56 protein-coding genes and 1 pseudogene (2 of these 57 only partly in view) are annotated in these 56,075 nt (G+C 50.9%); 39 read left to right on the top strand and 18 right to left on the bottom strand.

What is annotated here, in order from left to right; all coding sequences use genetic code 11:
• A protein-coding gene (gene gyrB, locus IUJ45_RS07320) for a DNA topoisomerase (ATP-hydrolyzing) subunit B (protein ID WP_002234479.1) crosses the window boundary here: on the bottom strand, positions 1-88 show its 5' end (the start). The gene continues 2,303 nt to the left of window position 1, outside the view; only the first 88 of its 2,391 coding nucleotides appear in the window; its start codon is at positions 86-88; the stop codon falls past the left edge of the window.
• A 269-nt stretch (positions 89-357) separates the two neighbouring features.
• On the opposite strand from gyrB, the gene IUJ45_RS07325 reads away from it, so the two are divergent.
• The gene (locus IUJ45_RS07325; protein WP_002249228.1) at positions 358-1,230 is read left to right on the top strand and encodes a mechanosensitive ion channel family protein; all 873 of its coding nucleotides are present in this window, start codon (positions 358-360) and stop codon (positions 1,228-1,230) included.
• An 87-nt stretch (positions 1,231-1,317) separates the two neighbouring features.
• On the top strand, positions 1,318-3,354 hold the full coding sequence (locus IUJ45_RS07330; RefSeq protein ID WP_002246738.1) for a M3 family metallopeptidase: 2,037 nt from the start codon (positions 1,318-1,320) through the stop codon (positions 3,352-3,354).
• A 275-nt stretch (positions 3,355-3,629) separates the two neighbouring features.
• Here the strand turns inward: IUJ45_RS07330 and IUJ45_RS07335 are convergent, their stop codons facing one another.
• The 4 genes from IUJ45_RS07335 to katA form a co-directional block, all read right to left on the bottom strand.
• Positions 3,630-4,196, bottom strand: a complete 567-nt coding sequence (locus IUJ45_RS07335) for a manganese efflux pump MntP (RefSeq protein ID WP_002245810.1) — start codon at positions 4,194-4,196, stop codon at positions 3,630-3,632.
• 451 nt (positions 4,197-4,647) lie between these two features.
• On the bottom strand, positions 4,648-5,148 hold the full coding sequence (locus tag IUJ45_RS07340) for an REP-associated tyrosine transposase (RefSeq protein ID WP_002220237.1): 501 nt from the start codon (positions 5,146-5,148) through the stop codon (positions 4,648-4,650).
• Between the two features lie 440 nt (positions 5,149-5,588).
• Positions 5,589-6,020, bottom strand: coding sequence for a pilin (locus IUJ45_RS07345; RefSeq protein ID WP_002249229.1), 432 nt, complete (start codon positions 6,018-6,020; stop codon positions 5,589-5,591).
• Between the two features lie 1,354 nt (positions 6,021-7,374).
• Positions 7,375-8,889: a catalase KatA gene (gene katA, locus IUJ45_RS07350; RefSeq protein WP_002218620.1), complete on the bottom strand. Its 1,515-nt coding sequence runs from the start codon at positions 8,887-8,889 to the stop codon at positions 7,375-7,377.
• A 347-nt stretch (positions 8,890-9,236) separates the two neighbouring features.
• Here katA and IUJ45_RS07355 point away from each other — a divergent pair.
• Positions 9,237-9,965, top strand: a pseudogene (locus IUJ45_RS07355) (RNA polymerase factor sigma-54); the annotation flags it as partial.
• A 39-nt stretch (positions 9,966-10,004) separates the two neighbouring features.
• Positions 10,005-10,088, top strand: a complete 84-nt coding sequence (locus IUJ45_RS11285) for an RNA polymerase factor sigma-54 (protein WP_442496635.1) — start codon at positions 10,005-10,007, stop codon at positions 10,086-10,088.
• A 1,165-nt stretch (positions 10,089-11,253) separates the two neighbouring features.
• Here the strand turns inward: IUJ45_RS11285 and IUJ45_RS07360 are convergent.
• Positions 11,254-12,384, bottom strand: coding sequence for a glycosyltransferase family 4 protein (locus IUJ45_RS07360; RefSeq protein WP_002250655.1), 1,131 nt, complete (start codon positions 12,382-12,384; stop codon positions 11,254-11,256).
• Positions 12,385-12,396: 12 nt separating this feature from the next.
• On the opposite strand from IUJ45_RS07360, the gene IUJ45_RS07365 reads away from it, so the two are divergent.
• A complete protein-coding gene (locus IUJ45_RS07365) occupies positions 12,397-12,537 on the top strand; it encodes a hypothetical protein (protein ID WP_153308412.1) in 141 nt (46 codons plus the stop codon).
• 74 nt (positions 12,538-12,611) lie between these two features.
• On the opposite strand, the gene IUJ45_RS10990 is transcribed toward IUJ45_RS07365, so the two are convergent.
• Together IUJ45_RS10990 and IUJ45_RS07370 are read right to left on the bottom strand one after the other, a co-directional pair.
• Positions 12,612-12,743, bottom strand: coding sequence for a hypothetical protein (locus IUJ45_RS10990; protein ID WP_002231586.1), 132 nt, complete (start codon positions 12,741-12,743; stop codon positions 12,612-12,614).
• On the bottom strand, positions 12,740-13,957 hold the full coding sequence (locus tag IUJ45_RS07370) for an MFS transporter (RefSeq protein WP_002245816.1): 1,218 nt from the start codon (positions 13,955-13,957) through the stop codon (positions 12,740-12,742). The genes IUJ45_RS10990 and IUJ45_RS07370 overlap by 4 nt, the downstream gene beginning before the upstream one ends.
• A 428-nt stretch (positions 13,958-14,385) precedes the next feature.
• Between IUJ45_RS07370 and IUJ45_RS07375 the strand changes: the two genes are divergently transcribed.
• Positions 14,386-15,339, top strand: a complete 954-nt coding sequence (locus IUJ45_RS07375) for a bile acid:sodium symporter family protein (protein ID WP_002246744.1) — start codon at positions 14,386-14,388, stop codon at positions 15,337-15,339.
• Between the two features lie 242 nt (positions 15,340-15,581).
• Here the strand turns inward: IUJ45_RS07375 and fabF are convergent, their stop codons facing one another.
• Both fabF and acpP read right to left on the bottom strand, forming a co-directional pair.
• Positions 15,582-16,829, bottom strand: coding sequence for a beta-ketoacyl-ACP synthase II (fabF, locus tag IUJ45_RS07380; protein WP_002216316.1), 1,248 nt, complete (start codon positions 16,827-16,829; stop codon positions 15,582-15,584).
• 166 nt (positions 16,830-16,995) lie between these two features.
• Positions 16,996-17,232, bottom strand: a complete 237-nt coding sequence (gene acpP, locus IUJ45_RS07385) for an acyl carrier protein (RefSeq protein WP_002215574.1) — start codon at positions 17,230-17,232, stop codon at positions 16,996-16,998.
• 231 nt (positions 17,233-17,463) lie between these two features.
• On the opposite strand from acpP, the gene IUJ45_RS07390 reads away from it, so the two are divergent.
• The 7 genes from IUJ45_RS07390 (at position 17,464) to glnE (ending at position 23,475) form a co-directional block, all read left to right on the top strand.
• Entirely contained in the window at positions 17,464-18,471 is a 1,008-nt protein-coding gene (locus IUJ45_RS07390) for a quinone-dependent dihydroorotate dehydrogenase (RefSeq protein ID WP_002245818.1), read from the top strand.
• A 15-nt stretch (positions 18,472-18,486) separates the two neighbouring features.
• Positions 18,487-18,666 (top strand): hypothetical protein, encoded by a 180-nt coding sequence (locus IUJ45_RS07395; RefSeq protein WP_002216318.1) that lies wholly within the window; start codon positions 18,487-18,489, stop codon positions 18,664-18,666.
• A gap of 137 nt (positions 18,667-18,803) precedes the next feature.
• Positions 18,804-19,127 (top strand): hypothetical protein, encoded by a 324-nt coding sequence (locus tag IUJ45_RS07400; RefSeq protein ID WP_002218627.1) that lies wholly within the window; start codon positions 18,804-18,806, stop codon positions 19,125-19,127.
• Positions 19,128-19,213: 86 nt separating this feature from the next.
• Positions 19,214-19,495 (top strand): hypothetical protein, encoded by a 282-nt coding sequence (locus IUJ45_RS07405; protein WP_002215582.1) that lies wholly within the window; start codon positions 19,214-19,216, stop codon positions 19,493-19,495.
• A 52-nt stretch (positions 19,496-19,547) separates the two neighbouring features.
• Positions 19,548-20,021 (top strand): DUF2247 family protein, encoded by a 474-nt coding sequence (locus IUJ45_RS07410; protein ID WP_002215584.1) that lies wholly within the window; start codon positions 19,548-19,550, stop codon positions 20,019-20,021.
• 253 nt (positions 20,022-20,274) lie between these two features.
• The gene (locus IUJ45_RS07415) at positions 20,275-20,610 is read left to right on the top strand and encodes a hypothetical protein (RefSeq protein ID WP_002215587.1); all 336 of its coding nucleotides are present in this window, start codon (positions 20,275-20,277) and stop codon (positions 20,608-20,610) included.
• Between the two features lie 174 nt (positions 20,611-20,784).
• Complete coding sequence (glnE, locus tag IUJ45_RS07420; RefSeq protein WP_082308671.1) at positions 20,785-23,475, top strand: bifunctional [glutamate--ammonia ligase]-adenylyl-L-tyrosine phosphorylase/[glutamate--ammonia-ligase] adenylyltransferase; 2,691 nt, start codon at positions 20,785-20,787, stop codon at positions 23,473-23,475.
• 301 nt (positions 23,476-23,776) lie between these two features.
• On the opposite strand, the gene IUJ45_RS07425 is transcribed toward glnE, so the two are convergent.
• The 6 genes from IUJ45_RS07425 to pxpB all read right to left on the bottom strand — a co-directional run bounded on the left by IUJ45_RS07425 (position 23,777) and on the right by pxpB (position 29,426).
• Positions 23,777-24,742 (bottom strand): IS30-like element IS1655 family transposase, encoded by a 966-nt coding sequence (locus IUJ45_RS07425; RefSeq protein ID WP_002245820.1) that lies wholly within the window; start codon positions 24,740-24,742, stop codon positions 23,777-23,779.
• Between the two features lie 264 nt (positions 24,743-25,006).
• A complete protein-coding gene (locus IUJ45_RS07430) occupies positions 25,007-25,699 on the bottom strand; it encodes a YgjP family zinc-dependent metalloprotease (RefSeq protein ID WP_002246745.1) in 693 nt (230 codons plus the stop codon).
• A gap of 107 nt (positions 25,700-25,806) precedes the next feature.
• Positions 25,807-27,000 (bottom strand): NRAMP family divalent metal transporter, encoded by a 1,194-nt coding sequence (locus IUJ45_RS07435; protein WP_002218631.1) that lies wholly within the window; start codon positions 26,998-27,000, stop codon positions 25,807-25,809.
• A 128-nt stretch (positions 27,001-27,128) separates the two neighbouring features.
• Positions 27,129-27,866: a 5-oxoprolinase subunit PxpA gene (pxpA, locus tag IUJ45_RS07440; RefSeq protein WP_002215593.1), complete on the bottom strand. Its 738-nt coding sequence runs from the start codon at positions 27,864-27,866 to the stop codon at positions 27,129-27,131.
• Positions 27,853-28,782, bottom strand: coding sequence for a 5-oxoprolinase subunit C family protein (locus IUJ45_RS07445; RefSeq protein WP_002221900.1), 930 nt, complete (start codon positions 28,780-28,782; stop codon positions 27,853-27,855). The genes pxpA and IUJ45_RS07445 overlap by 14 nt, the downstream gene beginning before the upstream one ends.
• Entirely contained in the window at positions 28,779-29,426 is a 648-nt protein-coding gene (gene pxpB, locus IUJ45_RS07450; RefSeq protein WP_002215596.1) for a 5-oxoprolinase subunit PxpB, read from the bottom strand. Before pxpB ends, IUJ45_RS07445 begins: the two co-directional genes overlap by 4 nt.
• A gap of 183 nt (positions 29,427-29,609) precedes the next feature.
• Between pxpB and uvrD the strand changes: the two genes are divergently transcribed.
• On the top strand, positions 29,610-31,817 hold the full coding sequence (uvrD, locus tag IUJ45_RS07455; protein WP_002245822.1) for a DNA helicase II: 2,208 nt from the start codon (positions 29,610-29,612) through the stop codon (positions 31,815-31,817).
• A gap of 234 nt (positions 31,818-32,051) precedes the next feature.
• Entirely contained in the window at positions 32,052-32,591 is a 540-nt protein-coding gene (locus IUJ45_RS07460) for an SMI1/KNR4 family protein (protein ID WP_002218637.1), read from the top strand.
• A gap of 189 nt (positions 32,592-32,780) precedes the next feature.
• On the opposite strand, the gene IUJ45_RS07465 is transcribed toward IUJ45_RS07460, so the two are convergent.
• Positions 32,781-32,996: a hypothetical protein gene (locus tag IUJ45_RS07465; RefSeq protein ID WP_002242218.1), complete on the bottom strand. Its 216-nt coding sequence runs from the start codon at positions 32,994-32,996 to the stop codon at positions 32,781-32,783.
• A 123-nt stretch (positions 32,997-33,119) separates the two neighbouring features.
• Complete coding sequence (locus IUJ45_RS07470; RefSeq protein WP_002215099.1) at positions 33,120-33,479, bottom strand: immunity 8 family protein; 360 nt, start codon at positions 33,477-33,479, stop codon at positions 33,120-33,122.
• A gap of 52 nt (positions 33,480-33,531) precedes the next feature.
• Between IUJ45_RS07470 and IUJ45_RS07475 the strand changes: the two genes are divergently transcribed.
• The 24 genes from IUJ45_RS07475 to nuoN all read left to right on the top strand — a co-directional run.
• A complete protein-coding gene (locus tag IUJ45_RS07475) occupies positions 33,532-33,909 on the top strand; it encodes an IS1595 family transposase (protein ID WP_002238642.1) in 378 nt (125 codons plus the stop codon).
• Between the two features lie 198 nt (positions 33,910-34,107).
• Positions 34,108-34,728 (top strand): fused MFS/spermidine synthase, encoded by a 621-nt coding sequence (locus tag IUJ45_RS07480; RefSeq protein ID WP_002216329.1) that lies wholly within the window; start codon positions 34,108-34,110, stop codon positions 34,726-34,728.
• Between the two features lie 22 nt (positions 34,729-34,750).
• Positions 34,751-36,202 (top strand): fused MFS/spermidine synthase, encoded by a 1,452-nt coding sequence (locus tag IUJ45_RS07485; protein WP_002218639.1) that lies wholly within the window; start codon positions 34,751-34,753, stop codon positions 36,200-36,202.
• Positions 36,203-36,652: 450 nt separating this feature from the next.
• Entirely contained in the window at positions 36,653-37,009 is a 357-nt protein-coding gene (locus tag IUJ45_RS07490) for an NADH-quinone oxidoreductase subunit A (protein ID WP_002216332.1), read from the top strand.
• Positions 37,000-37,482 (top strand): NuoB/complex I 20 kDa subunit family protein, encoded by a 483-nt coding sequence (locus IUJ45_RS07495; protein WP_002215610.1) that lies wholly within the window; start codon positions 37,000-37,002, stop codon positions 37,480-37,482. The genes IUJ45_RS07490 and IUJ45_RS07495 overlap by 10 nt, the downstream gene beginning before the upstream one ends.
• A gap of 12 nt (positions 37,483-37,494) precedes the next feature.
• A complete protein-coding gene (locus IUJ45_RS07500; protein ID WP_002216335.1) occupies positions 37,495-38,088 on the top strand; it encodes an NADH-quinone oxidoreductase subunit C in 594 nt (197 codons plus the stop codon).
• A complete protein-coding gene (nuoD, locus tag IUJ45_RS07505) occupies positions 38,078-39,334 on the top strand; it encodes an NADH dehydrogenase (quinone) subunit D (protein ID WP_002233449.1) in 1,257 nt (418 codons plus the stop codon). Before IUJ45_RS07500 ends, nuoD begins: the two co-directional genes overlap by 11 nt.
• A complete protein-coding gene (gene nuoE / locus IUJ45_RS07510; RefSeq protein ID WP_002223324.1) occupies positions 39,334-39,807 on the top strand; it encodes an NADH-quinone oxidoreductase subunit NuoE in 474 nt (157 codons plus the stop codon). The genes nuoD and nuoE overlap by 1 nt, the downstream gene beginning before the upstream one ends.
• 389 nt (positions 39,808-40,196) lie before the next feature.
• The gene (nuoF, locus tag IUJ45_RS07515) at positions 40,197-41,498 is read left to right on the top strand and encodes an NADH-quinone oxidoreductase subunit NuoF (RefSeq protein ID WP_002245825.1); all 1,302 of its coding nucleotides are present in this window, start codon (positions 40,197-40,199) and stop codon (positions 41,496-41,498) included.
• Positions 41,498-41,935 (top strand): hypothetical protein, encoded by a 438-nt coding sequence (locus tag IUJ45_RS07520; protein ID WP_002228924.1) that lies wholly within the window; start codon positions 41,498-41,500, stop codon positions 41,933-41,935. The genes nuoF and IUJ45_RS07520 overlap by 1 nt, the downstream gene beginning before the upstream one ends.
• Before the next feature lie 327 nt (positions 41,936-42,262).
• Positions 42,263-42,490 carry a GIY-YIG nuclease family protein gene (locus IUJ45_RS07525; RefSeq protein ID WP_229016659.1) on the top strand — a complete coding sequence of 76 codons (228 nt, stop codon included), beginning with the start codon at positions 42,263-42,265 and terminating at the stop codon, positions 42,488-42,490.
• A gap of 281 nt (positions 42,491-42,771) precedes the next feature.
• Complete coding sequence (nuoG, locus tag IUJ45_RS07530; RefSeq protein WP_002245826.1) at positions 42,772-45,033, top strand: NADH-quinone oxidoreductase subunit NuoG; 2,262 nt, start codon at positions 42,772-42,774, stop codon at positions 45,031-45,033.
• 2 nt (positions 45,034-45,035) lie between these two features.
• Complete coding sequence (nuoH, locus tag IUJ45_RS07535) at positions 45,036-46,112, top strand: NADH-quinone oxidoreductase subunit NuoH (protein WP_002245827.1); 1,077 nt, start codon at positions 45,036-45,038, stop codon at positions 46,110-46,112.
• A 79-nt stretch (positions 46,113-46,191) separates the two neighbouring features.
• Entirely contained in the window at positions 46,192-46,671 is a 480-nt protein-coding gene (nuoI, locus tag IUJ45_RS07540; RefSeq protein ID WP_002216341.1) for an NADH-quinone oxidoreductase subunit NuoI, read from the top strand.
• A gap of 30 nt (positions 46,672-46,701) precedes the next feature.
• On the top strand, positions 46,702-47,409 hold the full coding sequence (locus tag IUJ45_RS07545) for a hypothetical protein (RefSeq protein WP_002221911.1): 708 nt from the start codon (positions 46,702-46,704) through the stop codon (positions 47,407-47,409).
• 35 nt (positions 47,410-47,444) lie between these two features.
• Positions 47,445-48,116: an NADH-quinone oxidoreductase subunit J gene (locus tag IUJ45_RS07550; protein WP_002246771.1), complete on the top strand. Its 672-nt coding sequence runs from the start codon at positions 47,445-47,447 to the stop codon at positions 48,114-48,116.
• Positions 48,113-48,418 carry an NADH-quinone oxidoreductase subunit NuoK gene (gene nuoK, locus IUJ45_RS07555; protein WP_002215628.1) on the top strand — a complete coding sequence of 102 codons (306 nt, stop codon included), beginning with the start codon at positions 48,113-48,115 and terminating at the stop codon, positions 48,416-48,418. The genes IUJ45_RS07550 and nuoK overlap by 4 nt, the downstream gene beginning before the upstream one ends.
• 33 nt (positions 48,419-48,451) lie before the next feature.
• Positions 48,452-49,027 carry a protein adenylyltransferase Fic gene (gene fic / locus IUJ45_RS07560; RefSeq protein WP_002215631.1) on the top strand — a complete coding sequence of 192 codons (576 nt, stop codon included), beginning with the start codon at positions 48,452-48,454 and terminating at the stop codon, positions 49,025-49,027.
• 123 nt (positions 49,028-49,150) lie between these two features.
• Entirely contained in the window at positions 49,151-49,492 is a 342-nt protein-coding gene (locus IUJ45_RS07565) for a hypothetical protein (protein ID WP_002221605.1), read from the top strand.
• Between the two features lie 48 nt (positions 49,493-49,540).
• Positions 49,541-51,565 (top strand): NADH-quinone oxidoreductase subunit L, encoded by a 2,025-nt coding sequence (gene nuoL, locus IUJ45_RS07570; RefSeq protein ID WP_002245830.1) that lies wholly within the window; start codon positions 49,541-49,543, stop codon positions 51,563-51,565.
• A 55-nt stretch (positions 51,566-51,620) separates the two neighbouring features.
• The gene (locus IUJ45_RS07575; RefSeq protein ID WP_002245831.1) at positions 51,621-51,941 is read left to right on the top strand and encodes a cupin domain-containing protein; all 321 of its coding nucleotides are present in this window, start codon (positions 51,621-51,623) and stop codon (positions 51,939-51,941) included.
• Between the two features lie 74 nt (positions 51,942-52,015).
• On the top strand, positions 52,016-53,731 hold the full coding sequence (locus IUJ45_RS07580) for a DUF262 domain-containing protein (RefSeq protein ID WP_002243879.1): 1,716 nt from the start codon (positions 52,016-52,018) through the stop codon (positions 53,729-53,731).
• Between the two features lie 36 nt (positions 53,732-53,767).
• Positions 53,768-55,264, top strand: coding sequence for an NADH-quinone oxidoreductase subunit M (locus tag IUJ45_RS07585; RefSeq protein ID WP_002245832.1), 1,497 nt, complete (start codon positions 53,768-53,770; stop codon positions 55,262-55,264).
• A gap of 9 nt (positions 55,265-55,273) precedes the next feature.
• A protein-coding gene (nuoN, locus tag IUJ45_RS07590) for an NADH-quinone oxidoreductase subunit NuoN (protein WP_082308672.1) crosses the window boundary here: on the top strand, positions 55,274-56,075 show its 5' portion. Its footprint extends 644 nt past the window's final position; the window shows 802 of its 1,446 coding nt (coding positions 1-802); it begins with the start codon at positions 55,274-55,276; the stop codon falls past the right edge of the window.

The raw sequence follows: 56,075 nt of genomic DNA on the forward strand, positions 1-56,075 counted from the left end.
ACATACCGGGGCGTTTGCGTACCGCTTCCAAGCCTTCGAGCACCTGAATGCTGTCGGCGCCGTATTCTTCGTGTTTTTGTTCAGTCATATTTTTTGCCGGATTTTGAAAAGATTTTGCGATGCCGCCAAAACAAGTCCGCACCTTGTAGAAAAAGCGGGCGGGACGACATATATAATTGTGTATTATAGCCGATTTTGCCGCCTAATTCAGCGTTATCCGCATCAGTGTGCCGCCGGGAAAAGATGAAACGGTACGTTTGCCTCCGGCATCAGGTCGGGGATTGTCCCGTAAAGTGGCAAAAGCGTTTTTTTGCCACTAAAATCTACACCCTATACTTTTCGGACAGGGGCGCGGAAATGGAAATATGGAATATGTTGGACACTTGGCTCGGTGCCGTCCCGATACGTGCGGAGGCGGTCGAATCCGTGGCGGTGGTCGCGGCTTTGCTGCTGGCGCGCGCCCTTCTGTTGAATATCCACTTCAAACGGCATCCGGATTTCGGCATCGAAAGCAAGCGGCGGTTTTTGGTTGCCAGCCGCAATATAACGCTGCTTTTGGTGCTGTTTTCGCTGGCATTTATCTGGTCGGCGCAAATCCAAACGCTGGCTTTGTCGATGTTTGCGGTGGCGGCGGCGGTCGTCGTGGCGACGAAGGAACTGATTATGTGTCTGTCGGGCAGCATTTTAAGGTCTGCCACCCAGCAATACTCGGTCGGCGACTATATCGAAATCAACGGCCTGCGCGGGCGCGTGGTCGACATCAACCTGTTGAACACGCTGATGATGCAGGTCGGTCCGAACCCCTTGGTCGGACAGCTTGCGGGAACCACCGTTTCTTTCCCCAACAGCCTGTTGTTGAGCCACCCCGTGCGCCGCGACAATATTTTGGGCGACTACGTCATCCATACGGTCGAAATCCCGGTTCCCATCCATTTGGATTCGGATGAAGCCGTATGCCGTCTGAAAGCCGTACTCGAGCCCTTGTGCGCGCCCTACATCCCCGCCATCCAACGGCATTTGGAAAACGTGCAGGCGGAAAAACTGTTTATCACGCCCGCCGCCAAACCGCGCGTTACCCGCGTGCCGTACGATGACAAGGCATACCGCATCATCGTCCGCTTCGCCTCCCCCGTTTCAAAGCGGCTGGAAATCCAACAGGCGGTTATGGACGAATTTTTGCGCGTACAATACCGCCTGTTAAATTACCCCGCCGGCTCCGAAACACTTTAACTTTCCCCGACCGACCCCATTTCCGGCTTCAGACGGCATATTGCCGATATGCTGTCTGAAGCACAACACGCAAAGGAAACCCATCTTATGACTGACAACGCACTGCTCCATTTGGGCGAAGAACCCCGTTTTGATCAAATCAAAACCGAAGACATCAAACCCGCCCTGCAAACCGCCATTGCCGAAGCGCGCGAACAAATCGCCGCCATCAAAGCCCAAACGCACACCGGCTGGGCAAACACTGTCGAACCCCTGACCGGCATCACCGAACGCGTCGGCAGGATTTGGGGCGTGGTGTCGCACCTCAACTCCGTCACCGACACGCCCGAACTGCGCGCCGCCTACAATGAATTAATGCCCGAAATTACCGTCTTCTTCACCGAAATCGGACAAGACATCGAGCTGTACAACCGCTTCAAAACCATCAAAAACTCCCCCGAGTTCGACACCCTCTCCCACGCGCAAAAAACCAAACTCAACCACGATCTGCGCGATTTCGTCCTCAGCGGCGCGGAACTGCCGCCCGAACAGCAGGCAGAATTGGCAAAACTGCAAACCGAAGGCGCGCAACTTTCCGCCAAATTCTCCCAAAACGTCCTAGACGCGACCGACGCGTTCGGCATTTACTTTGACGATGCCGCACCGCTTGCCGGCATTCCCGAAGACGCGCTCGCCATGTTTGCCGCTGCCGCGCAAAGCGAAGGCAAAACAGGCTACAAAATCGGTTTGCAGATTCCGCACTACCTCGCCGTCATCCAATACGCCGACAACCGCAAACTGCGCGAACAAATCTACCGCGCCTACGTTACCCGCGCCAGCGAGCTTTCAGACGACGGCAAATTCGACAACACCGCCAACATCGACCGCACGCTCGAAAACGCCCTGCAAACCGCCAAACTGCTCGGCTTCAAAAACTACGCCGAATTGTCGCTGGCAACCAAAATGGCGGACACCCCCGAACAAGTTTTAAACTTCCTGCACGACCTCGCCCGCCGCGCCAAACCCTACGCCGAAAAAGACCTCGCCGAAGTCAAAGCCTTCGCCCGCGAAAGCCTCGGCCTCGCCGATTTGCAACCGTGGGACTTGGGCTACGCCGGCGAAAAACTGCGCGAAGCCAAATACGCATTCAGCGAAACCGAAGTCAAAAAATACTTCCCCGTCGGCAAAGTATTAAACGGACTGTTCGCCCAAATCAAAAAACTCTACGGCATCGGATTTACCGAAAAAACCGTCCCCGTCTGGCACAAAGACGTGCGCTATTTTGAATTGCAACAAAACGGCGAAACCATAGGCGGCGTTTATATGGATTTGTACGCACGCGAAGGCAAACGCGGCGGCGCGTGGATGAACGACTACAAAGGCCGCCGCCGTTTTTCAGACGGCACGCTGCAACTGCCCACCGCCTACCTCGTCTGCAACTTCACCCCGCCCGTCGGCGGCAAAGAAGCCCGCTTGAGCCATGACGAAATCCTCACCCTCTTCCACGAAACCGGACACGGCCTGCACCACCTGCTTACCCAAGTCGACGAACTGGGCGTATCCGGCATCAACGGCGTAGAATGGGACGCAGTCGAACTGCCCAGTCAGTTTATGGAAAATTTCGTTTGGGAATACAATGTCTTGGCGCAAATGTCCGCCCACGAAGAAACCGGCGTTCCCCTGCCGAAAGAACTCTTCGACAAAATGCTCGCCGCCAAAAACTTCCAACGCGGAATGTTCCTCGTCCGCCAAATGGAGTTCGCCCTCTTTGATATGATGATTTACAGCGAAGACGACGAAGGCCGTCTGAAAAACTGGCAACAGGTTTTAGACAGCGTGCGCAAAGAAGTCGCCGTCGTCCGACCGCCCGAATACAACCGCTTCGCCAACAGCTTCGGCCACATCTTCGCAGGCGGCTATTCCGCAGGCTATTACAGCTACGCGTGGGCGGAAGTATTGAGCGCGGACGCATACGCCGCCTTTGAAGAAAGCGACGATGTCGCCGCCACAGGCAAACGCTTTTGGCAGGAAATCCTCGCCGTCGGCGGATCGCGCAGCGCGGCAGAATCCTTCAAAGCCTTCCGCGGACGCGAACCGAGCATAGACGCACTCTTGCGCCACAGCGGCTTCGACAACGCGGCTTGATCGATGTGAACAAAAAATGCCGTCTGAAACAATCAAACAGTGTTTCAGACGGCATCAGCATTTGCGCGGTTTCGTCATTTTCACAAAAACAGCAAACCAAAATCCCGCCATTCTCGCAAAAACAAAAAATCAAAAACAGTGGGCGTAGGGTGGGCTGAAGCCCACCCTACATCCCACCTTACATCCCACCTTACGGATTCGCCCTACGCCCAAAAAATAAAAAATGCCGTCTGAAACGGTCAAACAACGCTTCAGACAGCATTTTTTGGCAGTCCTTACCCGATCAGCCCCAAGTGCGACAAGAGTGTCCAAGTGCCGATGGCGATCAGCACCAGCCCGCCGGCAAACTCCGCACGTTTCCCAAACAGCCCGCCCAACGCCCCGCCCGCCGCCAGCCCGACCGCCACCATCACCGTCGTCGCCATACCGATGATTGCGGCGGCAAAGGCGATGTTTACCTCCATAAACGCCAAGCCCACCCCGACTATCATGGAATCAATACTGGTTCCAAAAGCAGTCAAAACCGTCATCCATAGGCTTTCCCGTTTGCTTTCGCGCACATCTTCCGCCTTGCCGGACAGCCCTTCGCGCATCATTTTCAGACCCAGCCCGCCCAGCAGGACGAAAGCCGCCCAATGGTCCCATTCGCTGATAAACGGTTTGGCATAAAAACCGCCTACCCAGCCTGCCAGCGGCGTGAGTGCCTCAACCGAGCCGAACACCAAAGCCGTTGCTGCAATTTTGCGCGGGGGCATCCTGACCGCCGCACCCTTTGCCAGCGCGACGGCAAACGCATCCATCGACATCCCCAGCGCAATCAAGAGCAAAGCATAAAAACCCATACCGCACCCGTCCTTAAAAAGGGCGGATTATAGCAAAACAGCAAAACGCGAAAAACGCCGCGTAAAGCAGTTTTCGTGCGCGGGGCGGTTCGCAGGGGAATCCGGAACCGTAGGGCGGATGCGTCGGATGGAACGTAGGTGGGACTTAGGGCGGGTTGTAGGGTGGGCTTCAGCCCACCAATTCTGCCAAACCAACTCATCCAATCCCGCCAATTCCACCGCATCAAGGGTTTTTGGCAAACCGTCGGGATTCGGCGGTTTCGGTTTTTGGCGGGGATTGGCGGAATGGTTGGTTTGGGTTGGTGGGAATGGTTGGATTGGCGGAGGTGGTTGGATTGGTGGGCTGAAGCCCACCCTACACATCCACCCTACGCACCTACGCCTCACCCTACGTCCCGCCCGACTCATCTGCCCCGCGTCCGTCCTGCGGATTTTGGCGGCGGCGGGAGCTTTACCCTCCCCAATCCAAAGGGTAAATGCCTTTTTCAACGTCTTTGAAGAAGGAAGAATAACGCCATTCCTTCACACTCGCCGCATACCCGTGTTTCACGGGGTTGAAATAAATATAATCCCGGTGGTTGTTTAAATCTTGTTCGTCCCGGATCAGGTGTTCCCAAAACCTGCGCTGCCAAATGCCGGCTTCGCGTTTTTTTGTTTTACTCCCGTTGGGGGCGCGGCACTCTTTGGGGATGAGTTGGGAAAACCGGGTTTTCAAATATGCAATCCGTATCGGGTAATCGTGGTCGCCTTCCGGCAGCCGCATAATGAAATGCAGGTGATCCGGCAAAATACAAATTGCCGCCGTTTCAAACGGATAACGTGTTTTCGTTTCACGATAGGCGAGGCGCAGCCTGTCGATATGCCGTATCAGGTAATCCTTCGTCCTGTCTTGCAAAGCCAATGTGAAAAAATAGTGCGCCCCGCGCGTGAAGTCCCTCCGGTAATTTGACATATTTATCCCCTTTTTAGCCCGATGGGCGGAAACCTGTATTATTCCTTGTTTTCAGGGCGTGCGGGAGGATTTTTAGGGGATTTGCAGGGAAATGGGTAGGGAGGGCGTAGGGCTGATGTGTAGGCTGTAGGGTGTTTCGTAGGGTGGGCTTCAGCCCACCAACTCCACCAATCCAACCGAATCCAACCGAATCCAACCGTTTCCACCGCATCAAGGGTTTTGGCGAACCGGCGGGATTCGGTGGGTTTCGGTTTTCGGCGGGAAATGGCGGAATTGGTGGGAGCGACGGCAGGGTGGGATTGGTGGAGTTGGTGGAATGGTGGAATGGTGGAATGGTGGGCTAAAGCCCACCCTACAGCGGCAAAGGGGAATAGAAAATGCCGCCCGAGCGGTTCGGGCGGCATTTGTTTTCACGGCGGGGTCAAACCCGACCATTGTCCTTATTGGCGGCAGATAGATGGCAAGAATTTTGCTTTTACAGAACCTGCTTTACAAGTCCACTCGAACGAGCCTGAGTTTTGTTTGCCTTCCAGTACCAAGGTTGCGCCGCTGATGTCTTTGTTTACACCCTGAGTTTTCATTGTAGAAGTAATGGTAGCACCCGAAACTTCTACCTTAGCCACATACTTACCTGTAATCTCAGAAGCACTGGCAATACCTGCGGAAGCATTGTTTTTCGGGAATGTGCCTTTGTCGGAATAATACTCGACCACTGCGGTTTTTTGACCTTCGGCCAAAGTCAGGGCTTCGGACATTTGGGCGCGCGCGGTGTAGTCTTGGTATGCGGGCAGGGCGACGGCTGCCAAGATACCGACGATGGCGATGACGATCATCAGCTCGATCAGAGTGAAACCTTTTTGGATTGCTTTCATTTGGATGATTCCTGTTTGAAAATGTTTAAGTTTGATTGGAAATTTGCGGCATCCGCCGCAAACGTAAACCCGTAATGTATTTGACCGTGGTCTTTTTTGCTTCGGTTCGCCTTCTTACCAGCAAGCGGCGTGCCAAAAACGGGTTCGGCTCGGTATTTTACAGAATATTTTTTATTTGTCCGTTTGGTATGGGTATTTTTTTATATCAACGCGGCGCGGCTTGCGGCGGAATAATGCGGTGGGCTGACGTTTTTTTGTCAGTTGTGACAATTTTTGTCAGTTTCGGGCTGACGTTTTTTGTCAGATTTTGTCAGATTGGGTTTTTTTTGGTTTTTTTGGGGGTGGGGTGGGATTGGCGGAATGACGAAATATAAGTTTCCGTGCGGACGGGTCCGGATTCCCGCCTGCGCGGGAATGACGGATCTGTCCGCACGAAAACCCGTATCCCGTCATTCCCACGAAAGTGGGAATCTAGAAACTCAAAGCTGCAAGAATTTATCAGAAATGACTGAAACTCAACGAACCTGGATTCCCACTTTCGTGGGAATGACGGAGGAGAGGTTGCTGTTTTCCCGATAAATGCCCGCAATCTCAAATCCCGTCATTCCCGCAAAAACAAAAAATCAAAAACTGAAATTTCGTCATTCCCGCGCAGGCGGGAATCCAGAAACTCAAAGTTGCAAGAATTTATTAGAAATGGCTGAAACTCAACGAACCTGGATTCCCGCTTTCGCGGGAATGACGCGGAAAAGTTACTGTGATTTCGGATAAATTTTCGCAACGCTTAATTTCCGTTTTACCCGATAAATGCCCGCAATCTCAAATCCCGTCATTCCCCAAAAACAAAAAATCAAAAACAAAAATTTCGTCATTCCCGCGCAGGCGGGAATCTAGAGTTGTCGGTACGGAAACTTATCGGAAAAAACGGTTTCTTTAGATTTTACGTTCTAGATTCCCGCTTTCGCGGGAATGACGCGGAAAAGTTGGCTGTGGGGCGGGAATGGCGGGCTGTAGGGTGGGCTTCAGCCCACCGCCTCCGCCAACTTCAGACGGCATAGGTTTGCCGGCACCGGTAAGATTGTCGGATTTGTCGGATTTGTCGAGGTGGCGGATTTGTCGAGGTGGCGGATTGGTGTGATTGGTGTGATTGGTGTGATTGGTGGGCTGAAGCCCACCCTACGAACACCCTACGTCCCACTGCGATGCGCGACCATATAAAAATGCGGGGTGGGGTGTGGAAATGCCGTCTGAAGCGGTCAAATGACGTTTCAGACGGCATTTTTATGCCCGGTTATTTCCGGTAGCGGACGGCGCGGGACAGGATTTCTTCAATTTCCATCCACATAATGCCCCCTTACAGCAAACCGGCCTGACCCAGTGCGGGGTCGGTCGCGCGGGCGGCTTGTGCGTCTTCGACAGTCAGTCCGAGGGCTTTTGCCACGCCTTCGCCGTATGCCGGATCGCAACGGTAGCAGTTGCGGATATGGCGGTATTTGATGAAGTCGGGCGCGTCGCCCATTGCGGCGGCGGTGTTGCCGAACAATGCCTGTTTCTGCGCGTCGTTCATCAGGTTGAACAGGGCGCGCGGTTGGCTGAAATAGTCGTCATCGTCTTGGCGGTAGTCCCAGTGCGCCGCGTCGCCGTTGATTTTCAAAGGCGGTTCGGCGAAGTCGGGCTGCTGCTGCCATTGGCCGAAGCTGTTGGGTTCGTAGTGCGGCAGGCTGCCGTAGTTGCCGTCGGCGCGTCCTTGTCCGTCGCGCTGGTTGCTGTGAACAGGGCAACGCGGACGGTTGACAGGGATTTGGCGGAAGTTCACGCCCAAGCGGTAGCGTTGCGCGTCGGCGTAATTGAACAAACGCGCCTGCAACATTTTATCTGGGCTGGCGCCGACACCGGGAACGAGGTTGCTCGGTGCGAAGGCGGATTGTTCCACATCGGCGAAGAAGTTTTCGGGATTGCGGTTCAACTCGAATTCGCCCACTTCAATCAGCGGATAGTCTTTTTTCGGCCAAACTTTGGTCAAGTCAAACGGATGATACGGCACTTTTTCCGCATCGGCTTCAGGCATGACTTGGATGTACATCGTCCATTTCGGAAACTCGCCGCGCTCGATGGCTTCGTACAGGTCGCGCTGATGGCTTTCACGGTCGTCGGCGATGATTTTGGCGGCTTCTTCGTTGGTCAGGTTTTTAATGCCTTGTTGGGTGCGGAAATGGAATTTCACCCAAAAACGCTCGCCTGCTTCGTTCCAGAAGCTGTAGGTATGCGAACCGAAGCCGTGCATATGGCGGTAGCCGGCGGGGATGCCGCGGTCGCTCATCACGATGGTAACTTGGTGCAGTGCTTCGGGCAGCAGCGTCCAGAAGTCCCAGTTGTTTGTGGCAGAGCGCATATTGGTGCGCGGGTCGCGTTTGACGGCTTTGTTCAGGTCGGGGAACTTACGCGGGTCGCGCAGGAAGAACACGGGCGTGTTGTTGCCGACCACATCCCAGTTGCCTTCTTCGGTATAGAACTTCAACGCAAAACCGCGGATGTCGCGTTCTGCATCGGCTGCGCCGCGTTCGCCTGCCACGGTGGTGAAACGGGCGAACATCTCGGTTTTTTTGCCGACTTCGCTGAAGATTTTGGCGCGGGTGTATTTGGTGATGTCGTGCGTTACGGTAAACGTACCGAACGCGCCCGAACCTTTGGCGTGCATACGGCGTTCGGGGATGACTTCGCGCACGAAGTCGGCGAGTTTTTCATTCAGCCACAAATCCTGCGCCAGCAGAGGGCCGCGAGGACCGGCGGTCAGGCTGTTTTGATTGTCGGCAACAGGCGCGCCGTTGTTCATGGTCAGATGGGTTACAGGGCATTTGGAGGTAGTCATCGCTCTTGTTCCTTTTCTCAGGTTGGTCAAATGGGGGTAAACGGCTTACAGTACGATTTGGCGGAAAGCGTATTCGTAGCCGGTTTCTTGATTGCAATAAATTTCTTGAATCGACATTTTATTTCCCTTTTGTAAAAACTATGGATGCGACTATACGCCAAGATTTTCGCTATTAAAACTATGAAATCGATTTAATATTATTATAAGCAATCGGTTCTTGATTTTCGTTTGTTTTTTGTTATCGAACGGAATCCGAACCCGCCCATTAAAACCATTTATAATGCAATGACGCTTTGCGGCATTTTTTGCGCCGACAGGCTGAAAATAACAATTTCCCCCACATTATCATGACCTTACTCGGAATAAAGCTCAAACAGACCCAGCAGCTCAACCAGCGGCTGCAACAATCTTTGCGCGTATTGCAGATGTCGGGTATCGAACTTGAACGCGAGGTCGAAAACTGGCTGTCGGACAACCCCCTGCTCGAACGCAAAGACACGGATGAATTTTCCGATGCCGAGTTCAGCCATTACACTGCGCCTGCCCGTCAAATCGGCGGAGACGAAGGCGAAGATATGCTGTCCAACATCGCCGGCGAGCAGGATTTCAAGCAATACCTGCACGCGCAAGTATGCGAACACCCGCTTTCCGACCAAGAATCCGCCTGTGTCCACATCCTCATCGATTTCCTTGACGAGCAAGGTTATCTGACCGACAGCATCGAAGACATCCTCGACCATACGCCCTTGGAGTGGATGTTGGATGAAGCAATGCTGAAACAAGCCCTGACCGCATTGAAAAAATTCGACCCGGCAGGCGTGGCCGCCGCCGATTTGAACGAATCGCTGATACTGCAGATAGAAAGATCGGGCGAATGTGCTGCCAAACCCTCCGCCCTGCATATCGTCCGAAACGCCCTCGACAGCATTGACGGCAACCGCAGCCAAACCCTCGCGCGAATAAAAAAACGCCTGCCCCAAACCGACAGCGGCACACTCGAAGCCGCACTCGACCTCATTGCTTCGCTCAATCCCTTTCCCGCCGTCGGTTTTGCCTCGTCCACACCCACGCCGTATTCTGACGAGGCGCTCGCCAACCTGCTGGCTTTCCGCGGCATGGAGGTTTCTCGCCGCACCATTGCCAAATACAGAGAATCCTTTGAGATTCCGGCAGCACACAAACGCAAAACCGCAGAATAATTGCCGAATAATCTTATAAAGACAACAAACCAAAAGCCGGCATTTCTGCGAAAGCGGGAATGCCGAATCCGTCCGCGCGGAAACCTGCATCCCGTCATTCCCGCGAAAGAGGGAATCTAGAAACGCAAAGCTGCAAGAATTTATCGGAAATGACCGAAACTCAACGAACCTGGATTCCCGCTTTCGCGGGAATGACGGGGGTTTGGCGGGAATGCCGAGGGTTTGGGATTTCTGTTTTTGAATTTCTGTTTTTGTGAGAATGGCAAGATTTTCGGTTCTTGTATGGATAACGAGATTTTAGATGGCGGGAATTTGTCGGGAAAACAGCAATCTGAGACCTTTGCAAAAATAGTCTGTTAACGAAATTTGACGCATAAAAATGCGCCAAAAAATTTTCAATTGCCTAAAACCTTCCTAATATTGAGCAAAAAGTAGGAAAAATCAGAAAAGTTTTGCATTTTGAAAATGAGATTGAGCATAAAATTTTAGTAACCTATGTTATTGCAAAGGTCTCAATCTTTACCGTCATTCCCACGAAAGTGGGAATCTAGAAACGCAAAGTTGCAAGAATTTATCGGAAATGACCGAAACTCAACGAACCTGGATTCCCGCTTTCGCGAGAATGACGAGGGTTTGGCGGGAATGCCGAGGGTTTGGGATTTCTGTTTTTGAATTTCTGTTTTTGTGAGAATGGCAAGATTTTCGGTTCTTGTATGGATAACGAGATTTTAGATGGCGGGAATTTGTCAGGAAAACAGCAACCCTCCGCCGTCATTCCCACGAAAGTGGGAATCTAGAAACTCAAAGTTGCAAGAATTTATCGGAAATGACCGAAACTCAACGAACCTGGATTCCCGCTTTCGCGGGAATGACGAGGGTTTGGGATTTCTGTTTTTGAATTTCTGTTTTTGTGAGAATGGCAAGATTTTCGGTTCTTGTATGGATAACGAGATTTTAGATGGCGGGAATTTGTCAGGAAAACAGCAACCCTCCGCCGTCATTCCCACGAAAGTGGGAATCTAGAAACGCAAAGTTGCAAGAATTTATCGGAAATGACCGAAACTAAACGAACCTGAATTCCCGCTTTCGAGGGAATGACGGGGGTGTGGCGGGAATGACGGGGGTTTATCAGAAATGACCGAAACTCAAAAGCGGGCAGCCTTGTTTACGCCTTCAAAATATCGAGTAATTTCAAATCGACTTTTTCGGCATCGAATTTATCTTTGGCAATCGCATAACTTGCATTCCCCATCAGGCGGATGGCTTCCCTGTTTTCGATAAAATAAATCATTTTTTCGGCCAAGATGCGGGGATTCCAAGGTTCGATCAGGAAGCCGTTGACCTTGTCGGCGACCGTTTCCCTGCATCCGGGGACATCCGTCGTAATCACTGCCCTGCCGACGGCCATTGCCTCCTGAGTGCTTCGGGGAACGCCTTCCCTATAATAAGACGGCAATACGAATATATGATGTTCTTTTATCACTTCGGAAACATTGTTCACAAAACCGGGGAAACGGATAATATCGCGGGCGGCAAGCCGTTCCAAATCGCCCCCCCCCCCGCGTGATTTGTCGATTGCGCCCAAAGCGGTAAAAACCGTATCGGGGTATTTGTCCTTAACCTGTTCCGCCGCCCGAATAAAATCATCAATCCCCTTTTCTTTCAGAAATCTGCCGATAAAGAGGAATTTTACGGGTTCTTTTTCATCGGGAATATCCGCCTCGGAATAAGGATATTGCCGCAAATCCAGACCGATTCCGCCCAAAATATGGATGTTTTTTATTTTGATGCCGTATTTGTCCGTCAGTTCGTCTTTGTCGTCGGGGTTTAATACAATCAGGCTTTCCAACATCGGCAGGGCAATGCGGTACAAGGTGATTAAAATCCCCTTTATGATTTTTGTTTTTAACGGTATGCCTTCCGGCTGCGGGGTAAATGCGAATCCCAAACCTTCCAGCATCCCGACGATTCTGGGCACGCCTGCCAATTTTGCAGCAAAAGTGCCGAAAATCACGGGTTTTGCGAAATAAGGGAAAACCAAATCCGGCGATATTTTTTTGAGTTCTTTAAAGATGAGGAAGGTGGATTTTATATCGGAAAACGGGTTCAGCCCGCTGCGGTTTGAACGGTAGGTAACGGGTGTTACCCCCATTTCCCTGATAATGTCCAATTCGTTGTCGGAAAACTCCGATACAAAGGCATACACCTGATGGTTTTTGCCGATTAATTTTTTAATGACGGGGGCGCGGAAACCGTAAATGCTGGATGCGACTGTTGTGATAAAAACGATTTTCATAAGGCGGACACCTTGAATTATAGGATTGGAAATGCGGTCTGCATTGATGAAATGCCGGATACGGGGCGCGGCGGGCAAACCTTTGCCAAGCGCACCGCATCCGACGCTTCGCCCGCCCGGGCAGGGGCGGCTTCAGACGGCATTTTATCCTGAAATCCGCTGCATAACGCCCGGCGATATACAGTATCGCGTTTTGTGATGATTTTACACCCAAAGGGAAAACGGACTTATTTGAATGGCGGTTTAATCGCGGCGGTTGTTTGCGGTTTGATAAGGCTGATTTGCGTGTCGTGCAGTCCGGAAACGGGCGGGGTGTTTGGAAAATGCCGTCTGAGGGTTTTCAGACGGCATTCTTTCATGCGGCGGTTCGGGGTTCGCGGATGGGGAGGTTGAGGAGGGCGGCGGTTCCCGCCAGCAGTGCGTCGGCGTACCACATCCAGCCGTAGTCGCCGAATTGTGTAATCACGATGCCGCCGATGTACGAGCCGAGGAATCCGCCGATTTGGTGGCTGAGCATCGTCAGTCCGAACAGGGTGGCGAGGTAGCGTGTGCCGAAGAGTTTGCCGGTAATGGAGGCGGTCGGCGTGACGGTGGCGAGCCAGGTAAATCCGAGTGCGGCGGCGAAAATGTAGAAGTTGAGGTCGGTCTTGGGCGAAAAAATGTAGATGAGTATCATCGCGGCGCGCGAGGCGTACAGTCCGAACAGGACGTATTTGCCCCGAACGCGGCTTGTGCACCAGCCGGAAAAAATGCAGCCGGCGATGTTTGCCAGTCCGATGATGGCGATGGATGTCGAGGCGACGGTGGCGGGCAGTCCGCACAGGGCGACTTCCGTGGGTAGGTGGGTTACGAGAAAGGCGATGTGGAAGCCGCAGGCAAAAAAGCTTAGGTGCAGCAGGATGTAGCTTGGGGTTTTGAAGGCGGTTTTGACTGCTTCTCCGAGGCTTTGTCCGTGTGTGGCTTGGGCGTGTTGGGTGTGGGCGGCGTTGTTGCCGCCGGCAAGCCACCATGAGACGGGCAGAGTCAGCAGGGCGATTGCGCCCCAAACGTAAAATGTGCCCGTCCAGCCGACTTCGGGCAGGACGACGAGTCCTTGAACCAGCGGTGCGAACAGGAATTGTCCTGCCGAACCGCCGGCGTTGACCAGTCCGGATGCCAAGCCGCGTTTGTGTGCGGGGACTTGGGCGGCGACCTGCCCCATAATGATGGAGAAACCGCCGGAACCGGTGCCGAATGCGAGCAGCAGCCCGACGGCAATCATCAGCCCCCAATAAGTCGGGATGTTGGGGGCAATCAGGCAGGCGCAGACGAGCAGGACGGCGCCGCCGCTTAATACCCTGAACGCGCCGAAACGGTCGGCAAGCGCGCCGGACAATGGTTGCGATACACCCCACATCAGTTGGAAAACGGCGATGATGAGGCTGAATTGGGCAATGCTCAATTCGGTGGTGTTGACGACGGGTTGGACGAACAGTCCGAGCGTCATCCTCATGCCGATGGTAATCAGCAGGATGAATGCGGCGGCGGTAATGGTCAGCCAAAATTTGGGTGTTTTCGATGCGGTGTGCGTCATAATGTGTATTTTGAGTCGGTTAAGTTTGCGGATTTTATAGTGGATTAACAAAAACCAGTACGGCGTTGCCTCGCCTTAGCTCAAAGAGAACGATTCTCTAAGGTGCTGAAGCACCAAGTGAATCGGTTCCGTACTATTTGTACTGTCTGCGGCTTCGTCGCCTTGTCCTGATTTTTGTTAATCCACTATAACAAACCGGATGATTCGGGCTAAATAATTCCTGATTCTTTGGATATAGCCAACGGTATGCCTGCCGATGCCGTCAGAAAGGGCTTGATGGGCGTTTGCGGTTCGGGTTAATATTTGTGCTGTATCTGTTAATTCCGGTTAGTAAAATGGGGGCGGGGACGATGAGTGGCCGTCGACCGGTTTTGCACGGGCGGTAATAATGTCCGGCGCAAGGTGCGCCGTTTCGGGAGGGGTGTGTGATGGGTTTTCTGATTGGTTTGAGCCGCAACCTGACGCGGTTTACGGCTTTGGTCATTTTGCTTGCGTCGGCGGTTGCGTTTATCGGACCGACTTCGTTTGCGTGGGTTAAGGGCGATGTTCAGGTCTTGGTGCTGGGCATCATTATGCTGGGTATGGGGATGACTTTGGGCAGGGAGGACTACCGGATTTTGGCGCAGCGTCCTTTGGATGTGTTTATCGGTGCGGCGGTGCAATATACCGTGATGCCGTTGCTCGCCATCGGTATTGCCAAGCTGTTCGACCTTTCGCTGGGGCTGACTTTGGGGCTGGTGTTGGTGGGGACGTGTCCGGGCGGCGTGTCGTCCAACATTATGAGTTTCCTTGCCAAAGGCGATGTGGCGTTTTCAGTCGGTATGACGACGGTGTCTACGGTGCTGGCTCCGGCCGTTACGCCTTTGTGGATGACCTGCCTGGTCGGTCAGACGGTGGATATGGACGGTTGGGGGATGTTCCGGTTTATGCTGCTGGTCACGCTTTTGCCGGTGGTGCTGGGTTCGGCGGCAAATATCCTGCTGCACGGAAAACATTGGTTTGAAAATGTCCGTGCCGTTATGCCGGGCGTGGCGGTATTGGCGTTTGCCTGCATTGTCGGCGGCGTGGCTTCGGTTCACGGGCACCGTTTTGCCGAATCGGCGTTGGTAATGGTGTTGGCGATTGCGGTACACAATATCGCCGGCTATGTGTCAGGCTATTACGCCGCCGCGCTGTTTGGTATGGATACGGCAAAAAAACGCACCTTGGCAATCGAAGTCGGCGTGCAGAATGCCGGTTTGGCAACGGGATTGAGCGCGAAATTTTTTCCGGGCAACGCCGAATCGGCGGTTGCGGCGGCGGTCGCCTGCGTGTGGCATTCGGTTTCGGGGACGGTATTGGGCAACTTGTTCGCTCTGTGGGACAAGCGTCGGGACGCTTAGTCGGGCGTGTCCGAACCGTCCCACGATATATAGTGGATTAACTTTAAACCGGTACGGCGTTGCCCCGCCTTAGCTCAAAGAGAACGATTCTCTAAGGTGCTGAAGCACCAAGTGAATCGATTCCGTACTATCCGTACTGTCTGCGGCTTCGTCGCCTTGTCCTGATTTTTGTTAATCACTATAAAAATGCCGTCTGAAACGGTTTCAGACGGCATTTCGATGTCGGCGGCGGCTTTGCGGAATCAGCCTTTGAAGCGTTTGAAGACCAGCGTGCCGTTGGTGCCGCCGAAGCCGAAGGAGTTGGAAATGGCAACGTCGATTTCCGCGTCGCGCGCTTCGTTGGCGCAGTAGTCCAAATCGCAGCCGGCTTCAACGTCTTGTTCAAAAATGTTGATGGTCGGCGGGATTTTGCCGTCGTGTATCGCCAAAATGCTGTACACGGCCTCCACGCCGCCCGCCGCGCCGAGCAGGTGGCCGGTCATGGATTTGGTCGAGCTGACGACGGTTTTGTAGGCGTGTTCGCCGAACGCGCGTTTGAGGGCTTTGGTTTCGTTGGCATCGCCCAAGGGGGTGGACGTGCCGTGCGCGTTGACGTAATCCACGTCTTCGGGATTGATGCCGGCATCTTTCAGCGCGCGGGTAACGGCAAGGGCGGGGCCTTCTTCGTTCGGCGCGGTGATATGGTAAGCATCGGAACTCATGCCGAAGCCGACGATTTCGGCGTAGATTTTCGCGCCGCGTTTTTTGGCGTGTTCCAATTCTTCCAACACCAATATGCCCGCGCCTTCGCCGATAACGAAGCCGTCGCGGCCTTTGTCCCACGGACGGGAAGCGGTGGCGGGGTCGTCGTTGCGGGTGGAGAGGGCTTTCATCGCGGCAAAACCGCCCACGCCCAAAGTGCTGATTGCGCCTTCCGCGCCGCCGGCAACCATTATGTCCGCGTCGCCGTATTTGATCAGTCGGGCGGAATTGCCGATGGCGTGCGCGCCGGTGGTACAGGCGGAAACCATCCCGTAGCTCGGGCCGCGGTAGCCTTTGAGGATGGTAACGTGTCCGGAAATCAGGTTGATCAGCGAACCGGGGATAAAGAAAGGGTTGATTTTGCGCGCGCCGCCTTCGATTACGGCTTTGCCGGTGACCTCGATGCTGGGCAGTCCGCCGATGCCGGAACCGATGTTCACGCCGATGCGGTCTTTGTCGAGGTTTTCCACATCGTCCAAACCCGAATCGGCGATTGCCTGCAATGCGGCGGCAATGCCGTAGTGGATGAATACGTCCATCCGGCGCGCTTCTTTCGCGCTGATGTATTGTCCGATGTCGAAACCGCGCACTTCGCCGGCGACACGGCTGTTGATGTCGGATGCGTCAAAGCGGGTAATCGCGCCGATGCCGCTTTTGCCGGCGAGCAGGGTGTCCCAAGCCTCTGCGACAGTGTTGCCGACAGGGGAAACCTGACCTAAGCCTGTAATGACTACTCTTCTCTGACTCATGATAACCTCGCTGTTGGTTGTCGGAATGGGGGCATATGCGGCTGTCGTGCAGATGCCGTTTGGAATTTGCGGCAGGTATTTAAACGGAGTTTAAGCAGTTTGCCATATAAGGGAAAAGCCTCTATTGCGCGGTGCAGCAGAGGCTGTTGTGTCGGGCGACGACCGGTTAGCCGTTGTGGGCATTGATGTAGTCGATAGCCAGTTGGACGGTGGTGATTTTTTCGGCATCTTCGTCGGGGATTTCGCAGCCGAATGCTTCTTCCAAAGCCATAACCAGCTCCACGGTGTCCAAAGAATCCGCGCCCAAGTCGTCTTGGAAAGAAGATTCGTTTTTCACGTCGGCTTCGTTTACGCCCAGTTGTTCAGCAACAATTTTTTTAACTTGTTGTTCGATGTTTGACATATCAGTCGTTCCTTTATGCCTTGCGGCAGGTTGTTTAAGGGAAATAAATCGGTGGTATTGTACCGACTTTTAATAGAGTTTTCTATCTAATGACTATTATATCAATATTTGCCGATTTGTACATTTTTGGGTGCGGCGGGTTTTGTCGTTCAAGTTTGACCTGTGTGCCGTATGTTTGGCGGGATTTCGGTTAAAATGGCGGCATTTCCATCTGAAGCAGAAAGCCCTGTCATGTATCCACTTGCCCGTCGCATCCTGTTTGCACTCGATGCCGAAAAAGCCCACCACTTCACGCTCGACGCGCTCTACACGGTTTATAAATTGGGTTTGATTCCTGTAACCGACAACCGTACCAAACCTGTAAAATTGATGGGTATGGATTTGCCCAACCCTGTCGGACTTGCCGCCGGACTCGACAAAAACGGCGAATACATCGACGCATTGGGCGCGCTCGGCTTTGGTTTCATCGAAATCGGCACGGTAACGCCCAAACCGCAGCCCGGCAACCCGCAGCCGCGCCTCTTTCGCGTTCCCGAACACCAAGGCATCATCAACCGCATGGGTTTCAACAACCACGGTATCGACACCATGATACGCAACATCGAAAAAAGTAAATTCAGTGGCGTATTGGGCATCAACATCGGTAAAAACGCGGTTACACCCATCGAAAACGCTGCCGATGATTATTTAATCTGCCTTGAAAAAGCCTACGCACACGCAAGCTACATTACCGTCAATATTTCCTCGCCCAACACCAAAAACCTCCGCGCGCTGCAAGGTGGCGACGAGTTGAGCGCATTGCTTGAGGCTTTGAAAAACAAACAGGCACAGCTTGCCTCTGTATACGGGAAATACGTTCCGCTCGCCGTCAAAATCGCCCCCGATTTGGATGAAGCACAAATCGAAGACATCGCCCACGTTGTCAAATCCGTCGAAATGGACGGCATCATCGCTACCAATACCACCATCGACAAATCAAGTCTCGGCAGCCATCCGCTCGCAGGCGAGCAGGGCGGTTTGAGCGGGCTGCCCGTTCATGAAAAAAGTAATCGGGTGTTGAAGCTGTTGGCAGACCACATCGACGGCAAGCTGCCGATTATCGGCGTAGGCGGCATTATGGAAGGCGGGGACGCGGCAGATAAAATCCGCTTGGGCGCGACCGCCGTCCAAGTGTACAGCGGATTGATATACAAAGGTCCGGCATTGGTCAAAGAATGTTTGAAGGCTTTGGCGCGATGACGTGTCCCGCCCAAAATGCCGTCTAAACGCACGTTTTGCCGTTCAGACGGCATTTTCATTTCCTTTTTCCGCCTGCCGCCCCTTGAAAATCCCTTACGCGCCGCCCTGTTTGAAACAAAGCAAACGCCCGCCGCGAACCGGACAATCTTGATACGCAGCCAAAGCAAGTCCGGCGGTAAGTTGTTAAATATATAAGCAATTGATACAAAAAATAATTTTATACTGTGGCGGACGGCTTGGGAAAACGCAAAATATGAACGGCGTTGAAATTCATGATGTGGAAAATAAGGATACGGCGGATAATCAAAAGATTTTATATTTAAGGATTTGATATGTTTAAGGACGAACTAAATGAATTTATCCGATTGATATCCGATCCGGAAAGTGAATTGGATGAATGGTATTTGAGTGATTTTAAAGATGAACATATATGGGAAATGCAAAGTTACGAAGCATTTTCATGTTTGCGGGAAGCAGTCCCCTATTTGTTTGCTTATCCCCGATACGGGTATGAACTGTTGGAGATAATTTCCGCGTTAAAAGAAACATCTGATACGACAGAATTATTTTATGAGCCGGGTATCGTGCCTTTGCTGATTGCTTTATATAAAGAAGATAGTTATCTGGTAAATATGGTCAAACGGATATTCAAATGATGAAAGGGGCGCGGGCGTTTGCTTGGCGGAAGGCAGGTAACTCAATTTGAAGGACGCGGAAGCCGATACGTTAAAAAGGATGAAAAATGGAAAACGGGCAACGGAATAACCGGTTTCCTTTGGAAAAACGAATTTTTTATCTGGAGCATTCGGGGCGGTATCTGATGATTTGCGCCTTATCGGATTATTCCCAAAACAAACATACTGTCGTTATGGCAAATTTCATCTATCCGGATGAAAAAACGGATTGGCGGAATTTGGATGATTTATTCAATGAGTTGGTTTTAGAGGAATTGCAGGCTTCATTTATGGATTGGCATCCGACTGTTGAAGAGGCAATCAGCCGTCATTTGGAAGACTTTTCGTAACAGGCGTCAATCGGAAGGGGCGGAATGACGGGGCAGGCAATCGGAGTAAAAAATGAACCTTGATTTAACCGCGCAAAAAGTCCGTCTTTCTTGGAAGGATATTCTGTGGGGGTATGGGAATAAATACTTGGGTTGGGCTGATGTGGCAGCTTATGCCCGAAAAATGACGCTTTCAGATCATGATGAACGTGTGTTCAAACTATCTTTAATCAACAAATCCAATATTCTTGAATTAAAGCCTGTTCTGGAAGATTTGGCTTCGGAAATGAGGGATTATTCCCCTAAAAATTGGCTGTACGTCCTCTTAAGCGATGTATTCCATAGAAAAGAAGAATTTGAGGATCCTTTGGGGGAAGTTGAAAAAATTTATGCAGATTTTGATTATCCGGAAGAAATAGAATCATTTGTCAGGTATATGCCGCCCAAAGACGGTTATATTCCTTCTGCCCACACCTATGAAGAAAATATTGCCCGGTTATATTCTCACTGGGAACACTATTTGAACAACGGCGGAGGGCAGGGTTAAAACCGGCAATCCGATGCCGTCTGAAGCATTATCCGGCCTTCAGACGGCAAACGGATTAGAGCGGAAGATTTGAAAGCGGGGGCGGGCTGCATTCCGGAAGCGGCAAAACCCGAACCGCCCGCATCGTTGCCGATAAACCGATAAGGAAATCGTTTTGCCGGACCGGGTGCAAATGTTTGATAACAATCCTGCCGCCCGGCAAAAATGCTTTAAAGAAAGCAGGATTGGTTAATTTAAAAGGAAAAATTAAAAAATGACGGTTGATAAGGAACAAGTAGAAAAGATGATTTATTCTGAAAATAAACAGAGTGTTATTGACGGTATGCTCGGTATGACCTTCAGCTCGGAGGAGGATGAAATCCCCTGGATTTCCGAGAAGTTGACGGAGTTGTCGAAACATAAAGACTTGGATATTGCCAGATTGTCATTAACCTGTTTCGGACATCTCGCCAGGATGCATGAAAATATCGGCGATTGCGATAAAGTGATTGCTTTATTGCTCTCAAAACAAGGTGATCCGGATTTTCAAGGTTTTGCCGAAGATGCGTTAGACGAGATTTCTTTATTTATATTTAAAAAGCGTCCGTAAGCGCGGATTAAACCTGTCAATCCGATGCCGTCTGAAGCGTTATCCGGCTTTCAGACGGCATCGAAGGTTGCTATGATATAGTGGCTTGACTTTAAACCGGTACGGCTCCGCCTTGCCCTGATTTGAAGTGAATCTGCCATCATCTTCCCGTCATCCTTCCAAACGGAATCCGAAATGTCCGACAACCGCCTCGACACCGCCCGGCACCATTCCCTGTTCCTTGCCCGCCAGCTCGACAACGGCAAACTCAAGCCCGAAATTTTCCTGCCCATGTTGGACAAGGTGTTGACCGAAGCTGATTTCCAAGCTTTTGCTGATTGGGACAAAATCCGCGCGGAAGAAAACGAGGAAGAATTGGCGCGGCAGTTGCGCGAGTTGCGCCGTTATGTCGTGTCGCAGATTATCGTGCGCGATATAAATCGCATCAGCGATTTGAACGAAGTAACCCGTACGATTACGCTGTTTGCCGATTTTGCCGTCAATACCGCGCTGGATTTCGCCTACGCCTATTATCGGGACATGTACGGCACGCCAATCGGGCGTTATACCAAATCGCCGCAGTATTTAAGCGTGGTGGCGATGGGCAAGGCGGGCGGCTATGAGTTGAACGTGTCTTCCGACATCGATTTGATTTTCGTCTATCCCGAATCAGGCGACACCGACGGCAGGCGCGAACGGGGCAATCAAGAGTTTTTCACCAAAGTCGGGCAGAAACTGATTGCGCTGCTGAACGACATCACCGCCGACGGACAGGTGTTCCGCGTCGATATGCGGCTGCGGCCGGACGGTGATTCGGGCGCGTTGGTATTGAGCGAAACCGCGCTGGAGCAATATTTGATTACGCAGGGGCGCGAATGGGAACGCTACGCGTGGTGCAAAGGCCGCGTGGTTACGCCGTATCCGAACGGAATCAAATCGCTGGTGCGCCCTTTCGTGTTCCGCAAATATTTGGATTACAGCGCGTATGAGGCGATGCGTAAGCTGCACCGCCAAATCAGCAGCGAAGTCAGCAAAAAAGGCATGGCGGACAACATCAAACTCGGCGCAGGCGGCATCCGCGAAGTCGAATTTATCGCCCAGATTTTTCAGATGATACGCGGCGGACAAATGCGCGCGCTGCAACTGAAAGGCACGCAGGAAATGCTGAAAAAACTTGCCGAGCTGGGCATCATGCCGTCTGAAAACGTCGAAACCCTGCTCGCCGCCTACCGCTTCCTGCGCGACGTCGAACACCGCCTGCAATACTGGGACGACCAGCAAACCCAAACCCTACCCTCCTCGCCCGAACAGCAACAACTGCTCGCCGAAAGCATGGGTTTCGACAGCTACGCCGCCTTTTCAGACGACCTCAACATTCATCGGAACAAGGTCAATCAGTTGTTCAACGAAATTTTGAGCGAACCTGAAGAGCAAACACCCGACAACAGCGAATGGCAATGGGCATGGCAGGACAAACCCGACGAAGAAGGGCGGCGATGCCGTCTGAAGGCGCACGGGTTCGATGCCGAAACCGTCGCCGCAAGGCTCGACCAAATCCGCCACGGCCATAAATACCGCCATCTTTCCGCACACGCCCAGCCGCGTTTCGATGCGGTTGTGCCGCTGTTCGTACAGGCGGCGGCAGCGCAAAGCAACCCGACCGATACATTGATGCGGCTGTTGGATTTTCTCGAAAACATCAGCCGCCGATCCGCCTATCTCGCCTTCCTCAACGAACATCCGCAAACCTTGGCGCAACTGGCAGAGATTATGGGCCAAAGCTCGTGGGTGGCGGCGTATCTGAACAAATATCCGATTCTGCTGGACGAACTCATCAGCGCGCAATTATTAGATACGGCGTTTGATTGGGACAAACTCGCCGCCGAACTTTCAGACGGCATCAAAACCTGCGGCGGCGACACCGAAGCGCAAATGGACACCCTGCGCCATTTCCAGCACGCCCAAGTCTTCCGTCTCGCCGTCCAAGACCTCGCCGGACTGTGGACGGTAGAATCCCTCTCCGACCAACTCTCCGCCCTCGCCGACACCATCCTCGCCGCCGCCCTGCTGTGCGCGTGGGCGGACATGCCCAAAAAACACCGCGACACCCCGCAATTCGCCGTCGTTGGTTACGGCAAACTCGGCGGCAAAGAACTCGGCTACGCCTCCGACCTCGACCTCGTCTACCTCTACGACGATCCCCACCCCGACGCAGGCGACGTGTACAGCCGCCTCGCCCGCCGCCTGACCAACTGGCTTTCCGCCGCCACTGGCGCAGGCAGCCTCTACGAAACCGACCTGCGCCTGCGCCCTAATGGCGACGCCGGTTTCCTCGCCCACAGCATCGCCGCCTTTGAAAAATACCAGCGCGAAAACGCCTGGACGTGGGAACACCAATCCCTTACCCGCGCCCGCTTCATCTGCGGCACACCCGAAATTCAGACGGCCTTCGACCGCATCCGCACCGAAATCCTCACCGCCGAACGCGACCAAACCGCCTTGTCAGGCGAAATCATCGAAATGCGCGAAAAAATGTTCCCCACCCACCCGCCTGCCGACAGTAACGTCAAATACGCGCGCGGTGGCGTGGTCGATGTCGAATTTATCGTCCAATATCTGATACTTGCCCATGCCCGCCAGTATCCGCAACTCTTGGACAACTACGGCAACATCGCCCTCTTAAACATCGCCGCCGACTGCGGTTTGATTGACAAAACCCTCGCCGGACAAAGCCGCACCGCCTATCGCTTCTACCGCCGGCAGCAACATAACACCAAACTGCGCGACGCCAAAAAAACCGAAGTAACCGGCGAACTGTTGGCACATTACGGCAATGTCAGGAAATTGTGGCGGGAAGTGTTCGGCGAAGAAGCGGCAACCGCCTGAACAAAAAATGCCGTCTGAAGCCTGACAATCTGGGTTTCAGACGGTATTTTCGTACCGTGCCGTTTTAAGGTTGCGGCAGAGCTAAAGCGATTTATCGGGAATGGCTGAAACCCAAAAACCGGATTCCTCTTTCGCGGGAATGACGGGATTTCAGGCTTCTGTTTTTGTGGGAATGATGGGATTTGTTACCCAAGCAAAAATCAAAACAAACAAATAAGAACCGTTTAAAACCCCGCCGTTTCCATTAAAATAGCGCATTCTACTTTTCAGACGACCTTGGATTCGGATTTCAAGTGCAACACTAGTGTATTAGTGGTTGGAACAGATTCAAGAATAAAACACTTGGCGTTTCGTAGCCAAGTGTTTTTCTTGGTCGGTGGTTCAACTCATCTTGAACCCTGCGTATCTCCCGATCACTGATGTTACGGAAATCGGTTTGTTTGGGGAAGTATTGCCGGATGAGTCCGTTGGTGTTCTCATTCAGCCCTTTCTCCCAAGAATGGTAAGGGCGACAAAAATAAGTCTCCGCTTTCAATGCTTTGGTTATTTTGGTGTGTTGGTAGAACTCTTTGCCGTTATCCATGGTGATGGTGTGCACCCTGTCTTTATGTGCCTTTAATGTCCTAACAGCTGCCCGGGCAGTGTCTTCGGCTTTGAGGCTATCCAATTTGCAGATGATGGTGTAGCGGGTAACGCGTTCGACCAAGGTCAATAATGCGCTTTTCTGTCCTTTGCCGACAATGGTGTCGGCTTCCCAATCGCCGATACGGGATTTCTGGTCGACGATAGCGGGTCGGTTTTCTATGCCGACACGGTTGGGTACTTTGCCTCTGGTCCATGTGCTGCCGTAGCGTTTGCGGTAGGGTTTGCTGCATATTCTGAGATGTTGCCACAACGTGCTGCCGTTGCTTTTGTCTTGGCGAAGGTGGCGGTAAATGGTGCTGTGGTGGAGCGTGATCTGGTGGTGTTTGCACAGGTAGGCGCATACTTGTTCGGGACTGAGTTTGCGGCGGATAAGGGTGTCGATGTGCTGAATCAGCTGCGAATCGAGCTTATAGGGTTGTCGCTTACGCTGTTTGATAGTCCGGCTTTGCCGCTGGGCTTTTTCGGCGCTGTATTGCTGCCCTTGGGTGCGGTGCCGTCTGATTTCGCGGCTGATGGTGCTTTTGTGGCGGTTAAGCTGTTTGGCGATTTCGGTGACGGTGCAGTGGCGGGACAGGTATTGGATGTGGTATCGTTCGCCTTGGGTCAGTTGCGTGTAGCTCATGGCAATCTTTCTTGCAGGAAAGGCCGTATGCTACCGCATACTGGCCTTTTTCTGTTAGGGAAAGTTGCACTTCAAATGCGAATCCGCCGACCTCTTTCAGTTACAGCAGCTTGATCCCTTTCCCTTATCCAACGGGGGAAGGCTAGGATAGGGTGGCTTGCAAATATACAGAACAAGGGACAAGAGCCACCCTCTCTCCAACCCTCTCCCTCCGTACGGGAGGGGGTGGATTCTCGCGGGCGAAGCCCATGCTACGGTTAGCCTTTACCCCAGCACAAACAATTCCCGCCCGTGCGCCTTCAGCCAACTTTTAGCATTGTCGGTATGCGGCGTCAGCGTGTTCACCAAATGCCAAAAGCGCGGACTGTGGTCGGGGTGGCGGAGGTGGCAGAGTTCGTGGATGCAGACATAGTCGGCGACGTATTCGGGCGTGCCGATCAGCCGCCAGTTGAGGCGGATGCCGGTGTGCGGGCGGCATACGCCCCAAAAGGTTTTGGCGTTGCTCAGGTCTGTGGCAGCGGGAGTCAGTCCTGTTTCGGCTGCGTGTTTTTCAAGGCGGGGCAGCAGGTATTCGCGGGCGCGTTCGTTCAACAGGCGGCGCAGGTGGTCGATTTGTGCGGCGGTTTCTTTTCGGGGAAGCAGGATTTCAGACGACGTGATACGGATATGGCTTTGGCTGTGGGTATCCAGCTTGGTCTTTATTCCCCGATACCAAATCCACTCGGGTAAGTTTGGGTGGGAAACAGGATGCACGGGCATTTTAGCAAGCGTGTTCCGCAAAATCGTTTCGTTTGCCGCCAGCCAGTTTGCTAACGCGTGGTCTTGAAAAAAGGGTGGGACGTTGATGCTGACCGTCTGCATATTGACGGGGCGCAGAATCAGATTTTTCTTGGCACTGCGTTTGAGTTCGATTTCGATGCACAAGCCGTCGGAAAGAGTATAGGTGAAGCGTTTCATAGTTGTGAATAGGTTTCAGACCGGATACATCGTCTGAAACAGGAATTTTCCATATCAGGCGGCAAACTTCGGATAATATACAAAATCAAACATCTGCGCTACAAGGTTCAGCCGAACAAGCCGCCGATATATTTGCTGATGGTGATGGCGCTGAGTACTGCCATCAAACCGACCACAATCACGCCGGAAACGGTGAGCCACAGCGGGTGTTTGTAGTCGCCGACAATTTTGGTTTTGTAGGCGGCAATCAGAATCAGACCGAGGGAAATCGGTAAAATCAGGCCGTTTAATGCGCCTACGAACACCAGCACCTGCGCCGGTTTGCCGATGGTGGAAAATACGGCGGTGGACACGGCGATAAAGGCAATAATCCATTTGTTTTTATTGCGTTCGATAGACGGGCTGAGACCGGAGAAGAACGACACCGAAGTATAAGCCGCACCAATCACCGAAGTAATCGAAGCCGCCCAAATCACCACGCCGAAAATCAGCAGGCCGATGTATCCCGCCGCATATTCAAACGGTGTGGAAGCAGGGTTGTCGGGATTGAGCTGTACGCCTTGGCTGACCACGCCCAAAACCGCCAAAAACAATACAATCCGCATAATCGAGGCAATCAGGATCGCCCGCACCGAGCTTTGGCTCACTTCCGGCAACGCCGATTTGCCTTTGATACCTGCGTCCAGCAGACGGTGCGCACCGGCGAAGGTGATGTAGCCGCCGACCGTGCCGCCCACCAGTGTAACAATCGCCATTGCATCGAGTTTTTCCGGCATAAAGGTATGCACGGCGGCATCTGCCAGCGGCGGATTCGCCTGCCATGCCACATAAACCGTCAGCGCAATCATTACGAAACCCATCACTTGGGCGAATTTGTCCATCACTTTGCCTGCTTCTTTAAACAGAAACACACCGATGGCAATCACGCCGCTGATCACGGCACCGGTTTCCGGCGACAGTCCGGTTAGCAGGTTCAGACCCAAGCCTGCGCCGCCGACGTTGCCAATATTGAACGCCAAACCGCCCATCACAATCAGCACAGCCAAGAAATAGCCTGCGCCGGGCAAGACCTGATTGGCAATATCCTGCGCCTGTTTTTCGGAAACGGCGACAATCCGCCAAATATTGAGCTGCGCCCCGATGTCGAGCAGAATCGAGAGCAGAATCACAAAGCCGAAACTTGCCGCCAGTGCTTGGGTGAAGGTGGCGGTTTGGGTCAGAAAGCCCGGGCCGATGGCGGAAGTCGCCATCAGGAATGCAGCGCCGATTAAGGCATTTCTGCGGTTTTTTTGATTAGACATAATCGCTTATCCTCTATAAAATTGGTTGTTGCTGTGTTTGGGCGAAACCTGCGGTTTTAGCTACGCAGAAACTCGCTTTGCTCGTTTTGGCGAAACCTGCGGTTTTCAGACGGCCTATGAACTGTTTTTCAAGCAGAAACTTTGATGCCTGCCGCCAGTAGTTCCTGCCGGATTTTTTCGGCAAACACCACGGCGTGCGGCCCGTCTCCGTGCAGACAGATGCTGTCGGCTTGCACGGCAACCAGGCTGCCGTCCACTGCTTTGACCTGCCCGTCCCGCACCATCTGCAATACTTGGGCGATGGCTTCTTCGTCGCTGTCCACCTGCGCATCGGGGCGGCTGCGGGGAACCAGCGTACCGTCGGGCATATAGCGGCGGTCGGCGAATACTTCGGAAATCACACCCAAGCCTGCGGCTTTTCCGGCTTCCAAGAGCAGGCTGCCGGAAAGTGCCATCAATTTCAATTTCGGGTCGAAATCCGCCACAATTCGGGCAACGGTATCCGCCAGCGCACGGTTTTTCGCCGCTTGGTTGTACATTGCGCCGTGCGGTTTGACATAAGCCATTTCCAAACCCTGATCACGGCACAAGGCCTGCAATGCGCCCAACTGGTAATTCAGACACGCCCGCAAATCGGCTTCGGACAGATTCATTTCGGTACGGCCGAAGTTTTCCCGATCGGGATAGCCGGGGTGTGCTCCGATGCGCACGCCGTTTTGTTGGGCATACGCCAATGCCGCCCGAATATCGGCAATGCTGCCGGCGTGTTGGGCGCAGGCGATGTTGGCCGAAGTAATCAGCTGCAACAAGGCTTCGTCGCTGCCGCAGCCTTCGGCGAGATCGGCGTTTAAATCAACCTGCTTCATGGGTGATTCTCCGTATTTGGTTCAGATAGACTTGGTTTTTGCGCCGCAGGGCGGTGGCTTCTTTCAAGCCGATTATTTTGAATTTGACTTTGCTGCCGAAGCGCACCTGTGCCAGCCTGCCCAAATCGGCGGCGGCAACGGTAGCGATTTTCGGATAACCGCCGGTGGTTTGCGCATCGGCCAGCAGGATAATCGGTTTGCCGCCGGGCGGCACCTGCACGGTTCCTGCCTGAACAGCGTGGGACAGCATTTCCAAAGGTTGCGACAGGGTCAGCGGCTGTCCGTCGAAGCGGTAGCCCATGCGGTTGCTATCGCTTTGCAGCGTCCACGTTTCCCGTTCCAGATTCAGACGCCCTTTTTCACTGAAAGCGGCATATTCCGACGAAGGAACAAGGTGGACGGTATCGGTAAACGGTATCGGGGCAATGCCGACTTTGGACAATTCCTGCGCACCTTTGCCGATGGGGAGACAATCACCTTTTTGCAGCATTCTGCCCTGATGGCCGCCGAAACCGGCTTTCAGGTCGGTGCTTCTCGAACCCATCACTTCCGGCACATCAAATCCGCCCGCCACGCACACATAGCCGTACATGCCCTGCACGGCACGCACCAGTTTCAAGGTCTGCCCTTTGCGGGCGGTATAACGCCAATACGAATAGACCGGTTCGCCGTCCAATTCCGCCTGATACACGGCACCGGTGAGACAAAACGGCGTATCCCGTTCAAACACCAGCATTATCCCGCCCAAAGCGATTTCGATTGCGGCCGTGCCTTCGTCGTTGCCCAATAAAATATTGCCCGCCGCCAAAGCAACCGTGTCCATCGCACCGGCATGACCGATGCCGTAACGCCGATGTCCGTAGCGTCCGGTATCCTGAATATGCGCCGGTGCCTGCACTGCCGAAACGTGAATCATGGCTCAATCCTTTCTGCAACAAAGCGGACTTGGTCACCCGCCGCCAGCAGGGTCGGCGGATTCAAATCGGCTCGGAACAAGGGTAATTCGGTTCTGCCGATAATCTGCCAGCCGCCGGGCGAAGCGAACGGATACACACCGGTCTGACTGCCGCCGATACCGACCGAACCGGCAGGAACGGACGTTCTCGGCACGGCACGGCGGGGCGTGTGCAATGCTTCGGGCAAGCCGCCCAGATAAGGGAAACCGGGCTGGAAGCCCATCATAAATACGGTATAAGTTTGCGCCGTATGGCGGCGGACGATTTCGGAAATAACCGTCTGATGGAAAGCAGCGACTTCCGCCAAATCCGGGCCGTATTCGCCGCCGTAGCAGACGGGAATTTCCACCAGTTTGCCCTGATGGTCTGTAACGGCGGTGTGTTCCCACACATATTGCAATTCATCGGCAAGCGTCGCCAAATCGGTATCGAAACGGGTAAACACGGTCAGATTGTTCATGCCGACCACCACTTCCTCAATCCTGTCGTGCTGCCCGAGCGCAGCGGCAAACGCCCACAACTTTTGCTGTTTGCCCAGTTCGGAAGGCGCATTCAGTCGGCAGACCAAAGCGGATTCGCTGATTGGTGTGATCTCTATTCTCATTTGTTGTTCATTTTGGTTATGTTTTAATGAATCTATATGCAGGGGCGGCGGTTTGTCAATATCTTCTGTGCTGCATCATCAAACCGTCGATTGGAAAAGTACTGCCCTGCCGCTGCACTTTTTCAGACGACCTTAAACCGTTTCTATTAAAATAGCGCATTCCACTTTTCAGACGGCATCCTTATGTTTCCCGACCAATCCGCCCCCAACCTGCTGCAAGGCTTGAATCCCGAACAACTCTCCGCCGTAACCTGGCCGCCGCAATCCGCCCTTGTGCTGGCAGGCGCGGGCAGCGGCAAAACGCGCGTGCTGACCACGCGCATCGCATGGCTGTTGCAAAGCGGACAAGCCAGCGTGCACAGCATTATGGCGGTAACGTTTACCAACAAAGCCGCCAAAGAAATGCAAACCCGTTTGGGCGCGATGATTCCCATCAATGTCCGCGCCATGTGGCTCGGCACGTTCCACGGTCTCTGCCACCGCTTTTTGCGCCTGCACCACCGCGACGCAGGCCTGCCGTCTTCCTTTCAAATCCTCGACAGCGGCGACCAGCTTTCCCTGATCAAACGCTTGCTCAAAAGCCTCAACATCGCCGAAGAAATCATCGCACCGCGTTCGCTGCAAGGCTTTATCAACGCGCAAAAAGAATCCGGCTTGCGCGCTTCCGTGTTGAGCGCGCCCGATCCGCACACAAGCCGCATGATTGAATGCTACGCCGAATACGACAAAATCTGCCAACGCGAAGGCGTGGTCGATTTTGCCGAACTCATGCTCCGCAGCTACGAAATGCTGCAAAGCAACGAAATCCTGCGCCAGCATTACCAAAACCGCTTCAACCACATTCTCGTCGACGAGTTCCAAGACACCAACAAACTGCAATACGCCTGGCTCAAACTCATGGCGGGCGGAAACGCAGCGGTATTTGCCGTCGGCGACGACGACCAAAGCATTTACCGTTTCCGTGGCGCAAACGTTGGCAATATGACCGCGCTGATGGAAGAATTCCACATCGACGCGCCCGTCAAACTCGAACAAAACTACCGCTCCGTCGGCAACATCCTTGCCGCCGCCAATGCCGTTATCGAAAACAACGACGAACGACTCGGCAAAAACCTGCGCACCGACGCCGAAGCAGGCGACAAAATTCGCTACTACTCCGCCTTTACCGACCTCGAAGAAGCCCGGTTCATCGTGGACGAAACCAAAGCCCTCGAACGCGAAGGCTGGGATTTGGACGAAATCGCCGTCCTCTATCGCAGCAACGCCCAATCCCGCGTTATCGAACAAAGCCTGTTCCGCAGCGGCATCCCTTACAAAATCTACGGCGGCCTGCGCTTTTATGAACGCCAAGAAATCAAACACGCCCTCGCCTACCTGCGCCTCGCCGTCAATCCCGACGACGACAACGCCCTCTTGCGTGTCATCAACTTCCCACCGCGCGGCATCGGTGCACGTACCGTCGAAAATCTTCAGACGGCCTCAAACGAACAAGGCATCACCCTCTGGCAAGCCGCCTGCAACGCCGGCGCGAAAGCCGCCAAAGTCGTCGCCTTCGTCCGCCTGATTGAAGCCCTGCGCAACCAAGTCGGACAACTGTCCCTGTCCGAAATCATCGTCGGCATCCTCAAAGACAGTGGCTTGACCGAACACTACCGCACCCAAAAAGGCGACAACCAAGACCGTCTCGACAACCTTGACGAACTCGTCAACGCCGCCATCGAGTTCAAACCCGAAGACAGCAACTTCGAAATCCTGCCTGAAAACATTTCAGACGATCCCGCCTTCCCCATCCTCGCTTTCTTGAGCAACGCCACCCTCGAATCCGGCGAAAATCAAGCAGGTGCAGGCGAAAAAGCCGTCCAACTGATGACCGTCCACGCCGCCAAAGGCTTGGAATTCAACGCCGTCTTCCTCACCGGCATGGAAGAAGGCCGCTTCCCCAGCGAAATGAGCCTCGCCGAACGCGGCGGCCTCGAAGAAGAACGCCGCCTCATGTACGTCGCCATCACCCGCGCCCGCAAACGCCTCTACATCACCATGGCGCAACAACGCATGCTGCACGGACAAACCCAATTCGGCATCGTCTCCCGCTTCGTCGAAGAGATCCCACCCGAAGTATTGCACTACCTGTCCGTCAAAAAGCCTGCCTACGACAGTTACGGCAACACGCGCCAAACCGCCGCATCCAAAGATAAAATCATCGACGACTACAAACAGCCCCAAACCTACGCAGGTTTCCGTATCGGACAAAACGTCCGCCACGCCAAATTCGGCACCGGCGTGATTATCGATGCCGCAGATAAAGGCGAATCCGCCCGACTGACCATCAATTTCGGCAAACAGGGCGTGAAAGAGTTGGACACCAAGTTTGCGAAATTGGAAGAGATGTAGAAGGGAGATGGCAGAGGCCGTCTGAATCCGGTAACAACAAATTTTGCCGAAACCTCCGCCGTCATTCCCGCGCAGGCGGGAATCCAGACCTTTCGGCACGGAAACTTATCGGATAAAAGGTTTCTTTAGATTCCACGTTCTAGATTCCCGCCTGCGCGGGAATGACGGACGGTAAAAGCCGGGTATAGATACCTAACCCTTGTTTATAGCTGAAAATCAATAAGGAAGAACATTATGTCCCAAGTTTTTAAAGATTTTGATTTGTCCTCCGTATGGGAATCCGACAGTTGGGCAGATGAAAACTACCAAGAAGCCCCGTTTACCCCTGAAATTTTGGCTGCCGTAGAAAGTGAACTGGGCTATAAATTGCCGCAAAGTTTTATTGAATTGATGGCGGTACAAAACGGCGGAATATTTGTCAAAAACTGTTTTCCGACCACACAGAGAAATTCGTGGGCGGAAAATCATGTGCAAATTTGCGAGGTATCGGGCATCGGCTTTGAAAAAGAAGGGAGTTTGTGCGGCGAAACAGGGCAAAAACTTTGGCTGGAAGAATGGGAATATCCGCCCATCGGCGTGTATTTTGCCAACGACCCGTCAGGCGGTCATGCCATGTTTGCCTTGGACTATCGGGCGTGCGGCAAAGACGGCGAGCCGAAAGTGGTGTTTGTCGAGCAAGAATCGGATTTTGAAATCGTCGAACTTGCCCCCGATTTTGAAACCTTTATCCGCAGCTTGCGGCATGAAGATGAGTTTATTGACGAGGAAATATAAAACGGCGGTTGAAAAACCGGAATCATCAAGGGAAAACGGGCGAAATAACGGATAATCGCTTGAATCCGTAAGGAAAACGGTTTGGTGGAACGCGCCATCCAAGACCTTTGCAAAGAAAAACTGTCTCCGACAGCATTGACATTATTAACAGAACTTATCAAGTTTGGAGCTATCTCAAATATAATTCGGTTATCCTTTTGTATCCATTAAATCATATGCTTCAATTAATTGTTGTTCTAGCTCTTGTACCAATTTTGAATTGCGAATTCCTGACACAATCTCAAATTCTTCTGCATCTATGCAAACACCTGCATAAATTTCAATAACAAGGGAACGCAATAATTGAAGCTCTTCTCTTGTTAAAGAAATAATAATGTCATCACCTGTGTAATTGATTATATTCATAATAATTTTATTTTTGTTTGTCAAAGTAAGTTTTGCCTAAGGTTGGTCTAAATGCAGTTCCACCATCTTTTGAATTTGGGTCTCTGATTACAATTGCTCCAGACTTATCATCCCAAATTGCTCTTATGTGTTTGGATTGTAATCTTCGAATTCCCAAGAAAAAAATCGTAATAAGTTTGAAAGTGTCAAATCCCAAGTTTCTTTTGAGCAATATTCTAATATTTTATCAATTTCACTTTTAATAATCTTATGATCAAACTGTTCTAATATTAATGCATTAGACCAAAAAAAACCTTCTTTATTACAATGATGGGAAATCCATTTAGGAGAACAAATGCAAAGTGAAAAAATAGATGAGCCTTGTTCTCCTTCGATTCCGATATCCAAATCTATCCATCTATGGAAATTATCTGGAATTTCGGGGGTAAATTTTTCAAAATCAATATCATATAAATTTATGCTTTTTAAATCCAATTTAATCATTAGGGCTGTCCTAGATAAATAGGGAAATTCAAATTAAGTTAGAATTATCCCTATGAGAAAAAGTCGTCTAAGCCGGTATAAACAAAATAAACTCATTGAGCTATTTGTCGCAGGTGTAACTGCAAGAACAGCAACAGAGCCTGACAGCATTGTTTATACGGATTGTTATCGTAGCTATGATGTATTAGATGTGAGCGAATTTAGCCATTTCCGTATCAATCACAGCACACATTTTGCTGAACGACAAAACCATATCAATGGAATTGAGAATTTTTGGAACCGGGCAAAACGTCATTTACGCAAGTTTAACGGCATTCCCAAAGCGCATTTTGAGCTGTATTTAAAGGAGTGCGAATGGCGTTTTAACAACAGTGAGATAAAAGTTCAAATTTCCATTTTAAAACAATTAGTAAAATCGAGTTTATCTTAGTTGTCCAGGACAGCCCCATTATTTTTATAACACCGTGAAGCCGCACAGCAGTTTGAACAGTGATACGCCGTTTGCGGGCTTACGAGTTTATTTTCCCGGCCTGCAGTTTGAGCAATACGGTGATTTCCTACGGTTAATACAAATGTTTACACATTGATACATTTCATTTATAGTTCCGCCTATTTGAAAATAGAAAATATGAATTCGACCGCAAGTAAAACCCTGAAAGGATTGTCGCTGGTGTTTTTCGCCTCTGGCTTCTGCGCCCTGATTTACCAGGTCAGCTGGCAGAGGCTTCTATTCAGTCACATAGGTATCGATTTGAGTTCGATTACTGTCATTATTTCTGTATTTATGGTCGGCTTGGGTGTAGGTGCGTATTTCGGTGGACGCATTGCTGACCGTTTTCCTTCAAGTATCATCCCCCTGTTTTGCATCGCTGAAGTATCCATCGGTCTGTTCGGTTTGGTAAGCAGGAGTCTGATTTCCGGCTTGGGGCATCTTTTAGTTGAGGCTGATTTGCCCATCATCGCTGCTGCCAATTTCCTCTTATTGCTGCTTCCTACCTTTATGATGGGCGCGACCTTGCCCTTGCTGACCTGTTTTTTTAACCGGAAAATACATAATGTTGGCGAGTCTATCGGTACCTTATATTTTTTCAACACTTTGGGTGCGGCACTCGGATCGCTTGCCGCCGCCGAATTTTTCTACGTCTTTTTTACCCTCTCCCAAACCATTGCGCTGACAGCCTGCTTTAACCTTCTGATTGCTGCTTCAGTATGGCTGCGTTACAGAAAGGATGGATATAGTGAACACTAAACCGAATACTAGTTTGATTTATATGCTTTCTTTCCTTAGCGGCTTATTGAGCTTGGGTATAGAAGTCTTGTGGGTAAGGATGTTTTCGTTCGCAGCACAGTCCGTGCCTCAGGCATTTTCATTTACTCTTGCCTGTTTTCTGACCGGTATCGCCGTCGGCGCGTATTTTGGCAAACGGATTTGCCGCAGCCGCTTTGTTGATATTCCCTTTATCGGGCAGTGCTTCTTGTGGGCGGGTATTGCCGACTTTTTGATTTTGGGTGCTGCGTGGTTGTTGACGGGTTTTTCCGGCTTCGTCCACCACGCCGGTATCTTCATTACCCTGTCTGCCGTCGTCAGAGGGTTGATTTTCCCGCTCGTACACCATGTGGGTACGGATGGCAACAAATCCGGACGACAGGTTTCCAATGTTTATTTCGCCAACGTTGCCGGCAGTGCATTGGGTCCGGTCCTTATCGGCTTTGTGATACTTGATTTCTTGTCCACCCAACAGATTTACCTGCTCATCTGTTTGATTTCTGCTGCTGTCCCTTTGTTTTGTACACTGTTCCAAAAAAGTCTCCGACTGAATGCAGTGTCGGTAGCAGTTTCCCTAATGTTCGGCATCCTCATGTTCCTACTGCCGGATTCTGTCTTTCAAAATATTGCTGACCGTCCGGATCGGCTGATTGAAAACAAACACGGCATTGTTGCGGTTTACCATAGAGATGGTGATAAGGTTGTTTATGGGGCGAATGTATACGACGGCGCATACAATACCGATGTATTCAATAGTGTCAACGGCATCGAACGTGCCTATCTGCTACCCTCCCTGAAGTCTGGCATACGCCGCATTTTCGTCGTTGGATTGAGTACAGGTTCGTGGGCGCGCGTCTTGTCTGCCATTCCGGAAATGCAGTCGATGATTGTTGCGGAAATCAATCCGGCATACCGTAGCCTTATCGCGGACGAGCCGCAAATCGCCCCGCTTTTGCAGGACAAACGTGTTGAAATTGTATTGGATGACGGTAGGAAATGGCTGCGTCGCCATCCTGATGAAAAATTCGACCTGATTTTGATGAATACGACTTGGTACTGGCGTGCCTATTCCACCAACCTGTTGAGTGCGGAATTTTTAAAACAGGTGCAAAGCCACCTTACCCCGGATGGTATTGTAATGTTTAATACCACGCACAGCCCGCATGCTTTTGCTACCGCCGTACACAGTATTCCCTATGCATACCGCTATGGGCATATGGTAGTCGGCTCGGCAACCCCGGTAGTTTTCCCTAATAAAGAACTGCTCAAGCAACGTCTCTCCCGGTTGATTTGGCCGGAAAGCGGCAGGCACGTATTTGACAGCAGCACCGTGGATGCTGCAGCACAAAAGGTTGTCTCTCGTATGCTGATTCAGATGACGGAACCTTCGGCTGGTGCGGAAGTCATTACCGACGATAATATGATTGTAGAATACAAATACGGCAGAGGGATTTAACCGTCTTAAAGGGTTTCAGGCAACGCAGGTTTTAGGTAACGTCCTGCTAGTTCAAAAAAACCGCATCACAGCAGTCGGGACAAAATGGTTTAAACATTTTGTCCCGAATTCTTATTCCTATATATAGTGGATTAACAAAAATCAGGACAAAGCGACGAAGCCGCAGACAGTACAAATAGTACGGAACCGATTTCAGCACCTTAGAGAATCGTTCTCTTTGAGCTAAGGCGAGGCAACGCCGTACTGGTTTTTGTTAATCCACTATACCACGAATTACGGTGTAAAAATTTATATGACCTTATAAAATCAAATAAGAATCGTTATCATAACATGATTGTATTTATTGGGTTTTTTTGGGCGTTTTGCCGATATTTACCTTTTAATGGTTTTTGAAATTCGCTAAAATACGAAATTATTGTAGAAATTTTGTTAACGGATTTGGGTGTAACCATGTTGTCCGCTTACTTTCCCGTCTTTGTCTTTATCCTCGTCGGCCTCGCGGCCGGCGTGCTGTTTATCCTGCTCGGCACGATTTTAGGCCCGAAACGCCACTACGCCGAAAAAGACGCGCCTTACGAATGCGGTTTTGAAGCCTTTGAAAACGCAAGGATGAAGTTCGACGTGCGCTATTACCTCGTCGCCATCCTCTTCATCCTGTTTGATTTGGAGGTCGCGTTCATGTTGCCGTGGGCAGTTGTGTTCAAAGATTTGGGCGCGTACGGCTTCTGGTCTATGCTGGTGTTTATCGTCGTCCTGACGGTAGGCTTTGTTTACGAATGGAAAAAAGGTGCGCTGGAATGGGAATAGAAGGCGTTTTGAAAAAAGGTTTCATCACCACCAGCGCGGATACGGTGTTGAACTATATGCGTACCGGTTCGCTGTGGCCGGTTACTTTCGGCTTGGCCTGCTGCGCCGTGGAAATGATGCACGCGGGTATGGCGCGTTATGACCTTGACCGTTTCGGCATCATTTTCCGTCCGTCTCCCCGTCAGGCCGACCTGATGATTGTGGCAGGTACACTGACCAACAAAATGGCGCCCGCCCTGCGCCGCGTATACGACCAGCTCGCCGAGCCGCGCTGGGTATTGTCTATGGGCTCGTGTGCCAACGGCGGCGGCTATTATCACTATTCTTATTCCGTTGTGCGCGGTGCCGACCGCGTCGTGCCGGTAGACGTTTATGTGCCAGGTTGTCCGCCGACTGCGGAAGCCCTGATTTATGGCCTGATTCAGCTCCAACAAAAAATCAAGCGCACTTCCACCATCGCGCGTGACGAATAAGGAGAGGACGATATGGCAAGCATTCAAAACTTATATGAGACCGTCGTCGGCGTGCTTGGCGATCAGGCAAGCAAAGTCATTTCAGCTTTGGGCGAGATTACCGTCGAGTGTCTGCCCGAACACTATATTTCAGTCATGACCGCATTGCGCGATCATGAAGAGCTGCATTTCGAGCTTCTGGTCGATTTGTGCGGTGTCGATTACAGCACTTACAAAAACGAAGTATGGCAGGGCAAACGCTTTGCCGTCGTCAGTCAGTTGCTTTCCGTTAAAAACAATCAACGCATCCGCGTACGCGTCTGGGTTTCAGACGACGACTTCCCTGTAGTCGAATCCGTAGTCGATATTTACAACAGCGCGGATTGGTACGAACGCGAAGCCTTCGATATGTACGGCATCATGTTCAACAACCACCCGGACTTGCGCCGCATCCTGACCGATTACGGCTTTGTCGGACATCCGTTCCGCAAAGACTTCCCGATTTCCGGCTATGTGGAAATGCGTTACGACGAAGAGCAAAAACGCGTGATTTACCAACCTGTTACCATTGAGCCGCGCGAGATCACGCCGCGTATCGTCCGTGAGGAGAACTACGGTGGCCAATAAATTAAGAAACTACACCATCAACTTCGGCCCGCAACACCCTGCGGCGCACGGCGTATTGCGCATGATCTTGGAGCTGGACGGCGAACAAATCGTCCGTGCCGACCCGCATATCGGCCTCCTGCACCGAGGTACTGAAAAACTGGCTGAAACCAAAACCTATCTGCAAGCCCTGCCTTATATGGACCGTTTGGACTACGTTTCCATGATGGTCAACGAGCAGGCGTATTGTTTGGCGGTAGAAAAGCTCGCCGGAATTGACGTGCCTATCCGCGCCCAGTATATCCGTGTGATGTTTGCCGAAGTAACGCGCATCCTCAATCACTTGATGGGCATCGGTTCGCATGCCTTCGACATCGGCGCGATGACCGCCATCCTCTACGCCTTCCGCGACCGCGAAGAGCTGATGGACTTGTACGAAGCCGTGTCCGGCGCGCGTATGCATGCAGCCTACTTCCGTCCCGGCGGCGTTTACCGCGACCTGCCCGACTTCATGCCTAAATACGAGAGCAGCAAATTCCGCAATGCCAAAGTATTGAAGCAGCTCAACGAATCCCGCGAAGGCACCATGCTCGACTTTATCGATGCCTTCTGCGAACGCTTCCCCAAAAATATCGACACACTCGAAACCCTCCTGACCGACAACCGCATCTGGAAACAGCGTACCGTCGGCATCGGCGTTGTCTCTCCCGAGCGTGCCATGCAAAAAGGCTTTACCGGCGTGATGTTGCGCGGTTCGGGCGTGGAATGGGACGTGCGTAAGACACAGCCTTACGAAGTGTACGACAAAATGGATTTCGACATCCCTGTCGGCGTGAACGGCGACTGCTACGACCGCTACCTCTGCCGTATGGAAGAAATGCGTCAATCCGTACGCATCATCAAACAATGTTCCGAGTGGTTGCGTGTCAATCCGGGTCCGGTCATTACCACAAACCACAAATTCGCTCCGCCCAAACGTACCGAAATGAAAACAGGTATGGAAGACCTGATTCACCATTTCAAACTCTTTACCGAGGGTATGCACGTTCCCGAGGGTGAGACCTACACCGCTGTCGAACATCCGAAAGGCGAGTTCGGCGTTTACATCATTTCAGACGGCGCAAATAAACCCTACCGCCTGAAAATCCGCGCACCCGGCTTCGCCCACCTGCAAGGCATGGACGAAATGGCAAAAGGCCACATGCTGGCCGACGTCGTTGCCATCATTGGTACGCAGGACATCGTATTCGGGGAGGTTGACCGATAATGTTATCCGCAGAATCTTTAAAACAAATCGACATCGAGTTGGCAAAATATCCTGCCGACCAACGCCGCTCCGCGATTATGGGCGCATTGCGTATCGCCCAAACCGAAAAAGGCTGGCTCGCTCCCGAGACCATCGCCTTTGTCGCAGACTATATCGGCATCTCGCCTGCACAAGCCTACGAAGTCGCTACCTTCTACAATATGTACGACCTTGAGCCTGTCGGCAAATACAAACTGACCGTTTGTACCAACCTGCCCTGCGCCCTGCGCGGCGGTATGGCAACCGGCGAATACCTCAAACAAAAACTCGGTATCAGCTACGGCGAAACCACGCCTGACGGCAAATTTACCCTTGTCGAAGGCGAATGCATGGGGGCGTGCGGCGATGCTCCTGTTATGTTGTTGAATAATCATAAAATGTGCAGCTTTATGACTGAAGAGGCGATTGAGAAGAAACTGGCGGAGTTGGAGTAGGTCGTCTGAAACGACGATTTAAACGTAGGTCGGATACTTGTATCCGACAGAGTGGGTAAAAAGGCAAAATGTCGGATTTAAGAATCCGCCCTACTGAAATACCGAAATGCCGTCATTCCCGCGTAGGCGGGAATCCACCGGTAAGATTCGGTTTCTGAATTTAATAAGACATTGCTTACCATTGAGGATGGATTCCCGCCTGCGCGGGAATGACGACAGACAAGCAAGTGGTCGAGATCCAACAAAAACGATTAAAGGTCGTCTGAAAATATCGATTTGATAAACTAGATTTTATTTCAGACGACGTTACAAGCCGGTACACAAAGACATCTTAAGGTCGTCTGAAACAGCGGCCGCAACCGATACGAAAACAAACAGGCACACCAAAAATGGCTATTTACCAATCAGGCGTGATTTTTGACCAAGTGGATACCGCCAATCCCGACTGCTGGACATTGGACGAATACGTCAAACGCGGCGGCTATACCGCCCTGCGTAAAATCCTGTCCGGAAACATCTCTCAAACCGATGTGATTGACGAAGTCAAAACCTCCGGCTTGCGCGGTCGTGGCGGTGCGGGCTTCCCGACCGGTTTGAAATGGAGCTTTATGCCCCGTTCCTTTCCGGGCGAAAAATACGTCGTTTGCAATACCGACGAAGGCGAGCCGGGTACATTTAAAGACCGCGACATCATCATGTTCAATCCCCATGCCCTGATCGAAGGCATGATTATCGCCGGTTACGCGATGGGCGCGAAAGCCGGTTACAACTATATCCACGGCGAAATTTTTGAAGGCTACCAACGCTTTGAGGCCGCTTTGGAGCAGGCGCGTGCCGCAGGCTTTTTGGGTAAAAATATTTTGGGTTCGGATTTTGAATTTGAACTCTTCGCCCACCACGGCTACGGCGCATATATTTGCGGCGAGGAAACCGCATTGCTCGAATCGCTGGAAGGCAAAAAAGGCCAGCCGCGCTTTAAGCCGCCATTCCCTGCTTCGTTCGGCCTGTACGGCAAACCGACTACCATCAACAATACTGAAACGTTCTCCTCCGTTCCATTCATTATCCGTGACGGTGGACAGGCATTTGCCGATAAAGGTATTCCGAATGCAGGCGGTACCAAATTATTCTGTATTTCCGGCCATGTCGAGCGTCCGGGCAACTATGAAGTGCCGTTGGGTACGCCGTTTGCCGAAGTCTTGAAAATGGCGGGCGGTATGCGCGGCGGTAAAAAACTCAAAGCCGTCATTCCCGGCGGTTCGTCCGCGCCCGTATTGCCTGCCGACATCATGATGCAGACCAATATGGACTACGACTCGATCTCCAAAGCAGGCTCCATGCTCGGTTCCGGCGCGATTATCGTGATGGATGAAGACGTGTGCATGGTCAAAGCCCTCGAACGCTTAAGCTACTTTTACTACGATGAATCCTGCGGCCAATGCACCCCGTGCCGCGAAGGTACGGGCTGGCTCTACCGCATCGTCCACCGCATCGTAGAAGGCAAAGGCCGTATGGAAGACTTGGATTTGCTGGATTCTATCGGTAACCAAATGGCAGGCCGCACCATCTGCGCTCTCGCCGATGCCGCCGTCTTCCCCGTCCGCAGCTTTACCAAGCATTTCCGTGATGAGTTTGTGCATTACATCGAACACGGCGGACCGATGAAAGAGCATAAGTGGGGAGGGTGGTAATGGTGGAAGCTAAAATTTTTATTCTATACGGTGCAGCCAACAAAGGTAAGAGTACGACACTCAATACGCTTTTTAATCAGATTTGTTGGAAATTTTCTAAATTTCTAGTCTTTTTTGAAAGACATGGAAATGGCTTAGATTTTGTTGCAGTATTTGATCATGAAGGTCAGAGAATTGGTTTTTATTCATCTGGTGATAATGAATACGAGGTTAGGAGAAATTTATACAAACTTTATTCGCATAATTGTGATTTTATTTTTGGCACGTCAAGGACACGGGGTGGTAGTTGCGATGCAGTAGGATGTTATGCAGAGTTATTGCATGGCGATGTAAATATAATTAATTGGTGTGAAAAGTTTGAGCCTACAGATGAAGACAATGAGCGTGCTGTTAAAGAGTTATTTAAGTCATTTAAAAATATAATAAATGAGTTATAGTTTTAGTTGGTTTTATATTGGTTAAAAGCAAAATGCTAAAAATTTAACTTTGCCGTCATTCCCGCGTAGGCGGGAATCCATAGTGGAATCTAAAGAAACCGATATTTGAAAAGCAGTTGCCGAAATTCAAAAAATGGATTCCCGCCTACGCGGGAATGACGGCGGGAGTAGGCAGATGTTTTCAGATGAAAACGGTTGTAAATGATATTAAAAAAGTTGTTGTTTATATTGCAGGAAAAATGAATACGAAACCATCCGCTTACTAGACAACCTGCCGTATATATTTTGGCAAACGGTAAAAATGGAACACTCTATATCGGTGTTACCATGAATTTGCCGGAAAGGGTTTGGCAGCACAAAAACCATGTCAATATTGATGGCTTTACTGCTCGATATGATGTGCATGATTTAGTTTGGTATCAGTTTTTTGAGAATATGCCTGAAGCAGTTGCCAAAGAAAAAACGATGAAAAAATGGCGACGTGAATGGAAGATTAAACTGATTGAAGAACAAAATCCTGAATGGTTGGACTTGTCGGGCGTGTTGTTTGTTTAGTTTTATTTCTGGAACTTTAAAAACTGTCGTTATTCCAGCCCCACCTACGCGCAGACAGGCTACGGCGGGAATCACCGCAAAAGTTAAGAAACCAATGTTTGAAAACAGTTACTGAAAACCCAAGAATGGATTCCCGCCTGTGCGGGAATGACGGCAAGGTGGCAGTAAACGTTTTAAACAGTATTGATTGTCAATGAAACTCAAAAGGCCGTCTGAAACCCATTTTTCAGACGATCTCCATAAAAAATTATTTATTAAATACCCGTAACTAGGAACGAACCATGTTACAAATCGAAATCGACGGCAAACAAGTATCTGTGGAGCAGGGCGCGACGGTAATTGAAGCCGCGCACAAGCTCGGTACTTATATTCCGCATTTCTGTTACCACAAAAAGCTCTCTATTGCCGCCAACTGCCGTATGTGTCTGGTGGACGTGGAAAAAGCCCCCAAACCCCTGCCCGCCTGTGCCACGCCGGTTACAGACGGCATGATTGTGCGTACGCATTCGGCAAAAGCCCGAGAGGCGCAAGAAGGCGTGATGGAGTTCCTGCTCATCAACCATCCGCTTGATTGTCCGACCTGCGACCAGGGCGGCGAATGCCAGTTGCAGGATTTGGCGGTGGGCTACGGAAAAACCACCAGCCGCTACACCGAAGAAAAACGTTCCGTCGTCGGCAAAGACATGGGGCCTTTGGTTTCCGCCGAGGAAATGAGCCGCTGTATCCACTGCACCCGCTGCGTTCGTTTCACTGAAGAAATCGCCGGTTTGCAAGAAATTGCGATGGTGAATCGCGGCGAACACTCCGAAATCATGCCCTTTATCGGCAAAACGGTGGAAACCGAGCTGTCGGGCAACGTCATCGATTTGTGTCCTGTCGGCGCATTGACCAGCAAACCGTTCCGCTTCAACGCGCGTACTTGGGAATTGAACCGCCGCAAATCTGTTTCCGCCCACGATGCTTTGGGCAGCAACCTGATTGTACAAACCAAAGACCATACCGTCCGCCGCGTGTTGCCGCTGGAAAACGAAGCGATTAACGAATGCTGGCTGTCCGACCGCGACCGTTTTGCCTACGAAGGCCTGTATCACGAAAGCCGTCTGAAAAACCCGAAAATCAAACAGGGCGGCGAGTGGATGGACGTGGATTGGAAAACCGCATTGGAATATGTCCGCAGCGCGATTGAATGTATCGCCAAAGACGGCAACCAAAACCAAGTCGGCATTTGGGCGAACCCGATGAATACGGTTGAAGAGCTGTATCTGGCCAAAAAACTTGCCGACGGCTTGGGTGTTAAAAACTTTGCAACCCGTTTGCGTCAACAAGACAAACGTCTTTCAGACGGCATTAAGGGTGCGCAATGGTTGGGACAAAGCATTGAATCTTTGGCTGACAACGATGCCGTATTGGTAGTCGGCGCGAACTTGCGCAAAGAACAGCCGCTCCTGACCGCCCGCCTGCGCCGCGCCGCCAAAGACCGTATGGCATTGAGCGTATTGGCCGGCAGCAAGGAAGAATTGTTTATGCCGCTTCTCTCTCAGGAAGCCGCACATCCCGACGAGTGGGCAGGCCGTCTGAAAAACTTGTCTGCCAATGCGGAACACGCCGTTACCGCCAGCCTGAAAAACGCTGAAAAAGCAGCGGTGATTTTGGGCGCGGAAGTGCAAAACCATCCTGATTACGCCGCGATTTATGCCGCCGTTCAAGAGCTGGCAGATGCGACCGGCGCAGTGCTGGGTATTTTGCCGCAAGCCGCCAACAGCGTTGGTGCGGATGTCTTGGGCGTGAACTCGGGCGAGAGCGTTGCCGAAATGGCAAACGCGCCGAAACAGGCAGTCTTGCTGCTCAACGTCGAGCCTGAAATCGATACGGTTGACGGTGCAAAAGCCGTGGCTGCGTTGAAACAAGCGAAAAGCGTGATGGCGTTTACGCCGTTTGTCAGCGAAACGCTGCTGGACGTGTGCGACGTATTGTTGCCGATTGCGCCGTTTACCGAAACCTCGGGCAGCTTCATCAATATGGAAGGCCGTCTGCAATCTTTCCACGGCGTGGTACAAGGCTTCGGCGATTCGCGTCCGATGTGGAAAGTGTTGCGCGTATTGGGCAACCTGTTTGACCTGAAAGGTTTTGAATACCACGATACCGTCGCGATTCTGAAAGACGCGCTGGATGCGGAAAGCCTGCCGTCCAAACTGAACAACCGCGCCGCTTCGACTCAAAAAGATTTTCAGACGGCATCAAGCCGCCTCGTGCGCGTGGGCGGAGTGGGCATCTATCACACCGATGCTATCGTGCGCCGTTCCGCACCGTTGCAAGAAACCAGCCATGCCGCCGTGCCTGCTGCGCGTGTAAATCCAAATACATTGGCACGCTTGGGCCTGCAAGACGGACAAACCGCTGTCGCCAAACAAAACGGCGCAAGCGTATCGGTTGCCGTCAAAGCCGATGCCGGTTTGCCTGAAAACGTGGTGCATTTGCCGCTGCATACCGAAAATGCCGCGCTGGGTGCGTTGATGGACACTATTGAACTGGCGGGAGCTTGATCATGCAAGAATGGTTCCAAAACCTCTTTGCCGCAACGCTCGGTCTGGGCGATTTGGGTATTACTGTAGGCTTGGTGGTATCCGTCATCGTCAAAATTGTGATTATCCTGATTCCGCTGATTCTGACCGTCGCCTACCTGACTTATTTTGAACGTAAAGTCATCGGCTTCATGCAGCTTCGCGTCGGTCCGAACGTAACCGGTCCGTGGGGTCTGATTCAGCCGTTTGCCGACGTGTTCAAACTCTTGTTTAAAGAAGTAACCCGTCCGAGGCTGTCAAACAAAGCCCTGTTCTACATTGGTCCGATTATGTCGCTCGCCCCGTCTTTTGCGGCGTGGGCGGTGATTCCGTTTAACGAAGAATGGGTGCTGACCAACATCAATATCGGTCTTTTGTACATCCTGATGATTACCTCGCTGTCGGTTTACGGCGTGATCATCGCGGGCTGGGCTTCCAACTCCAAATATTCGTTTTTGGGCGCAATGCGTGCTTCCGCACAAAGCATTTCCTACGAGATTGCCATGAGTGCCGCGCTGGTGTGTGTCGTGATGGTATCGGGCAGCATGAACTTCTCCGACATCGTTGCCGCACAAGCCAAAGGTATTGCCGGCGGTTCGGTATTCTCTTGGAACTGGCTGCCGCTCTTCCCCATCTTTATCGTCTATCTGATTTCCGCCGTTGCCGAAACCAACCGCGCGCCGTTTGACGTGGCAGAGGGTGAGTCTGAAATCGTTGCCGGACACCACGTCGAATACTCCGGCTTCGCATTCGCACTGTTCTTCCTTGCTGAATACATTTTCATGATTCTGATTTCCGCGCTGACATCGTTGATGTTCCTCGGTGGTTGGTTGTCTCCGTTCCCACAAAGCTGGGGCTTTATCGGCACGCCTTCCGCATTCTGGATGTTCGTGAAAATGGCGGCGGTGTTGTACTGGTATCTGTGGATCCGCGCAACTTTCCCACGCTACCGTTACGACCAAATCATGCGTTTGGGCTGGAAAGTGCTGATTCCGATCGGCTTCGCCTACATCGTGATTTTGGGTCTGTGGATGATTTCACCGCTGAATTTGTGGAAATAAGTTTCAGACGACGTATCAAGGTCGTCTGAAAACGCAGTTTTGAATATTTAACAGAATCCCTGTTTTGAGGGAACATAATATGGCTAATTTAGTAAAAACCTTTCTGCTTGGCGAATTGGTAAAAGGTATGGGCGTAACGCTCAAAAACTTTTTTGCCCGCAAAGACACGATTTATTTTCCCGAAGAGAAAACGCCGCAATCCGTGCGTTTCCGCGGTCTGCACGCGCAACGCCGTTATCCAAACGGCGAGGAACGCTGCATCGCGTGTAAATTGTGTGAAGCCGTTTGCCCCGCAATGGCGATCAACATCGAATCGGAAGAACGCGAAGACGGCACGCGCCGCACCAAGCGTTACGACATCGACCTGACCAAGTGCATCTTCTGCGGTTTCTGCGAAGAAGCCTGCCCGACCGATGCGATTGTGGAAACCCATATTTTTGAATACCACGGCGAGAAAAAAGGCGACTTGCACATGACCAAGCCGATTCTTTTGGCCATTGGCGACAAATACGAAGCTGAAATCGCCAAACGCAAAGCCGCTGACGCGCCGTATCGTTAATGCTTTGGGGCTTCTTGGAAGGTTTTAAATATGGAAGGACTGATTAATGCATTGAAATATTTAGCCGAACATGAGCCAATAGATAATTTTGAAGAAATTAGAACTAGAAATAGTCCGATTGAGTTGCCAAGTGGATTAAGTAATTTTGAACAAAATATTTTTTTAAAAGAAAATTTATCCCCAAAATTACAAAATGATGATAGCTTGAAGACGCATTATTGGATTATCCGTGAATGGGGTGGGATTAAAAGTTTTAAACAATCTGCTGAAAATAGCCAGCTTATTCGTCAATTTTTATCGGAACTTAATTCGGGAAAATTGAGTAGTGGTTTGTTGAAAATTTCATCATTATCTAAATTGGCTTCTTTTATAGATTGTGAGCGATTCGCCATTTATGATTCACGCGCTATTTTTTCGTTGAATTGGTTGTTGTTTAAATTTACAAATGCAGATTTGTTTTTTCAGCCACAAGGTAGAAATAGGGAACTAGAAATCCGAAATATGAACGTATTGTTTCATTTTTCTGATATCAAACCGAATTATCGGAAACCAGACGTTTCGTTTCATCAATATTGTGGATTGTTACAAGATTTGGCGAAACAAGTTTATGGTAAACAAGCAAAACCGTATCACATAGAAATGTTGTTATTCAAAATTGCGACAACGTGGATTTGTGCGGATATGGATCAACTGATTAAGTTTGATTGTTTGCGTAACCAGGATTTTCAGACTGCTTGAAACCATATTTTTGATTAATAAAGAAAGCATAGACTATGACTTTCCAACTGATTTTATTTTATATTTTTGCAGTGATAATTCTTTATGGCGCGATCAAAACCGTCACCGCTAAAAATCCTGTTCACGCCGCTTTGCATCTGGTGTTGACCTTCTGCGTGAGCGCGATGCTTTGGATGCTGATGCAGGCTGAGTTTTTGGGCGTGACGCTGGTGGTGGTTTACGTCGGCGCCGTGATGGTGTTGTTCCTGTTCGTCGTGATGATGTTGAACATCGACATTGAAGAAATGCGTGCCGGTTTCTGGCGGCACGCGCCTGTTGCCGGTGTGGTCGGCACATTGTTGGCAGTTGCCCTGATTCTGATTCTGGTCAATCCGAAAACCGACCTTGCCGCATTTGGGCTGATGAAAGACATTCCCGCCGATTACAACAATATCCGCGATTTGGGCAGCCGTATTTATACCGATTATCTGCTGCCGTTTGAATTGGCGGCGGTATTGCTGCTGTTGGGTATGGTGGCCGCGATTGCGCTGGTTCACCGTAAAACGGTTAATCCGAAACGTATGGATCCTGCCGACCAAGTTAAAGTACGCGCCGACCAAGGCCGTATGCGCTTGGTGAAAATGGAAGCCGTGAAACCGCAAACCGAATCTGCCGAAGAAAGCGAAGTTTCAGACGACCTCAAGCCGAAAGAGGAGGGCAAAGCATGATTACCTTGACGCATTATCTGGTATTGGGTGCGCTCCTGTTCGGTATCAGCGCGATGGGTATCTTTATGAACCGCAAAAACGTGCTGGTCTTGCTGATGTCCATCGAGCTGATGCTTTTGGCAGTGAACTTCAACTTTATCGCCTTTTCGCAACATTTGGGCGATACTGCCGGACAAATTTTCGTATTTTTCGTACTGACCGTTGCTGCTGCCGAATCTGCCATCGGTTTGGCGATTATGGTGCTGGTGTACCGCAACCGACAAACGATTAACGTTGCCGATTTGGACGAGTTGAAAGGGTAAAGGTAGGTTGGGTCGAGACCTGACAAGACACCGATGCCGTCTGAAAACCCGATAGGAAAAACGATGAAATCCATAGACGAACAAAGCCTGCATAATGCCCGCCGCCTGTTTGAAAGCGGCGACATCGACCGTATCGAAGTCGGTACCACCGCGGGCCTGCAACAGATTCACCGTTACCTGTTCGGCGGCTTATATGATTTTGCGGGTCAAATCAGGGAAGACAACATTTCCAAAGGCGGTTTTCGTTTTGCCAACGCCATGTATTTAAAAGAGGCTTTGGTTAAAATCGAGCAGATGCCCGAGCGGACTTTTGAAGAAATCATCGCCAAATATGTTGAAATGAACATTGCCCATCCGTTTTTGGAGGGTAATGGCAGAAGTACCCGCATCTGGCTGGATTTGGTGCTGAAGAAAAACCTGAAAAAAGTCGTGAACTGGCAAAATGTAAGCAAAACCCTGTATTTGCAGGCGATGGAACGCAGCCCCGTCAACGATTTAGAACTGCGCTTTTTGTTAAAGGACAACCTGACCGACGATGTGGACAACCGTGAAATCATCTTTAAAGGTATCGAGCAGTCGTATTATTACGAAGGGTATGAAAAAGGCTGAAGGTCGTCTGAAAAGCGATTTCAGACTGTTTCAGACGACCTGATTTGGTAGGTGATCAGACGGGAGCGGATGAGAAAAGAAATTCTGGGTAAGAATAATCCGGTCTGAAATATTGGAAGAAGAATGATGGATAAAAATCAGTTAGAACAAGAATTTCATAAAGCCATGTTAAATATTTATCAGGAGGCTTTGAATTTGCCGCAACCTTACAAGGCGACACGATTTTTACAAATTGTAAATGAATTTGGTGGTAAAGAGGCGGCGGATAAATTATTAAGTACGGGGGAAAAGAAGACTCAGACCGGTTTTACAGAGCTGATTTTGAGTGGTGGCGGAGTCCACGCCTTGAAATACAGTATGGAATATCTGGTGTTACAAAAGCCGTGGTGTGATTTATTTACTGAAGAGCAATTAGCTGTGGCACGCAAACGATTGGAGCGTGTTGGATTTGTTTCTCCGAAGTAATTTTGTACGAAACAAACATAGATTTTTAAATCAATCGGATTCAATCAAATGAACGACATGACTTTATATCTCATCATCGCCCTCGTGCCTTTGGCAGGCTCGCTGATTGCGGGTTTATTCGGCAACAAAATCGGACGTGCCGGCGCGCATACGGTTACGATACTCGGTGTGGCGGTGTCCGCCGTGCTGTCGGCTTATGTGCTGTGGGGATTCCTCAATGGCAGCCGTGCCAAGTTTGACGAGAACGTCTATACCTGGCTGACGATGGGCGGTTTGGATTTCTCCGTCGGCTTCTTGGTCGATACGATGACGGCGATGATGATGGTCGTGGTAACGGGCGTATCGTTGATGGTGCATATCTACACCATCGGCTATATGCACGATGAAAAAGTCGGCTACCAACGCTTCTTCAGCTATATTTCTTTGTTTACTTTCAGCATGTTGATGCTGATTATGAGCAACAACTTCATCCAGCTCTTCTTCGGTTGGGAAGCTGTGGGTTTGGTGTCGTATCTCTTGATCGGTTTCTATTTCAAACGCCCGAGCGCGACATTTGCCAACCTGAAAGCCTTTTTGATCAACCGTGTCGGCGACTTCGGCTTTTTGCTCGGTATCGGCTTGGTGCTTGCCTATTTCGGCGGCAGCCTGCGTTATCAGGACGTATTCGCCTATCTGCCCAACGTGCAAAATGCCACCATCCAGCTTTTCCCCGGTGTGGAATGGTCGTTGATTACTGTAACCTGTTTGCTCTTGTTTGTCGGTGCAATGGGTAAATCGGCACAATTCCCGCTGCACGTCTGGCTGCCCGATTCGATGGAAGGCCCGACCCCGATTTCTGCATTGATTCACGCCGCAACCATGGTTACCGCCGGTTTGTTCATGGTATCGCGTATGTCGCCGATTTATGAGATGAGTAGCACTGCGCTGTCTGTCATCATGGTGATTGGTGCGATTACCGCCCTGTTTATGGGTTTCTTGGGCGTGATTCAAAACGACATCAAACGTGTGGTTGCGTATTCCACCCTGTCGCAACTGGGCTATATGACCGTGGCTCTGGGCGCGTCTGCCTATTCCGTGGCGATGTTCCATGTGATGACCCACGCTTTCTTTAAAGCCTTGCTGTTCTTGGCGGCGGGCAGCGCGATTATCGGTATGCACCACGACCAAGATATGCGCCACATGGGTAACCTGAAAAAATACATGCCGATTACTTGGCTGACTATGCTGATCGGCAATTTGTCGCTGATCGGTACGCCGTTCTTCTCCGGCTTCTACTCCAAAGATTCGATTATCGAAGCGGCGAAATACAGCACCCTGCCGGGCAGCGGCTTTGCCTATTTCGCCGTCCTCGCCAGCGTGTTTGTTACCGCGTTTTACGCGTTCCGCCAATACTTTATGGTGTTCCACGGCGAAGAGAAATGGCGCAGCCTGCCCGAACACCATTCAGACGGCCACGGCGAAGAACATCACGGTTTGGGTAAAAACGACAATCCGCACGAAAGCCCGTTGGTGGTTACCCTGCCTTTGATTTTGCTTGCCGTTCCGTCCGTCATCATCGGCTACATCGCCATCGAACCCATGCTTTACGGCGATTTCTTCAAAGACGTGATTTTTGTTAATGCCGATGCGCATCCGACCATGCACATTATGAAAGAAGAGTTCCACGGCGCATTGGCGATGGTGTCGCACAGCCTGCATTCGCCCGTTCTCTATCTCGCTATCGCAGGCGTATTGAGCGCATGGCTCCTATACGTCAAACTGCCGCACCTGCCTGCGAAAATCGCGCAGGCGTTCCGTCCGGTTTACGTTTTGTTTGAAAACAAATACTACCTTGATGCCCTGTATTTCAACGTTTTCGCCAAAGGCACACGCGCATTGGGTACCTTCTTCTGGAAAGTCGGCGATACCGCCATTATCGACAACGGTATTGTCAACGGCTCTGCCAGACTGGTCGGCGCGGTTGCCGCGCAAGTGCGTAAAGTCCAAACAGGCTTTATCTACACCTACGCTGCCGCTATGGTGTTCGGCGTATTGGTCTTGCTCGGTATGACCTTCTGGGGATTGTTCAGATAAAAATGAGATTTTCAGACGACGTTTAGGTCGTCTGAAAAAAGAAACTTGAGAAACAATGTCAAACACACAAACCATCCGCTCTGCCGACTTCACCACTTCCCGCGCATGGGGCGCACTCGACATCGCCAATATGAACGGCACCACCGTGCGCCTGCACTGGACGGACCAGCCCTACAAATGGCACGTCAACGACGGCGAGGAAGTGTTTGCCGTGATGGATGGCGAAGTCGATATGCACTACCGAGAAAACGGCGAAGAACACATCGTTCGGTTGAAAAGCGGCGACATCTTCTACGCAGGAATCGGCACGGAACACGTCGCCCACCCGCGCGGCGAAACGCGGATTTTAGTGATTGAGAAAGAAGGCAGTGTTTAGGGCGGATACGCATAAGTATTATGTGCTTTTTCAGGTATCCTGAAAATCATAAATCTATCAACGAGACTTTAATCATGGCAAATCTAAATGTGAGTAGTAAAAAAATTATTAATCTGCTAGGTAATCAAGATATGCAGGAAAAATATTTTATCATTCCTGAATATCAACGCCCCTATCGCTGGGATACCGAAAAATGCGCCGTATTATGGTCTGATATTGTGGATTTTCGCCAGTCGTCCACAGGAAAAAATGAAGAATATTTTCTTGGTACAATCGTTGTTTGCCCCAATGAAAAAGGTAATTTGGAAGTAATTGATGGGCAACAGCGTTTAACATCATTACTGCTGTTATTGCGTGCGTTTTATCGAGTTTTAGAGCAAACGGAAAGTACCCCCGATACCGCAGCCAAAATTACCACACTTAAAAGCAAAATTGCCCCCTGTATTTGGGATGTTGATGTTCTAACGGCTGAAATTACCGATAGAACCGCAATCCGGCTGCATACGCAAGTTGCCACAGAAACAGATAACGAAATTTTGCACGAGATTTTGGCAAACGGTGAAATCTCAGAAGAGTGTCGTTCTAATTACGCCGTTAATTATTTGTATTTCCTGAAACAGTGCCAAGAATACGCCAGAACCAACCCAATGGATTGGTATCATCTTTGTTTAACTATTTTGAATGACTGTATTTTACTTCCGATTGAAAGTGACAGTTTAAATAGTGCATTAACCATATTTTCCACATTAAACGATAGGGGCTTGCCTTTGTCGGATGCAGATATTTTTAAAGCCAGGCTTTATAAGATGGCGCAGCAGAAAGATAAATTTGTTGAACAATGGAAGGAACTTGTTGCGTTGGCAGAGGGTGCATCTATTTCCGTAGATGATTTGTTCCGCTATTACACCCATGTATTAAGGGCGAAAGAAAAGATTACGGATAAAGAAATTGGGCTTCGCCGTTTTTATACTGACAACCGAAACAAACAGTTGGAAAACGAAAATTTGTTCAATCACTTAATTGAGCTGGCTGGATTTTGGCAGGATATTAACAACAGCAAAACTAACCAAGACGTGGAAACTTCGAACTTTGTAAATGACGAGGCGGCCAAGTGGCTGCAATGTCTGAATGTCTATCCTAATGAGTTTTGGAAATACGCCGCGAGTGTGTTCTTCATTGCAAACAAGGGTGCGCAATCCTTTAAAGATGATTTTGCAGCATTATTAAAACAGCTTACTGCATTTTTGTATGCTAAATTTTTAGTTGCGCCAACCGTAACCGCAATTAAAGATGATATTTATAAATTATGTGTTGCGATTTATCACGGTGAAAAAAACGCTTTATCATATGTTATGCCTGCACCCATACACTATGAACAAAATACAGGACGTATAACTAAAGGGTTGTTAATGATTAATGCTTATCTATTTGATGAAAAGCAGAAATTATTGCCAACTAAAACTGAAATCGAACATATCTTTCCGAAAAAATGGCAGGAAACTAACTATAATGGTTGGTCAATCATAGATGCGGAACAATATTTAGAACAACTAGGTAATAAAATTGTTTTTGAAAAACGGTTAAATATTCAGGCAGGTAACGGCTATTTTGGTAAGAAAAAGGAGCAATATCAAAAATCCGATATTGTTGAAGTGCGTGAATTAGCAGGTGAAAATGCCAATGATTGGTTACCGAGTGATATTCAGAAACGCCAGCAGCAGATTGTGGATAGATTGAAACAGTTTTTCGATAATTGTTTTGAAGCAGCCAGCATCCCCAAAAAAAATTAACTTTTCCAATAACCTCCAAACCAAACAGGTAACGCAATGTTTTCTAACCATCTTCTCAGCTTGGCAATATGGATACCCATTGCCGCAGGTGTGCTGGTTTTGGCGACCGGTAAAGACAGCCGTGCGCCGCTGGCGCGTGTGCTTGCCTTCATGGGTGCGCTTGCCGGTTTCTTGGTAACGCTGCCCTTGTTTACCGGTTTCGACCGTTTGAGCGGCGGCTATCAGTTTACCGAGTTCCACGAGTGGATTCCGCTTCTGAAAATCAACTACGCATTGGGCGTGGACGGTATTTCAGTACTCTTTATCATCTTGAATGCGTTTATTACGCTGTTGGTGGTATTGGCCGGTTGGGAAGTCATTCAGAAACGTCCGGCGCAGTATATGGCGGCTTTCCTGATTATGTCGGGTTTGATTAACGGCGCGTTTGCCGCGCAGGATGCGATTCTGTTTTATGTGTTCTTCGAGGGTATGCTGATTCCGCTGTACCTGATTATCGGTGTATGGGGCGGTCCGCGCCGCGTCTATGCGTCGGTCAAGCTGTTCCTCTACACGCTGATGGGTTCGCTCCTGATGCTGGTTGCCATGGTTTACCTTTATTATCAAACAGGCAGCTTCTCTATTGTCGATTTTCAAAACATCAAACAGATTCCGTTGGGCGTGCAACAGCTTTTGTTTGCGGCGTTCTTCCTGTCGTTTGCCGTAAAAGTGCCGATGTTCCCCGTACACACTTGGCTGCCGGATGCCCACGTTGAAGCGCCGACCGGCGGTTCGATGGTGTTGGCGGCAATTACGCTGAAACTGGGTGCGTATGGTTTCTTGCGCTTTATCCTGCCGATTATGCCGGACGCGGCTCGCTATTTTGCCCCTGTAATCATCGTATTGAGCCTGATTGCCGTAATTTATATCGGTATGGTGGCTTTGGTGCAAACCGATATGAAAAAATTGGTGGCGTACTCTTCCATCAGCCATATGGGTTTTGTTACTTTGGGTATGTTCCTGTTTGTGAACGGCCAACTGAATGATTGGGCATTGAAAGGCGCAATCATTCAAATGATTTCCCACGGTTTCGTGTCTGCCGCGATGTTTATGTGTATCGGCGTGATGTACGACCGCCTGCATACCCGCAATATTGCCGATTATGGCGGCGTGGTCAATGTGATGCCTAAGTTTGCGGCGTTTATGATGTTGTTCGGTATGGCCAATGCCGGTTTGCCGGCGACTTCCGGCTTCGTGGGCGAGTTTATGGTGATTATGGGCGCGGTTAAAGTGAATTTCTGGGTAGGCGCGTTGGCCGCCATGACCCTGATTTACGGTGCGTCTTATACCCTGTGGATGTACAAACGCGTTATTTTTGGTGCGATCCACAATTCGCACGTTGCCGAAATGAAAGACATCAATTGCCGCGAATTTGCGATTTTGGCGGTGTTGGCGGTTGCTGTTTTGGGTATGGGCCTGTATCCGAACGCATTTATCGAAGTGGTGCATCAGGCGGCAAACGATTTGATTGCCCATGTGGCACAAAGCAAGATGTGAGGTGTGTAAATGAACTGGTCTGATTTGAATTTAATGCCCGCCATGCCCGAAATCGTGCTGCTTGCGCTGCTGGTGTTATTGTTGCTGGCGGACTTGTGGGTCAGTGATGACAAACGCCGTTGGACGCATTACGGCGCGTTGGCAACGGTGGCGGTTACGGCTGTGGTGCAGTTGGCGGTGTGGGAACAGGGCAGCACGTCTTCGTTCAACGGGATGTATATTGCAGACGGTATGTCGCGTTTGGCAAAAATGGTTTTATATACCTTGACCTTTGCCCTGTTTGTTTATGCCAGACCCTACAACCAAGTGCGCGGTATTTTCAAAGGCGAGTTTTACACCCTGTCGCTGTTTGCCCTCTTGGGTATGGGCGTGATGGTGAGCGCGGGGCATTTTTTAACTGCCTATATCGGTTTGGAACTCTTGTCGCTTGCCCTTTACGCCCTGATTGCCCTGCGCCGCGATTCCGGCTTTGCCGCCGAAGCCGCCTTGAAATATTTTGTTCTGGGTGCGCTGGCATCCGGCCTGCTGCTCTACGGTATTTCTATGGTTTACGGCGCAACCGGTTCGCTGGAATTTGCCGGCGTGCTTGCCTCTTCCTTCAATGAAGAAGCCAACGAATGGCTGTTGAAACTGGGTCTGGTGTTTATCGTCGTCGCCGTTGCGTTCAAACTCGGCGCGGTGCCGTTCCATATGTGGGTGCCCGACGTGTATCACGGCGCGCCCACTTCTGTTACCGCCCTAGTCGGCACTGCCCCGAAAATCGCCGCCGTCGTTTTCGCTTTCCGCATCCTCGTTACCGGGCTGGGAACCG

The sequence above is a fragment of the Neisseria meningitidis genome (assembly GCF_022869645.1).
GTDB classification, from domain to species: Bacteria; Pseudomonadota; Gammaproteobacteria; order Burkholderiales; family Neisseriaceae; genus Neisseria; species Neisseria meningitidis.

What these genes read in the sequence shown, in the direction of transcription:
- IUJ45_RS07325 (WP_002249228.1), top strand. Translation starts at nt 358, where the DNA reads ATGGAAATATGGAATATGTTGGACACTTGGCTCGGTGCCGTCCCGATA.
- IUJ45_RS07330 (WP_002246738.1), top strand. Translation starts at nt 1,318, where the DNA reads ATGACTGACAACGCACTGCTCCATTTGGGCGAAGAACCCCGTTTTGAT.
- IUJ45_RS07335 (WP_002245810.1), bottom strand. Translation starts at nt 4,196, where the DNA reads ATGGGTTTTTATGCTTTGCTCTTGATTGCGCTGGGGATGTCGATGGAT.
- IUJ45_RS07340 (WP_002220237.1), bottom strand. Translation starts at nt 5,148, where the DNA reads ATGTCAAATTACCGGAGGGACTTCACGCGCGGGGCGCACTATTTTTTC.
- IUJ45_RS07345 (WP_002249229.1), bottom strand. Translation starts at nt 6,020, where the DNA reads ATGAAAGCAATCCAAAAAGGTTTCACTCTGATCGAGCTGATGATCGTC.
- katA (WP_002218620.1), bottom strand. Translation starts at nt 8,889, where the DNA reads ATGACTACCTCCAAATGCCCTGTAACCCATCTGACCATGAACAACGGC.
- IUJ45_RS11285 (WP_442496635.1), top strand. Translation starts at nt 10,005, where the DNA reads ATGGAGGTTTCTCGCCGCACCATTGCCAAATACAGAGAATCCTTTGAG.
- IUJ45_RS07360 (WP_002250655.1), bottom strand. Translation starts at nt 12,384, where the DNA reads ATGAAAATCGTTTTTATCACAACAGTCGCATCCAGCATTTACGGTTTC.
- IUJ45_RS10990 (WP_002231586.1), bottom strand. Translation starts at nt 12,743, where the DNA reads ATGAAAGAATGCCGTCTGAAAACCCTCAGACGGCATTTTCCAAACACC.
- IUJ45_RS07370 (WP_002245816.1), bottom strand. Translation starts at nt 13,957, where the DNA reads ATGACGCACACCGCATCGAAAACACCCAAATTTTGGCTGACCATTACC.
- IUJ45_RS07375 (WP_002246744.1), top strand. Translation starts at nt 14,386, where the DNA reads ATGGGTTTTCTGATTGGTTTGAGCCGCAACCTGACGCGGTTTACGGCT.
- fabF (WP_002216316.1), bottom strand. Translation starts at nt 16,829, where the DNA reads ATGAGTCAGAGAAGAGTAGTCATTACAGGCTTAGGTCAGGTTTCCCCT.
- acpP (WP_002215574.1), bottom strand. Translation starts at nt 17,232, where the DNA reads ATGTCAAACATCGAACAACAAGTTAAAAAAATTGTTGCTGAACAACTG.
- IUJ45_RS07390 (WP_002245818.1), top strand. Translation starts at nt 17,464, where the DNA reads ATGTATCCACTTGCCCGTCGCATCCTGTTTGCACTCGATGCCGAAAAA.
- IUJ45_RS07395 (WP_002216318.1), top strand. Translation starts at nt 18,487, where the DNA reads ATGCCGTCTAAACGCACGTTTTGCCGTTCAGACGGCATTTTCATTTCC.
- IUJ45_RS07400 (WP_002218627.1), top strand. Translation starts at nt 18,804, where the DNA reads ATGTTTAAGGACGAACTAAATGAATTTATCCGATTGATATCCGATCCG.
- IUJ45_RS07405 (WP_002215582.1), top strand. Translation starts at nt 19,214, where the DNA reads ATGGAAAACGGGCAACGGAATAACCGGTTTCCTTTGGAAAAACGAATT.
- IUJ45_RS07410 (WP_002215584.1), top strand. Translation starts at nt 19,548, where the DNA reads ATGAACCTTGATTTAACCGCGCAAAAAGTCCGTCTTTCTTGGAAGGAT.
- IUJ45_RS07415 (WP_002215587.1), top strand. Translation starts at nt 20,275, where the DNA reads ATGACGGTTGATAAGGAACAAGTAGAAAAGATGATTTATTCTGAAAAT.
- glnE (WP_082308671.1), top strand. Translation starts at nt 20,785, where the DNA reads ATGTCCGACAACCGCCTCGACACCGCCCGGCACCATTCCCTGTTCCTT.
- IUJ45_RS07425 (WP_002245820.1), bottom strand. Translation starts at nt 24,742, where the DNA reads ATGAGCTACACGCAACTGACCCAAGGCGAACGATACCACATCCAATAC.
- IUJ45_RS07430 (WP_002246745.1), bottom strand. Translation starts at nt 25,699, where the DNA reads ATGAAACGCTTCACCTATACTCTTTCCGACGGCTTGTGCATCGAAATC.
- IUJ45_RS07435 (WP_002218631.1), bottom strand. Translation starts at nt 27,000, where the DNA reads ATGTCTAATCAAAAAAACCGCAGAAATGCCTTAATCGGCGCTGCATTC.
- pxpA (WP_002215593.1), bottom strand. Translation starts at nt 27,866, where the DNA reads ATGAAGCAGGTTGATTTAAACGCCGATCTCGCCGAAGGCTGCGGCAGC.
- IUJ45_RS07445 (WP_002221900.1), bottom strand. Translation starts at nt 28,782, where the DNA reads ATGATTCACGTTTCGGCAGTGCAGGCACCGGCGCATATTCAGGATACC.
- pxpB (WP_002215596.1), bottom strand. Translation starts at nt 29,426, where the DNA reads ATGAGAATAGAGATCACACCAATCAGCGAATCCGCTTTGGTCTGCCGA.
- uvrD (WP_002245822.1), top strand. Translation starts at nt 29,610, where the DNA reads ATGTTTCCCGACCAATCCGCCCCCAACCTGCTGCAAGGCTTGAATCCC.
- IUJ45_RS07460 (WP_002218637.1), top strand. Translation starts at nt 32,052, where the DNA reads ATGTCCCAAGTTTTTAAAGATTTTGATTTGTCCTCCGTATGGGAATCC.
- IUJ45_RS07465 (WP_002242218.1), bottom strand. Translation starts at nt 32,996, where the DNA reads ATGAATATAATCAATTACACAGGTGATGACATTATTATTTCTTTAACA.
- IUJ45_RS07470 (WP_002215099.1), bottom strand. Translation starts at nt 33,479, where the DNA reads ATGATTAAATTGGATTTAAAAAGCATAAATTTATATGATATTGATTTT.
- IUJ45_RS07475 (WP_002238642.1), top strand. Translation starts at nt 33,532, where the DNA reads ATGAGAAAAAGTCGTCTAAGCCGGTATAAACAAAATAAACTCATTGAG.
- IUJ45_RS07480 (WP_002216329.1), top strand. Translation starts at nt 34,108, where the DNA reads ATGAATTCGACCGCAAGTAAAACCCTGAAAGGATTGTCGCTGGTGTTT.
- IUJ45_RS07485 (WP_002218639.1), top strand. Translation starts at nt 34,751, where the DNA reads ATGCTTTCTTTCCTTAGCGGCTTATTGAGCTTGGGTATAGAAGTCTTG.
- IUJ45_RS07490 (WP_002216332.1), top strand. Translation starts at nt 36,653, where the DNA reads ATGTTGTCCGCTTACTTTCCCGTCTTTGTCTTTATCCTCGTCGGCCTC.
- IUJ45_RS07495 (WP_002215610.1), top strand. Translation starts at nt 37,000, where the DNA reads ATGGGAATAGAAGGCGTTTTGAAAAAAGGTTTCATCACCACCAGCGCG.
- IUJ45_RS07500 (WP_002216335.1), top strand. Translation starts at nt 37,495, where the DNA reads ATGGCAAGCATTCAAAACTTATATGAGACCGTCGTCGGCGTGCTTGGC.
- nuoE (WP_002223324.1), top strand. Translation starts at nt 39,334, where the DNA reads ATGTTATCCGCAGAATCTTTAAAACAAATCGACATCGAGTTGGCAAAA.
- nuoF (WP_002245825.1), top strand. Translation starts at nt 40,197, where the DNA reads ATGGCTATTTACCAATCAGGCGTGATTTTTGACCAAGTGGATACCGCC.
- IUJ45_RS07520 (WP_002228924.1), top strand. Translation starts at nt 41,498, where the DNA reads ATGGTGGAAGCTAAAATTTTTATTCTATACGGTGCAGCCAACAAAGGT.
- IUJ45_RS07525 (WP_229016659.1), top strand. Translation starts at nt 42,263, where the DNA reads ATGAATTTGCCGGAAAGGGTTTGGCAGCACAAAAACCATGTCAATATT.
- nuoG (WP_002245826.1), top strand. Translation starts at nt 42,772, where the DNA reads ATGTTACAAATCGAAATCGACGGCAAACAAGTATCTGTGGAGCAGGGC.
- nuoH (WP_002245827.1), top strand. Translation starts at nt 45,036, where the DNA reads ATGCAAGAATGGTTCCAAAACCTCTTTGCCGCAACGCTCGGTCTGGGC.
- nuoI (WP_002216341.1), top strand. Translation starts at nt 46,192, where the DNA reads ATGGCTAATTTAGTAAAAACCTTTCTGCTTGGCGAATTGGTAAAAGGT.
- IUJ45_RS07545 (WP_002221911.1), top strand. Translation starts at nt 46,702, where the DNA reads ATGGAAGGACTGATTAATGCATTGAAATATTTAGCCGAACATGAGCCA.
- IUJ45_RS07550 (WP_002246771.1), top strand. Translation starts at nt 47,445, where the DNA reads ATGACTTTCCAACTGATTTTATTTTATATTTTTGCAGTGATAATTCTT.
- nuoK (WP_002215628.1), top strand. Translation starts at nt 48,113, where the DNA reads ATGATTACCTTGACGCATTATCTGGTATTGGGTGCGCTCCTGTTCGGT.
- fic (WP_002215631.1), top strand. Translation starts at nt 48,452, where the DNA reads ATGCCGTCTGAAAACCCGATAGGAAAAACGATGAAATCCATAGACGAA.
- IUJ45_RS07565 (WP_002221605.1), top strand. Translation starts at nt 49,151, where the DNA reads ATGATGGATAAAAATCAGTTAGAACAAGAATTTCATAAAGCCATGTTA.
- nuoL (WP_002245830.1), top strand. Translation starts at nt 49,541, where the DNA reads ATGAACGACATGACTTTATATCTCATCATCGCCCTCGTGCCTTTGGCA.
- IUJ45_RS07575 (WP_002245831.1), top strand. Translation starts at nt 51,621, where the DNA reads ATGTCAAACACACAAACCATCCGCTCTGCCGACTTCACCACTTCCCGC.
- IUJ45_RS07580 (WP_002243879.1), top strand. Translation starts at nt 52,016, where the DNA reads ATGGCAAATCTAAATGTGAGTAGTAAAAAAATTATTAATCTGCTAGGT.
- IUJ45_RS07585 (WP_002245832.1), top strand. Translation starts at nt 53,768, where the DNA reads ATGTTTTCTAACCATCTTCTCAGCTTGGCAATATGGATACCCATTGCC.